Raw genomic sequence first — 57671 nt, 5'->3', positions numbered from 1 at the left:
TGATTTTACCCTGCTGAGAAACAAGGCTGCCTTTGCTTCCCATTTTAACAATGGCATTCGGGACTCCGAGTTCATGAATCTTTTGAGCCGCAAGCAGCGCACTTTCTTTATCCGTCACTTTAATACCCGTGATCGCTTCCGTTTCCTGGCTGTTTGGCAGTACAAGATCAGCATATCGGAAAGCCTCCGGTGTAATGCCGCCAGCCGGTGCCGGATCGAGAATAACATACATGCCGCGTTGTTTTGCCAGCTTCATGGCTGCTAAAATCGACTCTTTGCTTGTTTCCATTTGTATCAATAAAATTTTCGCTTTCAAATTCGCGAAAGCTTTTTCAATATCTTGCCCGGTTAATGCTTCATTGGCGCCGATTGTGCCAACCATCGTGTTTTCCCCTGACTGGTCCACAAGTGCAATAAACGTCCCGGTTCCGGCTTTATCTGTCTTCATAACGCCGGTGACATCCACACCCCGGCTGCGCAAATTTTCAAGCATCTGGTTGCCTGCGCTGTCATTGCCGACCGAACCAACCATTGCAACCTTTTTGCCAAGTGTTGCTGCGCTGGCTGCCTGGTTGGCACCTTTGCCCCCCGGCAGCATTTTAATCGATTGGCAAAATTCCGTATTCCCGTATTTCGGATAAGTTTCACAGTTTACCACAACGTCCATGTTAATGCTTCCTACCACCACAACATCGAATTCCATTGTCGGTTCCTCCTCTGTATGTCCGTTATTAATGATGCAATTGCCACAATGCCTCATCCATATATGCCGGCTGATTTTCGTTTTTCTGATGGTGCCGTGTTCACTGCAGCATGGGCGTCTAATAAGTTTCTCGTACGCTCCACATTTTCCCGCAGCGTGCCTTCCTTTTTAAACACGGCGCTTGTTCCGCACACATACATTGTGGCGCCGTTTTCTTTGCAGGCCGGAATCGTAGATGCACCGATATTCCCGTCTACCTCTATCTCAATATTAAATTTGTTGCGTGTGATAGTTTCATGGAGACGGGCAATTTTATCATACACAGCCGGAATAAATTTCTGGCCGGCAAATCCCGGATTCACCGTCATTACAACAACGTAATCGGTTACGTCATAGACATAATCCAGCACATCAAGCGGCGTTGCTGGATTAATGGCAACACCGGCTTTTAAACCCTTGTTCTTGATCCTGGCAAGTGCTCCCTGCAAATTATCGGTTGCTTCTGCATGAATGGAGATCATATCTGATCCGCAGTCAGCGAATAAATCAATGAATCTTTCAGGCTGTTTAATCATTAAATGTGTATCCAATGGTTTATCAGTCAGCTTTCGGACGGTCCGGATAAAATCGGGTCCAAGTGTGAAATTCGGCACAAATAAGCCGTCCATTACATCAAGATGGTAAAAATCAACACCGGCTTCATCCATCTCTTTTATGTTTTCTGCTAAACGTCCCAAATCTGCACACATCAAAGACGGTCCTATTTTATTCATCTTTTTCACTCCTCGTATAACCCCGCACCATGGGGGGTTTTTCTTTTTAAAACGGAAACCGAAACAGGGGCAACGCCCACTTACATGAAGCTAAAATTGAAAACCTTGCCCCGGACTCATCATTTCCTTTTTTGCTTAACAAATGGGGACGGAAATACCTTCTTCCAAAGAATCAAGGTGCGTTTTTCAGCCCTCCATCCCCCGGAACCTGCCGGCTATCAATCAACCGATGACTCCCGTACAACAAGTTCAGGTTTTACTTCATATTTCCTCGGTTTTTCGTTTTCGTTCCGGATTAACCGGATCAATTCCTCAATCGCCAGCCGGCCTGCCTTATGTTTTTGCTGGTCAACCGTCGATAACTGCGGCGTAGAGAATCGCGAAAACTGGATATTATCATAGCCAACGATTTTAATATCGGAAGGCACTTTTAACCCGGCTTCCGTACAAGCGCGGATGGCCCCTAACGCCATGGCATCGTTCGAACTGAAAATGCCGTCAAAGGACGCTCCGCTTTTTATCAGGCCTTTCACCGCTTCATATCCGCTTTCCATGCTGAAATTCCCGTAAACGACCTGTGGCACTTGCCCATGCCCATCCTCTTTTAAAACTTCCAGGTAGCCGGTTAAACGGTCATTTGCACTTTTTTCATCTTTCGGGCCCGACAGATGGACAATTTTACGGCATCCGCCTTCTTTTATAAGATGCCGTACCGCAAGCCTTGCTCCTTTTTTATGATCCACCGTAATGGAAGAATAAGGGTGGTCCGACTGCGACCTGTCGATGGTAATGGTACGGACTCCCCGGCTTTCAAGGAAATCGAGATCTTTTGTTTTCACGTACAGTGAATTAATAATCGCACCTGTTACATAGCTGCTTAGAACGGAATCCAAGTAGTATTTTACTTTTGAACGTTCATCATCGCTGTTGCATAAATACACATGGTAACCATAAGCATTGGCAGCTTCCTCAATCGCCTTCACCAATTCCGGAAAAAAAGGATTTTCCAACGAAGGAATCAGCAAAGCAATTAAGTTTGTATTTCCTTTTGATAAACTTTTTGCCAATGTATTAGGCTTATAGTTCATTTCTTCTGCTATTTTACGTACGCGTTCAATCGTTTCCGGGCTGGCTTCGCCTTTATTGTTCAAAATTCTGGATACCGTTGCAGTTGAAACACCGGCTGCTTTTGCCACATCGCGTATTGTTACCATGAGCATAAACTCCTTTTCGTCTTACGTAACCGATTACGTTACTAATGTAAGCCTTTTTCTTTATTTTGTCAACGGTTTCTTTTTGTAAAATCATTTTTTTCGTATATTCCCCGGTTTCTTCTATATATAGAACTTATCCAATTTGCCAGCAATAATCAGGATAGCTGCAAAAACGTTTGATTTCCCATCTCTATATGTTAAATCTGTTTTTGCGTACAACGCCCTATACATCTAAATTTTGGCCAAAGCTGCCGGAATTGTTGGCAAGACCAGGGCTTTTGCCTGTTCAACGCTGGCTGGACCGGTGAAATCCGTTTTATTTTTCCGCAAAGCAGGCTGCCTTTTAGAAAAGGGATCAAAATGCTTCAGGAAATTTGGATATATTTTCTTTTATGAAAACGGTTGAATTTATTTTGGGAGTTTGCTATATTATAGATAATCCTTTTTGTTTCGTTTACGTAACCGGTTACGAGGCAAAAGGAGGGACACAACCATGATGTTTGTCGATAAATTGAACGAAGGTTTCCGCTTTTTTATTGACTTAGGCGCACCAGCCATGATGTTTTTTATCATTACCATTTTATCTTTGTGTGTAGGCGTATCTATCTCGCGTTCTATTGAAGGCGGGATTCGGATGGCATTGGCGCTCACAGGTATGAGTGCCGTTATCTCATTATTGACAAGTGCGTTCGGCCCGGCCCTTCAAAACTTTGTGAAGGCAACCGGCGTATCACTTGGCATTACCGACCTGGGATGGGCGCCGCTAGCGGTGATCACCTGGGGATCGATTTACACACTTTATTTTGCTTTTATTTGCCTCATCACAAACTTTATTCTTTTGATTGCGAAGGCAACCAGCACATTAAATGTTGACTTGTTTAATATTTGGAACATTTCCGTTCTTGGATTGCTGATTTTGCATTACTCCGGAAACAATATGATCGTTACAACATTATTTGTCGCATTTGTTTACGCGCTGATGCTGATCAATTCGGATGTCATGAAACCGACCATCAATGAGCTCCTTGATTATGACCAAACCAATATTACAACAACGGCACACCCGTCATTGTTAGTCGCTCCGGTCGCGATGGTGTTTAACAAGGTGATTGATAAATTTCTCCCGTTTATTGATAAATTTGACTTTAATGCCGATACGCTCAATAAAAAAATCGGTTTCTGGGGAAGCAAATTTGCGATTGGCGCATATCTCGGGATTTTCATCGGTTTATTGGGGCAGCAATCTCTTAAAGATACTTTTGCGCTTGCATTTACCGCTGGGGTTTCGCTTGAATTGTTTGCTTTTGTCGGCGGATGGTTTGCCCCGGCGATTGACCCGCTATCAGACGGGATTACCCAAATCATGAGCAAGCGATTGCGCGGAAGAAAACTTTTAATCGCCATTGACTGGCCAATCCTTGCCCCAAGAGCAGAAGTTTGGGCGGTGGCCAACATTCTTGCGCCAATTCTGTTAGTGGAAGCCATGATTTTACCAGGAAACCACGTCTTGCCGCTTGGAGGGATTTTGCTGACGGTGCTGACGCCGGCACTCTTGATTGTTACCCGCGGAAAAGTGATCCGGATGACCATTATTGGAACCGTGATGATCCCATTGTTCCTTTGGGGGGCAACACTCATTGCCAAATTCTTAACGTCCGCATCGATTGCCATGCATAGTTTTCCGGCAGGGCTTTCAAAAGGCGCACTCTTCTCATCTGTTGACTCGGACCCGATTGAGAAAATGCTCGCCATCTTGTTTGGGAAAGCGGCTGATACGCTGGATTTGAAGCTTATTGCTTTTTCCATTCTGGCACTGGCCGGATACATCCTGCTGTTTGCCTGGTACCATAAACAAATGCGGAAAAGAAACGCAGCCATTGACGAGACGATCCAAGCACAATCCGCCCAAAACCAAAGTTCCAGTGTAAAAAAAGTGCTTAAAGCGGAATAATTGAGAAATACCGCCCTGAAAACGGAAAGAGGTTTTCAGGGCTTTTTTAGCTATGGGCGGCTCTTCATCAATTTCCCAAACGGCAGACAAATATTTGCACGCTGACAATTTACCGTCTTTGTTTCACGGCTTGGGCATCGTTCACTGGGGATTTCATCCATCTCCCGTCCGTGCGTTCTCTCCCATCAGCAAAGCGCTTCACCGCCCCTGCCGCCGGCTTGCGTTTCGAAGCGGCAGGGCTTATTTTCCTATATCCATAGCAGCACCCCCTTTTTTACAAGATTCACCAATATTCCCTTGTTTTTAAACTTCGGGTATGCGATCAGCCGGTTCAGATCTTTTACGGTTAATGCAGAAGGCGGGATGGCGAGTTCGTATTCGCCCCGCAACTGATATACGAGTGACAGCGCATATTCCGTTTGTTTCGGTGTCAGTGAATAATCTTCCGCACTGGCAGTCTGCCCGGCTTTTGTTTTGCCCATTTCAGCCAAAAGCGCTTTTAATTTGGCATCGACAAGTGCTTCTATTTTTTCCTGGCTGATTTGCTCCTTATCCCGCCTTTTAAGCCATTTTTCCAAAAACCCTCTAAGCAATGACTTTCTTCAAAAATTGTCCCTGATACTATTTTACCAAGCCGGCCAGGGATTTTTCTATATTTTTAGTGTAATATGTATTTTCATAGGAAAATTGTCGCAGCCGGTATAGTATAATGAGTAAAAAAGATGGTTTGGAAGGAATTGGAATGGCCGTTACGATTCCTGAGTCAATCAGGTCTTCCGCAACAGCGGGAGAGCGCTGTTGTTCCGTGCGCTGAAACCATCCGGAAAGCACGGTTAGAAAGGAACGGTTTTGTTGAATAGCAGATCAGCCAATAAGCATTGCTGGGCGCAAAAGCAGGAAAAAAATCGATGTGCAAAAACGGCGGGACACTTTATGTTGCCCGCCGTTTTGGATGGCAATACGATGGAAATCCCCCGCCAGATTTGGCGGTTGCCGCGCATTTCAGGCTCCGGCCCGTTTTCCAAAAGCGAAGTGCTAGTCCATGTTTAATATCCCGTTTTGTGGAATCTCAATTTGGAAATGGGTTCCTTCCGCTGAACTTTCAACGATCCGGATATTGCCGAGATGCTCAATGATAATCTTTTTCACATAAGGCAAGCCTAATCCCATTCCTTCAGGTTTCAATGACAAAAAAGGGTTAAAAACACTTTCCCAGTGTTCCCGCCCAATCCCTGTGCCAGTATCTTTAAAATGGATCATAATCATTTCCTGGTCCACTTCAATCCGGATCGCAATCCTTTTGTCCTTTCTATCTTCGGGAATCGCCTCTATGCTATTCTTAATAAGATTGATAAAAACTTGTTTCAAATTTGCTTTATTTACGTACGCATCAAGGGAATGATAACAATTCAGCAGTTCAACTTCGATATGATGTTCTGTTAAAATGGCTTGGGAAAACGCAAGAGACTCCCTGATGATCGATTCCAGATTTTCTTTCTTAAAAGTGGTGGAAGATGATTTCAAATAGGTCTTGTAGTTATCTACTAAGTCATCTAAATGCTCAGAAGTTTTTTCTATCATATTTAAATAAGCTTTATCTTTTTTATCCATACCAGCGCTTGCATTTAACATTTGGGAAAAGCCCTTAATGATTTGATTCGCATTTTTCACTTCATGAATCAGACTTCCGGCTAAGTTGCCGGTGTAGTCCAATTTCATCTGCCTTTCCATTATTTCATAATAGTTTGCCTTTATATTTGCGCCTAATTTTATGAACTCCATGACGATCAAGGTTGAGAAAATGATAACCCCGATACTGCTGGAAATACCACCGGTTCCAGGAGAAAAGTTTAAAAAACCGAATATGTATAAAAGCAGGGAATACAGGCTAAACCTGGCCAGGAATCTTTTGATATTTTGGTTTACCATTCCTTTGGTCATCATGAATATAAGGATTAAAAACAGTAAGAAGCTGCCCATATGTAAAATATATAGCCAGATCAGCGGCCCGTATTCAGGAAATAAAAAGAGGGTATTTGCCCCATTTTTATTCGCCATATACAAGCCTTTTGTACCTAAACTTGTCCAGTTTATAAAATAAATAACCGTACTCCAGAAAATCAAAAAATATAAAACCTTTTTATTGAGTAAAACATTCGATAGTTTGTCCAGCCATTTCCGTCCTGCCAGAAGTGCCGGCTGGCCTTTTATGATAGAAAAAGCAATGTAATAGACAACCGGTATGGAAAAAGTCGTCCCGCCCCGAAGAAATTTGAAAAGAACAAGGATCGTTTCCTTGCTTAATACTTTTCCGAGAAAAAGGACGCCTATATCGAATTGCCAGGCCGTGATCAAAAGCATATAGAATCCCAATATCAGAGACAGCTTTGACTCTTTATAAAGTGATTGCATACTCACGGCCAGGACAATCGGAATGAATCCTATCGTAAAAATCAATACCCCCATAACGATAGTACCTCATCCCCTTTCTAACTCTTGGTGTATTTCTTCATATAGGCACATGCGTTATTGCCGCCAAATCCATGGTTGGTGATGGCCACTTCATGAATCTCCCGATAGAGGGTCTCTGTTACAATATTCATTTCTTCATACCCGCGCCTCGTTGTCCGAATCGTTGGCGGGATAAAGCCATATTGCATGCTTAAAAGCGATGAAATGACTTGCAAAATACCAATGGCGCCAAAAGGGTTCCCATACATGCTTTTGATTGAAGTATAGGGAACTTCATGGTTAAACAACTGTTTGGAACAGTGCTGCTCGATTTGGTCGTTCAGTTCAATGCCAAGTGCCTGGCTGTTGATGTAATCCGGTTTTCTTCCCATTGTGACTTCTTTTAACGCGTTTAACATTTGGTCCCCGGATCCGTCCAATGAAAAAATGTTGATCCCATCATTATTGGAAACGACATCAACGATTTCGCCTTTTATATCCGCTTTTCGTTGAACGGCATCTTCTTCCCTCTCCAGCACGATTGCCCCTGCCGCTTCCGACATTGCAAACCCTTTACTTCCTTTTTGAAACGGCACAGCGCCTTCTTCAAGCGTTTGGTTAAGCGGTATCGTTTTTGTTTTGGCAAACGCATAAGTTGTCGCATTGCATATCGGGCTGTCCGTTCCGCCGACAATGGCCGCATCCACTTTTCCGCTTTTCAAGTAAAGGATTGCATCTTCTACTGCTTCCAAACTGGAAGTGCAACCTGTTGTAATCGTTTTTTCGACGCCCCTGGCCCCAATATAATGGCCAATGGCAGCCGTAATACTATGGTAATTCGCATAGTGGGAGAATATGAGCGATACTTTTCGATACAGTTCATGATTAGCGTAGTGAATGGAATCCTGGTACAGTTTCTCTCCCGTAGCACCAAGGGATAATCCGAAAAACAAGCCTACTTTTTTATGCCGGACATCCAGCCTGGAAGACGCGATTGCTTCTTTCACTGCAGCGGTCCCCATTTTTGTTACTTTTGGGAGGCGCTTTAGTTTATCATCTGCTTCTATTTGTTTCAATTCTTCATCCTGGATAAGCCCGGCAATGGTTGATTCTCCTTTTGGCCCCATGCCCTCCGCCACTTGTAATGTGCAAACGCCGTTTTTCAAATTAAACAAATACTGATCAATGTTCCTCGTATTTGGCGCAAATATCCCGTATCCGGTACATACTATTTTCATAACGGCCCCACCTATCGAGTATTTTACTTGTCTATTATAGCAAAAACACGCCCATTTTGATTTATTGTTTTGAAAAAATACAATGGTTTTGCAAATCGTGCTGCGTTTCCTTCTCATAACCCATGCCCCCACTATTTTCCCAGCTTTCTCAAAAAGATTTGGTTGCTTTTCTTGCATTCACCTGGAGTTCAAACCATTCCTTATTATCTGAATTGCATTAGCATGTTTTGGCTAAAACCATTTTAACTCCCTGATTGTGTATCTTCACTTATTTTTGTTTCATTTGGATGGATTTTTTATCCATCAATTCTTTTTGAAGATATCCTTTCATTTCCTTAAGCCTTTGCGCTACCAGAAGTATGTAAAATCGTACTTACCTCAGCATGGATTTTCAATCATTACCGGACTCTACAGCCTGAAGCATTGAGACTATTTGTCCCGTCCCTATAGAGCTTGCTGAACGAATCAAACTTTTTATATGAATTTTATTTAGCAAGTCCTATTTATTCATGTTCTCAAGAGTTAAATTGGATAAAACTGTAAAAAAGCCAGGGCATATATTCTTTACCCTGGCTTCAAACTATTCACTAATACAATTATTGCAGCCACATCTTAAACAATCCTTCTCCTATCCCTAAGTTGTACATATAATAGATACCAAATACCGTACTGATGGCTCCAGTGATTTGCGTAAGCGTCTTATTTGCCTCTACTCTTTTAGCGCTTATGATAAACGGGATACCTAGAATAGTTGTAAAGAAAAGCATGCCGAATATAGTTCCAATTCCAAATATCAAAATATAAATAGCTGATTCGAAAACGCTTTTAACGGTACTCATTGTAAGCAGTACCATTGCCCCGCTCCCGGCAAGTCCATGTACAAGCCCGATACACACTGATTTGATGTAAGAATAGTTTTCGGATGGGTGTTTATGACCCGGTTCGTGATAATGATGATGTATACGTACCCTTTTAAATGCAGTCAACGTTGTAATGCCAAGATAAACCAGCATAATTCCAACAAGAAATTCAAGTGACATAGCCCATTTTTCCGGAATTTCCCCCTTTATAATTAAAAGGCAAATTCCAACAATAAATAAGGTTGCCGTATGTCCGATCCCCCAAAAAACGCCTGCAAGGGATGACTGAGACAATTTCTTGCTCCGACTGGCAATTGTAGATACAGCAATAATATGATCCGGTTCAATCGCATGTTTAATTCCCAATACAAATCCTAATGCAAGGACAGATATAAAACTTACATCCATTTAATGCCACTCCTTTCATCCTGCTAACCGGGAACCTTGTATATAGATTGCCAGTCCCATGTTGAAATTTTACATAGGCCGGAAATAACCCTCTTCGTCAAAATCTATCTCCTTTAAAGGCTCCAAGACTTCAATATTTTCCTTATTTTTCAGCTCATTAAAAATAGTCTCAGATACATATAGTTCTCCAATATGTAGCGTATTGGGAATTCTTACAATTCTTGCCCCTTCCCAAGCTATGCCCCAGTTTGCACGTAGAGCTGCTTTTAATGCTTCCCGGTCATTATCAAGGATAATTGGGATTTTTGCCCGGTCTAAAAAAGTACTCGTAATTACATTTTCATTCATTGCTTGATAATCAATTTTTTCTACTAAACGCTTTGTCGTTAAATCTGCAAGTCCGATTCCCAAGGCATTTCCATGGCTCTCCTCACTCAAATCAGAAGCGATAATGTATTTGATATTCGGTTTTTCGGGCTCTTTTACTCCTAGTACTCGTATCCTGCCGATAATATTGGTATCCATGCCTGTGCCGCTATAATTTTTTCCTATTTCATCAACTACCAAAATATCAATATCATTGACTGGGAGGCTTGGCATTAAAGAAAATGCTTTTTGCAATAATTCCTTTTCTCTTTCTTCAATCCGTGTGGGCTCCAAAGCTTCAATAATAGCTGTTTCATCATAAGCATTTTCCACAATGGCTATTCCGAACAGTACATTGGATTTACGGATGGCAATTTTACCGACTTCGGGCATCATTTCACTGATTCCCTTTATTCCATACGTGTGTAAAGCTAAGGCCTGTTTATGCTTGCCCATACCTATTGAAGCCATTTTTAAAATACCGCTTTCAATTTTATTTTTAAAATCAGTATGTGGCTTCACACGGCCCATTACGATAATTCCATCAGCATTATAAGCATTTTTATCAACATAGACAGGAATTCCGGCTGATGTTACTCCAACCTCCACAGCATCCATAGAAGAGCGGATTTCACAGCCGGTGAATTCCTCGGTTATCCCTAAACCCTTCAATACCTCAACTTGTCCATCAGCCGTAGCTCCCCCGTGGCTTCCCATAGCTGGGATGACGAAAGGCTTTGCCCCCCTTTTTTTAATTTCATCCGCGACACTTTTAACGATTAAAGGAATATTAGCAATTCCTCGGCTTCCTGCAGTAATGGCAATTTCCATACCAGGTTTTATTTTTTTATCTGCATTTACGCGTATGAACTCATCTTTAATTGTGCCGGGAATATCCTTTAAGCTCTCTGCTTGAAACGTCTGCTTTATCTTTGCTAATTTAGGAAATGACATTATGCTATTCCCTCCCAATACCTTTTATGGTTAGTTTCTCTCGACCAGCAATAGAAATCACAAAAAGACTGCTTTATTATGGCCCTTTTCTTTTTATATTGATTTATTTATTCCAAAGTTTTAGGCGCCAATTCAATCGCCATACGAATTGCTTCCTTTAAGGACAACTCGTCGGCTATATTTTTTCCGGCGATATCAAAAGCTGTTCCATGATCCACACTTGTACGAATGATTGGAAGCCCTACCGTAATATTAACTCCAGCTTCCAGGCCCAGTACTTTAATTGGCCCATGCCCCTGATCGTGATATTGGGCTACAACAATATCAAAGTCTCCTCGTCTTGCCCTAAAGAATAGTGTATCAGCTGGAAGCGGTCCTTCAACATTGATCCCCTCCGATCTTGCTTTTTCAACAGCAGGTATAATTTTCTCTTCTTCCTCTCCATGGCCAAACAACCCATTTTCTCCGGCATGAGGGTTAATACCGCAAACTGCTATTTTAGGAGATTCAATTCCCGCTTTTTTCAAGGTTTCATGGGCAAGCCTAATAACTGTGTATTCCCGATCTACAGTAATACTTTGAATCGCATCAATCAAACCAATATGGGTTGTGACATGAATAACCCTTAAACCTGGAGCCGTCAGCATCATGGCAAAATCTTTTGTATTAGTTAATTCTGCAAGAATTTCCGTATGTCCTGGATATATATGACCTGCTTTATGGATTGCTTCTTTATTTAATGGTGCTGTACAAATTCCTTGGATTCTTCCTTCATTGGCATATGTTATTGCTTTTTCCAAATAATGGAATGCAGCATTGCCAGCCTCAGGGGAAACCTGCCCCCACGGCAAGTTTTCAGATACTAAGTCCAAGTCAATAATATCGATAGTACCTGATTGATACTTACCCTCTTCCGGACTGGAAATACTATTTAAATGGAGATTACACCCCGTTACCGCTAGCGCTCTTTTTAAAATTTTTAAATCGCCAACTACAAATGGTTGGCATCTTTCGTAAATTTCCTCATCGCTTAATGATTTTGCAATAATTTCAGGCCCTACACCTGAAGGATCTCCCATTGTAATTGCGATAACTGGTTTATTTGCTGCCATTTTTAATTCCTCCCACTTTATCATTTATTGATTTCAGCCATACTTGTTACATACTTTAAAAAATGAAAATTATTGAGTCAATTTGTTTTTGTCATCAAGTGCGTAAACTTGAGTAATAGTCTGCAAGGATTTGGAAAGCGCCTGTGCAGTTCCAAACGCACCGGCTTTTGTGACAATTGGCATTCCGTCATAAGGGCCTCCAAACAATTTCCCATAAGGAATACCGGCTTCTACTTCGCCAATTACTCGTATACCGTCACCTTTTAAAACTTTACATGTCGCCCCGGCAATATCCCCCCCTGTAAGGATTACTCCACAAACTGGCACGCTTCCTATTAATCGGGCTGCAATCATGCCTATAGATTTGGCAATAGTCTGGCCAACATCAAAATTTGATAATCCGAACCGCCGCTGCAATTCCTTCACTCTACAGATCGCTTCCCGTTCGCGATTGGTCGTTACGACTAAATCACCCTTTTTCAAAAGATCCTGCCCAATTGTTACAACGTTTTCTATTTCCCTTTTTTTTCTATCTTCGTAAAAAAACTCTTCAGGAGAAAGTACTATTTCTTCAACATGATGTTTTTCTTTTAAATTTCGGATTTGATGATCAATAATAGAATTAACACTGCCAGCCACTGCCAGTACCGGCGGACGGTCCTTAATCTCCGCCTTCCCTAATTCCTCTTCCGCCTGGCCGGTATCAAAAAGATGATATGCAATTCCTGCAGACCCAGCCCAAAGAAAATCATTTTCTAAATTTCTGGTAGCTTCTACAATCATCTTTAATTCTGAATCTGTTGTAGCATCCACAACAATCAATTTCGGTATTTTTTCCGACGCTAACTTATTCATTAATTCTGATAAATGTTTTTTTCCTTTTCTTACATCAGAAATTGAAAGCAATTCAACCTTCCGTTTGCTCTGAGATTGAAGCAAAGTTGGAAGATAGCTTTCATTCACAGGGCAAACAGGATCCTGGGCAAGTTCCGTATTTTCAATTAGAACACCATTAACAAAATGATACCCACCTATTGTTATCCTGTCGCTTTTCGGAAAAGCCGGTACGATAAAAGCCGTCTCAAATTGGAAAGCGTCCATTACAGCATCAATTTCCAATCCAATATTTCCCCGCATTGTTGAATCAATTTTCTTAAAGATCTTAGAAACGCCGAGTTTTCTTGAGTGCATGGCAATTTTAAAAACGGCTTCATATGCTTCTTCCTGCTCTAAACCACGGCTATCTGAATTCATCACAACAACATCTTCATTTAAATGGAGAGGCTGTAATTGCGTTCCGGCAAATAATACGACCGTACGAAATCCTTGTTTCGCAAATTGCACGCCCGTATCATTGGCACCTGTTAAATCATCTGCTATAACCGCCAGTTTCACTTGCAACCCTCCCCTATCTTTTATCAACTGATTAGCGGGTGTGCAATCCATCCAATTATTCAAACCGTTTCTATCCTGCTCCCTATATAATTTTATTAATATAAAACGCTTCCAACAACATCAATATTAAAACAAAAAGTTGCATTTTGCAATACATTTTTTAAAAATAATATAAATGTATTAATTGTTGTTATTTGCATCATGAATACAGTTTAAAAAAAGCGCAAGCATTATTTTAACTTGCGCCACAGTGTAGAACGGTTTATCCCTAATCGTTTGGCCGCCTTCGATTGGTTTAATTCTTCTTCCTCAAGAACTTTTTTGATAATCCGCTTTTCAATATCCTCTAAAGTTCCGCTGAGGTCAATTGGAATAAGCGTCTTATCCGTTTGTTCGGACTCCCTTAATCGTTTTAATACTGTTACTACTTCATCTTTTTCAATATAGAAAGATTTGGCCTGGATAAACAATTGCTCTATTACTTGCTTAAGCTGTTTTACATTTCCAGGCCAATCGTAAGCGATAAGCTCCTTTAATCCATCCGGCCTAACCCCAACAACCTGATTTCCATGTTTGGGGTGCAGCTCAGAAATAAATATTTGCACCAAATCTTCAATATCTTCTTTGCGCTCCCTAAGCGGTGGGATGCAAATTTTTAATTGCCCAAGTAATTGATATAGATCCCGGTCAAATAAACCTTTCTTAATTTTATCTTCTATCTTGCCTTCATAAGATGCCAGCCACTTCAGCTTATTATTTTTATTTTTAAAGATTTGACAGAACTCCCTTTGCAGGCTTTTATCCAATCTTTCAATGTTTTTTAAATAGATGGTTCCATTGGTATATTTATCGAAAAATTCTTCAACCTTAAGCCCCTTAAGCTGTTCAGCCTTTATTGTATCGCAGTTAATAACAATAAAGGGTTCAGTCCCGGCTCTTCTTTTCGTATAAAGTAAACGTGCTGCTGTATCCTTTCCAACCCCTTTTTCTCCGCAAATCCATACAGGCTGCTCGCTCTTGGAATATTCAGCGACTTGCTGCTGGACCTCTTGAATTCCGGCACTCTTTCCCGCAATAGGAATATACGATATGGATGTATGGAATTCTATTGCATTTCGGCCGATGTTGCCTTCTTCCTTAGATGTTTGAATTGCTTTACCTAATTCAAAAAGTAGTACGATAGTATCTTCTTGTGGGCATGCTGTAATATTCCATAACGACTTGTTAAGGTGAACTGTCCTCATTTGACTTTCCCCTGCAACAACAGTTTCCTGAATCAGCTTCTTAATTTCTTCAGAACTCTCCACTGTCATCCAATGAAACTCTTTATTAAAACGTTGATTCGCATAAACAATTTTCTTTTCTTTATTAAAGATCCCGATCGCCTCGCGGTTGCAGTCAAGAACAAATTGGAATAAAGAAACTTGCTGCTGGAGCTTTGAGAAGATGCGATAAGATCTTCTTGCCTCTTCCAATGCTTCCATAATCGCTTCTTTTCCAGATGTAATCAGGACTCCTGTCATCCCTAATTTCTTTGCTGCCTGAAATGTAACTACGTCCCCGATTACAACTTCATAACCACGACTTTTTAAGTAGAGTAATTTTTCATTAACCTCAGTACCCTTTGTAATCGTCATAGTTTCAATATCCAAATCAAGAAGCTGGGAAACTGTGGAGGCTCCTTGTGTAATATTTGAGAATCCTACAATTGCAGCTTTACGGGAAAATCCTTTTACAAGTGTTATAATTCGCAAAATATCATAACCGGACACCCGGATATCGATCACCGGGATGGATACTGCTTCCTGAATCATAGAGGCTGTACCGCCCCGGCTAATAATGACATGATAACCCTTATTTTCTGCTTCTTTCGCTAAAGCTACCCCTTCAAATAAGTTTCCTAATTCAATATCGAAATGAAAATCTCCTACCTCTCTCTGAACTTCTTTCATCATTTCATATAGTCCCTCGTAAGGAACAATAACCAATGCCTTAATCTTTTTTTCCTTCATATTCCAATCCTTTCATCCCTTTATGAATTATTTCTGCTTCGTTTCTATCATCTTATTCATACTTCCGCTTTTATAGCCTTGCAGATCCAGTGTAACAAATTTATACCCATATTTCTGGAGATTTTCCAAAATTTCTTGGTGGTGATCCAAGACAATTGGCATGTCCTTTGGTTCCACCTCAATTCTAGCAATATTTTCATGCGTGCGAACCCGTACCTGTCGGACTCCTAATAGTTTAAGATATGCTTCTGATTTTTCAACTTTTGTGAGTTTTTCTTTTGTAATTCTCTCACCATAAGCAATACGTGAAGATAAACAGGCGAAAGATGGTTTTTCCCAGGTAGGCAGGCCTAGTTCTTTGGACAATTTACGAATTTCTTCTTTATAAAGATTGGCTTCCTGGAGTGGGCCACGTACTCCATGTTCTTTAGCCGCACGTATTCCCGGACGGTGTTCCCCCATGTCATCAGCAATTAGACCATACACTACATTTCGAAATCCTTTTTGGTTCATGATTGGCAAAATTTCTTCAAATAATCCATTTTTGCAAAAGTAACAGCGATTCCAGTCATTTTTGGCATAACCTGGTATACTCAATTCCGATGTCTTAATAACCTGATGCCTTGCTCCAATAAGTGCAGCCAGCTTTTTTGCCTCCTCCAATTCAGTTGAAGGATAGGTTTCTGAATCAGCAGTAACAGCCAAAACCTTATCAGCCCCTAAAACATCTACTGCTACCTTCAATAAAAAGGTGCTGTCTACCCCTCCGGAAAATGCTACCACTACACTATCCATTTCCTTAAGGATTTGTTTCAGCCGATCATACTTTTCATACATGGTAATTCCCCCCATTATGATTTATTATCTAGTTCCAACTATCGCTATGGCATTGATCTTCAATTTCCATTTAAAAAATCTTTGCATTTTGCAACACATATTTATTATAGGTGAATATCCATAAAAATTAAAGCGTTTACTCCCTTGACCTCATAAAATTTTAAATAATACAATGTAAATAGATTTCATAGTCCTTTGCACCTAAGGTTCTAGAACTTCCCCAGTCTTGAATAATAGTATTAATAAGACACCCAAAGAAAGACTGGAGGGACACTCCCTGTGATTTCGACAAATGAGTTTTTGTATTCAGAAATATATTGATCCTCTCCATTGTTATAAGTGCTATTATTTTAGCCTCAATCTGGATAATATAAGCTTACAAAACTGGCTGAACGTTAAACAAAGAGCAACAAATTACATAGGCAATTATGTTTTTTAAACTGTGAATTTTTAATACTGTAAGTCTCTGCCTTTTTAAAAAGAGTATTTATAGATTTATATAAAAAAAGGGACCATTTTAAAATGACCCCTTCTGCTAACATTATAGAATGATATCTAGTAGTAAAGTACATACCAACCCGGAAATTCCGACTATTGTTGAAAGAACAGTATACGTGCCAAATGCTTCTTTCATATTCATCCCCAAAGATTCTTTAACCATCCAGAATCCGGCATCATTAACATGCGATGCAATGGCGCTGCCTGCTCCCGTAGCAAGTGCGACCAATTCAATGTTTACATTTGGAATAGTCGCCAAAAGAGGAAGCACTAAGGCTGGAGTTGTTAAAGTCGCAACAGTTCCAGATCCAAGGCAAACACGCAATAATGCTGCAACTATCCACGCAAAAAGAATTGGAGACATATGAGTACCTTCAAATAGCTTAGCAACATAATCCCCTACTCCCCCATCCACAATTACTTGTTTAAGTGCACCGCCACCTCCGATAATTAATATCAACATTCCTAAATTATTTACAGCTGAAGAACAAGAATCCATTACTTGTTTCATTGGGATATTCCTTCTGAGTCCCATTGTATAGACTGCAAACAACACGGAAATGATCATAGCAGTATCAGAGTTTGTAATTAACCGGATTGTCTGGACAAGCCAGTTATCTTTAAATCCTACAGCAGGCTGGATCATGTCCATAACAGCCCCGGCAGCCATTAATATGACAGGAAATAAGGCTGTAAATACGCTAATCCCAAATCCAGGCGTTTCTTCTAATTTAAAAGTTTTTTGCACTCCGAATGCCTCACTTCCTTCACGTGTGAACGCAGTCGGAACAATTTTTTGGGCAATCTTTGGGTACCAAATGCCTGCTATCAAGCAGGTGGGGATTGCAATAATAATTCCATATAAAAGCATCATCCCAACATTGGCGTGGTACTCAGAAGCCACAGCGATCGGGCCAGGATGAGGAGGCAAAAAAGCATGAGCTGATAAAGCAGCAGTAACCATTGGTAGACCCAATTTAACAATGGAGACTCTTAATTCTTTTGCTATTGAAAAAATAATTGGTATCAATAATACAATGGTCACTTCAAGGAAAAGTGCGATTCCACATATAAACGATGCAATTAAGATAGCCCATTGGATTCTTTTTTGGCCAAATTTACTGATTAACGTATCGGCAATACGCTGAGCTCCGCCAGCATCTGCGATAATGCGCCCAAGCATAGCGCCCAGGCCAAAAATAATCCCAATATGGCCAAGCGTCCCTCCTAAACCATTTTCAATTGAGGTGATAACATTTTTGATTGGAATTCCTAACAATAAGGCAATGATAAATGATACAATAATCAATGATGCAAAAGTGTTTAATTTGAAGCGCATAATTAAAATGATTAATAACAGTACTCCAACTGCGATAATTACTAAAGGCATAATGCCCCTCCTTTTTTTATATTAGTTTTATTAAAAATGCTGCTTTATAAAGGGATTTGAGGATTTTTATGATGGATACGATTACAGTTTATTACTTATATAAATGTAAATGCTTACAAAACATAGCAAAAGTAACAACCTGCATTACATTTACTTTGCTTTTTACAATTTAACTTTACTTTTTACAATTTCAAATTTAATTCATCAGTAGTCAAAACTGCCTTGGTTATTACGACTTAATAATTGGGTCGTAATAATTAGTTAATTTTATATATAATCCCTCAAAACCATCATAATCCCCAAATCTATATTGCAACATATTTTATTCAGGCATCGTATAGTTTAGGATATTAAAGCTTATTAATGTTGTTATTTGCATCAGAGTGTTAACGCTATCATTTTAAACTGTTTGCTGTATTGTTGTCAACCCCGCATCTATAAATTTGTGTTTATTTTTTCAACAACGCGTTTAATTGGTCATACCCTACCTTGACCTTTTCGGCCACCCAAAACAAAGTTTAATCTGGACGGCAAAGCATCCTGCTTGAGATGTCCTCGTTTATACATTCAACTACGAAAGAATAAGCACAATATGCTGGAACGGGTACTTTATTATTGGGAAAAACTCTTCTCTTGCCTGTTGGAGTCTGGACAAAATTATACAGAGCTTGTCCCTGCGATCATGATTTCCATCTTGATTTACCCGCTCTTTCCGCACAAAACCGACTTGTTTTTTCAACTCGAGGAATCCAATAAACATTTCAGCTGAATCCCAAATATAGAAGTTTCACACATTTGATTTGACAAAGTTCATGTCAAAGATGAAAGCGAAACTTCCAGCAGCAACATTCATAGCTGATGATACTTTTTGCTGCAGATTACCGAAAAAGAGTGGACACGGATATTTTTTGGGAACTTGAGGAGTGGGTGGCGAACGAGCAGGAAGTACTGGAGCAATCAAAGGTAACAAGAGTATAAAAGGAAAAAAACTGAGTTTAAATGAAATTCATATTTAATTTTAGCCCTTCATAGTAATTATAGATGAACGCTATATCCCCTGATATGGGCTTTCAGCCACTAGTATTTGGCATACAAACACACAAAAAGCGGATAAAGTTCGAACTCTTTATCCGCTTTTCCTAATCTTTGTTCTAAACATCATTTATTTTCTCCCATACTTTCTCATACACTTGCTTTAAAGAAACTTTGTGTTGCTGCGCTATTAATTTGCACTCTTCATACTCAGGAGCTTTTTGAACAGGTTTTCCTTGATAATATCCCACTTTTACTGTAATAGATCCCCAAATCGTCTCCACTTTTTCAAACTTCCTCTGGAGTCTGTGAACAGTAATTGGATAATATCTTATCCCCAGTGTTGTTGTTTCTTTAAATAAAATTCTTTTCATCCTATCTATTTTACTTCGGGAAGTCAACAGCTGGACAAGTATGCCAGGCCGATTCTTTTTCATATAAATAGGCGTATAGAACACATCATTTGCCCCGGCTTCAAAAAGTAAATCCATAACATAACCAAGCCATTCACCCGGAATATCATCAAGATTTGCCTCCATCTTAACCATGTCATCATCTATATGTTCGTTATTGGGAGGGTGCAGAACCATTTCTTTACTCCCCTACAACTACGCGAAGGACATTTGGGCGGTCCTTAAAAGTTTGAGTCCCCGCTCCATAGCCTATCGCCTGTATTTTTATAGATGGTAACGTACCAAATTCTTCTGCTAAGACTGCAACAATTGCAGCTCCTGTCGGGGTGGTGAGCTCAGATCTAACATCGCTTTGTTCAATTGGAATACCTTTAAGAATCTCTAAAGTTGCCGGAGCAGGAACAGGATAAATGCCATGGTCGATATGAATTCTCCCACAGCCTACAGGAACAGCGGAAGATTTTATCTTTTCTATACCTAACTGATGAATCAAAATTGCTGCTCCTGTAATATCGATAATCGAATCAACAGCTCCCACTTCATGGAAATGAACTTTCTCTAACGGCACACCATGAATATGCCCCTCGGCTTCGCCAATTTTCCGGAAAATATTTAAAACTATTTTTTTTACTTCTTCCGCAAGTTCAGATGACTGAATCATTTTTACAATATCGCTATATGCTCTGTGAGGTCGATGATGGTGGTCGCAACTATGCTCAAGATTTTCATTATGGTCATGATTATGTCCATGGATGTGCTCATGTCTTTTTTTATCACTTTTTTCATACAATTGGCTGTCTCTTTCTGATGTTAATAAGACATCAAACTTAGTACTCTTAATCCCATTTTTGACAACCTTACTCAATGCCAGCTTATATTCATCATCAAAATTAAGTTTTTTTAATTCTGCCTCTAATATTTCCGGATCTGCTCCTGCATCCAGAAGGGCTCCGATGAACATATCACCGCTAATTCCAGAGTAGCAATCAATATAAAGTGTTTTCATTTTTCTCTGCTCCTTTTTGCGATATTATCAATTAGCACAGCATTGTATGCGGCTCCAAATCCGTTGTCGATATTTACAACACTAATGCCGGATGCACATGAATTTAACATAGTTAATAATGCTGACAGGCCGTTAAAATTGGCTCCATATCCGACACTTGTCGGCACAGCAATCACCGGATGAAAAACGAGCCCACCGACTACACTCGGAAGCGCTCCCTCCATACCTGCCACTACAATGGAGACGGTGGCTTTTCTAATTTCATCAATATTGTCAAGTAATCGATGAATCCCTGCAACGCCAACATCATAAAAACGGCGTACTTTACTTCCTAAAGCCTCAGCTGTTATCGCTGCTTCTTCAGCTATTTTTAAATCTGATGTACCTGCACATACAACGGCAATATACCCCTCGTAATCTCCTTTATTGTTTATATTCTTTTTCTCATATAGAATTTGTGCCATTTCATGATATACAAGCTCAGGAAATTCACGAAGAATATACTCCGCTTTTTCATTTGTAATTCTAGTGACCAATATATCATCATTCTTTGAGCGGATCACTTTGATAATAGAAAGAATTTGCTCCTTTGTTTTTCCTTCCCCATAAATTACTTCCGGGAACCCCTGGCGCTTCTTCCGGTGATGGTCTACCTTTGCAAACCCTAAATCTTCATATGTTGCTAATCCTTTTACTGCTTCGGAAACCGTCAATTCTCCGTTTCGCACCTGTTGCAATATTTCTTCTAACATTGTTTTCTCACATCCTTAAATAGACTTTTAGGAAGTCGATGTACTACCATCATATTTTAGAAATATTAGAAAAATATATACTACTTGTAATCCAAATGTATATCCGGTGATGATCAATCCGCAGTAAAACTTGGAATATACCCCTGAAAAAGTTGTTGGTATACCTGTATGCCTTTTCAAATTATATTTTATTTGTATCTTTAAAATTAAAATTTTACATCAGATACCACCATATAAACATAAGCGAAATGATAAAACCGATTTATGCATATATATATTCTTTCAAAAATACTATCGATAACAACCTTGAGTGAAGTCATTAGTATGAAATATACTAAGTATTCTTCTTTATAATTATAAAAAAGAAGCATTCTAAAAGTTATTGTGGAAGCAGAATAGTAAGTAGTTTAAATACAATTGTACCCAAGATTAAAATTAAGTTTGTAGAAAAACATCAACCTGAAAGAGAGATAGTACCTTTAAGGTGAATTATATCACCTCTGTTTCTAAAATCAAATATGCGTTTAATTCCGGGCGCCTTCTTACTTTATTTCTGATTTTGCTGTTCTCCTAGATAAAACTTCCCAACAACAAAACGTATGTGTAAAATTTTACTCGAAGGGGCAGATGAGTGGAAAAAAATGGGAAGACGCTCTATCATCTAATTGTACACTTCAAGATGAACATCTAGAGAGAGAGGTCTTCCCATGGATATTATATCAATAATTGCTGGATTATTAAAGGATACAAAAAGTCTTATGGAATTTGAAGAACAAATTAAAATTCTGATGCAGAAGGTTTTTACACAATGGGTTGGGGATGTATTTGAGGAGTTAGATAAAACAATTAAACAAAAGAAGTTGGAGGAAGGCTGGGAGTACTGCCGTAGTGATAACAGAAGCGTTCAGTTTCTATTTGGAAGTGTGACTTTTAAACGTTCATTAATGCGTGATAAGAGAGGGAACTCACATTATCCCTTGGATGAATGCTTGGGGCTGGTACCCCACCGGAGATATAGCCCGTTAGTGGAATTAAAGGTGGCAGAGTTGGCAAGTGAGAACACCTATCGGGAGGTGGCGAATATTTTAAAAGAATGGACAGCCGTGAGTCTTAGTCATACAACTGTAGGGGAAATGGTGAAACGCGTAGGAAAAACGCAGGTGGAAGCCGACAAGGCCCTTGTAGAAGAGATGGAAATAGCTGCTTCACTGCCTGATGGGAAGAAGGTAGACTACCTGTTTTCCGAAGCAGATGGCGTATTCATCCGGGGACTGGAAAAGAAACAGGGTATGGAAGTCCGCCATGCCATTCTCTATGAAGGTTGGGAAACCAATGGAAAAAGGGTCTCCCTGCGTCAGCCCACAGTCATCATGACGACGGAAGACATTCAGACATTTTGGGATGAAGTCCAAGCCACAGCTGCCAACACCTATTCCCTCGAAAAAGCGCAAGTCATTACAAACAGTGATGGAGGTGCTGGGTACACAGCTGAACGGTTTCAAACAGCATTCTCACAGTCGGAATTTCCGGTGCTCAACCAGCTGGATACCTACCACGTTGCACAAGCCATCATAAGGACATTTGGGGGCGGAAAGAGCGAGATCAAGGAGCAAATTAGAAAAGCGATTAGAACGCATGACCTGGACCAAATCACGTTATATTTGGATACGCACGAAAGCACCTTGACGGATAAAAAGGCCCTCAAGAAAATCAAGGAATTCCGTTCGTATATCTTGAAAAACTGGGACCGCATTTTTGACTGGAGAGACAGGGTGAAAAACGTGCCGGAAGGTGCGAGAGGCCTAGGAGCGATGGAATCGAATCAAAGGCATATCTCCTTCAGGATGAAAAAAAGGGGCATGCATTGGAGTGAACTTGGCGCAGAAGCCATGGTGAAAATCAAACAAGGCATACTCAATGGGACATTGAGAGAAGCCTATCTGAAACACCGTTCAAGAAGCGAGAGAAAGCAACGGAACTTGAAACAATCCATCAGGATGTCTCAACTACTCAAGCAGCCTGTACGCCCGTCAGTGGGCGTAAAGCACGGATCAGTTGCCCTGCATTCAAGCAGTTCATCGGCAATGGGACATTTAAGCAAAATATTAGAGCTTTCGTTTTAAGCCTGGCTCAGTGGGGACTGATCGTTGAGGCGCGCGAAATTTACGAGACTCCTGCGGGAAAAGCGAGCCAGGAGAGACCCCGCAGCGAGGTACGAGCGAGGAGGCTCGCCGGCCGCCCGCGGAAAGCGAGTGAATTTCGCGCGCCTCAACATCCCCGTTATCCATCTTTATACGGAAATATTACATCTTTTCCGAAAATTACACCGAGCAAGTAAAGCACGGTAGCCGAAAGTGTACAAAAAGAGTGTCTTGGAATACCCGATATTTAAACCTTGTCGAGAAAAACTTGACACATACCAACAAAACAAAATGGTTGTAAACTTCTTTCTTCTGCGCTATACTTAAGAAGAATTATTTTTGTTCGGTGTAAAGAATGGCATAGTATAAGACTTTTCATCTTGATGACCACCTTGGACAAGGATAGTAACACATTGTGTGCAGTTGCACACCAGGAGGCAATATAAATGGAACAAGGTACAGTGAAATGGTTTAACGGAGAAAAAGGCTTCGGCTTTATCGAACGAAATGGTGGAGACGATGTATTCGTTCACTTCTCTGCTATCCAAGGTGAGGGCTTCAAAACTTTAGACGAAGGTCAAAAAGTAACTTTTGATGTTGAACAAGGATCCCGCGGGCCACAAGCAGCAAACGTTGAAAAAGCTTAATGTAGAGAAAATGATAAAAACAGGCTCTTTATAAAGAGGGCCTGTTTTTTTATTTCTTCAAAAACCAAAACACGCTCACTTATGTAGCAGGAAATTGAAACAAACAGGCGCCATGCCAGTCGACAAATAGTGAAAATCCGTTGCTGCAACCAGGATTATATATTTGGTCAACCATTATCAGCTAGTAATGCCTTCATTGTCAGGATTCCCTCTTCCATTTCCTCAAAACTCGGATACGCGAAGGACAACCGAACCGTATGGTGATGATCATGATAAATAAATCCAGGATTTATCAATACGCCGGAGTTTAAACATTCCTTGAATAATTTTCTTGTATCTATATTGCTGTTAAAGGAGAAGAATAGACTTGCCTGGAACATGATAAACTTTTCGGAACCTTCATTTGAAATTTTTGTTTCCATGTTACATGATGCACTTGAAACAACGGGTTCTCAAGCCCAGCCTGTACAGCCGGTTATAAAGGCGCGGAATTTGCAGATCAACTGTCTCAAAAGCGCGCCTTTACAGCACCGCCCAAAGGAATCGGCATGGCAAAATACATGTTCCAGGCTGTTGCGATCGCTTTTGAACGCGACTTTACACACCCCATCTGAATCATCAGCCTGTTTCTCTTAGGCGCCAAAGGAATCAGCACACCGCAAAAGCAGGAAAACTGGCGAAAAAAGCCGGAAAACTGCGCGAACATACAGGCAGATTACCTGCACTTCAGGCAGACGGAGCAAGGACTGGGAAAATGCCGTATTGGTTAGAAGAAATTATGCACATTTTGAACCGTTTTTCCTGCCGGGGATTGCGGAATTGGAAAAACAAGAAGAACCAATATGAACTAAAACATCTTGATTAAAATTACACCGGAAAGCATGATGGCGAGGCCCAATATTTGGACTGGCACAATTCTTCTTTTTAAAGATTTAAACAGGCCGAATCGTTCCACTACAAGGCTTCCGGCAATCTGGCCGAACAGTGCCAGAATCACGGTTTGCCCTGTGCCAATATGATCGACAAGGAACACGTTAATCAAAATGTACAGCCCGCCGATGATGCCGCCAAGCCATACCCACCATGGAGCAGATTGCTTAACCGGCTCCTTGATATTCGTGAAACTGCGGTCTTTTATGCCAACGATAAGGACGAGCACCACAGAGCCGACAAAAAATGAAATGAAGGCAGCGTGAACCGGAGAATGGAGCACTGTGCCCAGCTTTCCGTTTATTGCTGCCTGGACAGCCATAATCATACCGGCCGCGATTCCCAACAGCCGCCAAATCCATATATTTTCTCCCTTTTGCTCTTCTATGGCAGAATGGCGTTTTGCAATGGCTTCCGGGACAACGACTGCAAAAACTACCCCTGCAAGGACAAGAAATACGCCAATCGCCCTGTTTATTCCGAAAGATTGTCTAATGGAGTGAAACCAGCCGAATTGGTCGATGAGCATGCCCATGAGAATCATGCCTAAAATCGGCATGACCGTCGTTTGTACACTTCCCAGTTTGGGGAAAAGGAGGATATTGGAAGTCAGCCCGATCACACCGCAAATACCGCCAAACCAGATCCAAACAGGCTGGTTCAAGAAAAGACCGGCGGGAACCCCTAAAGGTGTCCGGCTTACAGCTGTTGCAGCGGCCAAAAAGACAGTTCCAACCAGGAATGAAATCATAGAAGCCAGAAAGGGAGATACAACAAACTTTCTTAACTGGGAATTGATAGCTGTTTGTACAGCCAAACCGAATCCAGTTGCAATGCCTGCAAAAACGGCGAACATGGCGCCCTCCTTTTTCAAACGAATCGTTTTGCCCGGGCCCTTCCTGAGCACCGATAAATTCAGGTTCAATCGCATTGCTCCCAGGCCCCTATTTAAAAAAGTGTATTGTGGCCCGGAAAAACATCTAAAGCCCCCCGAAACAGAACAATCAGGAGCAATTTACCAACTCTGTCTCAGATACATAAATATTTTGCTTAAAGGATGCAATTGTTCAAGCAAACCCCATTCCTCGGCAACAGAAAAACAGGAGACACTTGGTAACATTTACTCGTATTTTGGAAAAGAAAAAATCCCCCCACCTTTTTGGTTGGTTTTTCTGAACAAACCTAATTATATCAGAGGTCCGGGCATTTTTTCACTTTAGCTGCTACTCTACTTTCTCCATTTCCATCATCCCTGTGCCCGCTCCCCCATTTGCTGCACTCGCCGTTCCCGATATGACAGGCATGCACATCCAGAAAATTTCCGGCTGGTTTTCAATTTTTCCGGCGGTGCGGTTTATCCGGATACATGAACATCTATATTAAAACCGTCCCGGCCTGGAAAACATAAGCAAAAAGACGGATGGACAGGCTTCTTTGGCCTGTTAGACTAAAAATGAAAGGGATTACAAAAGGGAGGGGTGGCGTTTTTGAAAAGATCCGGATTGTTTGTCGTATGTTTTGCGTTGTTGTTTTCGCTTATGCCCGGCTTCCGTGTACAAGCGAAACAGGATGGGCATTGGAGAACAAGGGCAGAAGAACGCTGGGTGTCCCATGAATTGAGAAAGATGACGGTCGAGGAAAAAGTCGGGCAGCTGTTCATTGTTCATGCTTACGGAAAAACACCGGAGGACCCCGCCTACGCCGAAACGAATATCGAAAAAGGGCGTGGCGGCACAAACTTCAAAGAAATCATCGAAAAATACCATATTGGCGGCGTCATCTATTTCAACTGGTCGGATAATATCAGCACCCCTGTTGATGCCAGACAAGTGCAGCAGTTATCCAACGGGCTACAGAAAATTGCGTTAAAACAAAAGCCCCGCATTCCGCTCTTTATTTCTACGGACCAGGAAGGCGGCGCGGTTGCCCGTGTACTCGAACCGGGAGCCGTTTTCCCGGGGAATATGGCACTCGCAGCAACCAGGTCTGCAGCCAACGCGAAAAAGGCTGCAGAGATCATGGCGGTAGAACTGAAAAGTCTCGGCATCAATATGGACTTTGCCCCGGATCTCGATGTCAATGTAAATCCGGCCAACCCGGTGATCGGCGTCCGTTCCTATTCAGAAAATCCGGACCTTGTCGCATCACTTGGCACTGCCCAAATCGCAGGATTTCAAAGCCAAAATGTGGCCGCTACCGGCAAACACTTTCCGGGCCACGGGGATACGAATGTCGATTCCCATTACGGCCTGCCTATCATCCATCACGACTTGAAAACATTAAATGACGTAGATTTAAAACCGTTTAAGGCCGCGATCGCATCCGGCGTGGATGCAATCATGACCGCACACATTGTTGTACCGGCACTCGATGATTCCGGCCTGCCGGCGACGCTTTCGAAAAAGATCATGACCGGCCTCCTCCGTGAAAAACTGGGTTACGACGGGCTGATTGTGACCGATAGCCTCGATATGTCAGGTGCAAACGTCCTTGCCCCCGACAAAGTGCCGGTAGCAGCATTCAATGCAGGCGCAGACATTTTACTCAACCCGCCCGATGTGGAAGTTGCCTGGAATGCTGTGCGAAATGCAGTGAAAACCGGTGAAATCAGCCGAAAACGCTTGGATGAATCTGTCGCGAGAATTTTACGGGTGAAATATGAACGCGGCATTGTCCGGAACCCATTTACATCTGAAAAAGCGTTAAGAAATTTTGGTACCCCCGAACATTTGAAAGCCGCCCAAAAAATGGCGGACGAAAGCATTACACTGGTTAAAAACGAAAATAAAATATTGCCGCTCAATAAAACGAAAAAAATATTCGTAACCGGCCCATCTGTTGCAAACAGCAGCCGCCTTGCCGACCTTCTGAAAGAAAAAGGGTTTATAACCGGCAATACGAGCACAACGGCCTCGCCAACACAGGAGGAAACCGCTGTGGCAGTAGAAAAAGCACAAAATGCCGACGTGATTGTCGCCGCCGCTTACAATGCAAATACCAACACCGCGCAACAGGCATTTTTAAAAGCGCTGAAAAAAACAGGCAAACCGGTCGTAATGGTTTCAACGGGCAATCCTTATGACATTATGAGTGCACCTGATGTGGACGCAAATCTTCTGACTTACGGAAACCGCAGCGTTTCTGTGCAATCTGCTGCAAAAGCGCTCACAGGCGAAATCAACCCTGGCGGCAAATTGCCCGTCACCATTCCGGGGTACGAACCGTTCGGCCACGGTCTTCATTACTAAAGGGGGGAACTTGGTTGAAGAACAAAGGGATAAAATTCGTTTTATGGGTTGGATGCATTCTTTTGCTGGCAGTCGGGTCCATCCCGTCTCTTGCCTTTGCATCCGGATATCATGGCCACCCATTTTCTTGGGATGCGCCCGGCAAAAGTTCAGCAGTACTGCATAAAGGAACACCCGCATCTGCCGGAATGGCCCAAGACCCGCTCACAGACATTGACAAAGCGGTAAATGACGCGATTGCGCAAAAAGTCATGCCGGGCGCCGTTGTGCTTGTCGCAAGGAAAGGCACGATTGTAAAAGAACAGGCATACGGCTATGCATACCGTTATACAGACGACCAGTTTACAGAAGCATCCGTCCCGGTCCTTGCAAAAACAAACACCATTTACGACATTGCTTCGATCAGCAAATTGTTTACATCCATTGCAGCCATGCAGCTGTTTGAAAAGCGGAAATTTGCGCTTGATGACCCTGTCGCAAAGTATATTCCTGCATTCGCGGAAAACGGAAAGGAGAACGTGACCATCCGCCAGCTGATGACACACACTTCCGGGTTTGAGGCGGGAATCCCGGTTTATAAAATGGGAACTTCCCGCAAAGACCGACTCGAAATTGTTCTGAAACACGGACTGCAAAATCCCCCGGGAACGACGTATACGTACAGCGATTTAAACATGATTACACTTGGCGTTTTGGTTGAAGTTTTGAGCGGGCAGCGGCTGGATGCTTATGTAAAAACGCATATTACCATCCCCCTCGGCATGCGCGATACGATGTATAATCCGCCCGCTTCGTTAAAAACGCGCATTGCCGCAACGGAATTTCAGCCGTGGACTGAAAGAGGAATGATCCGGGGGCAGGTGCATGACGAAAACGCGTGGGCGCTGGATGGCGTTGCCGGGCATGCGGGCGTGTTTTCCACCGCACATGACCTTGCTATACTTGCACAAACGATTTTACAAAACGGCAAATATGCGGGCGCCCGGATTTTAAAACCGGAAACGGTCCGGCTGATGGAACAGAATATGAACAGCGCTTTTCCCGGCGATGATCACGGGCTCGGCTTTGAATTAAATCAGGGATGGTACATGGATGCACTCTCCGATACAAATACAATGGGGCATACCGGCTACACTGGCACATCAATGGTGATCAGCCCGAAAAACCAAACAACGGTCATTTTATTGACCAACCGCGTCCATCCGACCCGGAACACTGTCTCGACAAACGGAATCAGGCGATCTGTTGCCCGGCTTGCGGCGGACGCCATCCCGGTTGCCGTTCCGGATAAACACGGCGCATGGTTTGCCGGTTACGGCGATAATAGAAAAGCTGTGCTGGAGGCAGATGTTGACTTGAAAAGGCCGGCGTTTCTCCATTTCCGGACCTGGTACCGAATGGAACAAAACGCAGACTTTGGGAAAGTGGAGGTTTCAACGGACGGGAAAAACTGGACGAAAGCCGGCAATGCTTTAACAGGATCAAGCGGCAACTGGCGGCAGATGTCCATCCCACTCCCTGCCGGCACGAAACATATCCGCTTTGTGTATGAAACCGACGGATCAGTGAACGGCCGCGGCTGGTATGTGCTCCATCCGTCCGTCGTATCACACGGTAAAACTGCGAAAGTATCTTTTACAAGCCATGACTGGGCTTTGCGGAACCGTTAAAAGGAGGAACCGGAATGAAAAGGCTCGCTAGCGTATTGGCACTTATGATCGCTTTCAGCTGCCTGGCCGTGGTGCATGCGGCCCGGAGCAACCAGCCACGCGAAAAACAAAAACACCCTTCTTTTCAGCTCGGTGTCGATGTTTTTTTAAAAGAGAAGGTCCATTTGCTGAAAGGGAAACGGGTCGGGCTGATCACAAATCCGACCGGTGTCGACCAGTCGTTAAACAGTATCGTGGACAGATTTGCCAGAAATCCGGATATTCATCTAACCGCTCTTTTCGGCCCGGAACACGGGGTGCGCGGCAGTGCGGGCGCCGGTGCCTATGTACCGTTTTATACCGATTCGAAAACAGGGCTTCCGGTTTACAGTTTGTACGGTGAAACGAAAAAGCCGACACCTGAAATGCTGAAGGATGTCGATGTGCTTGTCTTTGATATTCAGGATGTTGGCGCAAGATTTTACACTTATATTTACACAATGGCTTATGCGATGGAAGCAGCGAAGGAAAAAGGCATTCCGTTCATCGTGCTCGACCGCCCGAACCCGATTGGCGGCACGAAAGTCGAGGGGCCGGTGCTTAATCCAGCCTACTCCTCTTTTGTCGGAATGTATTCGATCGCGCTCCGCCACGGGATGACAGCGGGAGAGCTTACTAAATATTTTAACAAAGAATGCGGAATCGGAGCGGATCTTACAGTTGTGCCGATGAAAGGCTGGCACAGGGATATGTACGCGGATGACACCCCGCTCCAGTGGGTGATGCCATCCCCGAACATGCCGACGTTGGACACGGCGATCGTCTATCCTGGTGCGGCACTCATTGAAGGGACAAATATTTCGGAAGGCAGGGGGACGACCCGCCCGTTTGAGTTAATCGGGGCACCGTTCATTGACGGGGACTTGCTGGCGGAGAAATTGAATGCCCTCGGTTTGCCGGGCGTCCGCTTCCGAAGCGCATCTTTCACACCAACAACCTCAAAATGGGCCGGCAAGCTCGCAAACGGGATCCAAATTCATGTCACGGACCGTAATGTTTACCAGTCTGTTGAAACCGGCATTGCAATCGTCAAAACAATCCATGACCTGTATCCCGGCCAATTTACTTTCCGGGCAGAAGACAAAAACGGCATTTCCTATTTTGATCAGCTGATTGGAAACGGCTGGGTCAGGCAGGATATCAACCGTGGCGCCTCCCTTAAAACCATTGCCCGAAAATGGCAAAGGGACTTGGGGACCTGGAAGAAAAAACGGGAAAAATATTTGATGTATAAATGAAACAACGCCCCCAAGCCTGCTCGAAGGTTTGGAGGCGTTTTTAACCCACGTTTGATGCCCCCAGTAAATGAGGAAAACTCCATTTTCGCTATAAAATGGCGTCTGCTTCCTATCTCCTCCCGTAATTTTTCAAATTGAAAAATTGGAGAGGACAGGTGCTATTTCATTCCAAGTCTGGATTAGGATATAATATGAATGGAGGGAATGTATCATGGGAGGTGTTCAGCATGTCTGAATCTGCACAGAAAGTGGATCAGCTTTTTGACAAGATCGAGCAAGAGAATAAAGCGGAACTGCTTCAATTTGTTGAGGGCCTAAATCCGGAAGAACTAGAATCCTTGTCTAAATCAATTAGATGGTATCGAAATGTATTAAAAGAAATAGAACGTCTACGCATTGAGGAATCCAGCCATTTAAACGAGCAGAATAACATATCCCCTGATGAAATGCACGAAATTAACAAAAAGTATGGAAAACGTTCGAAAACCGACCCATCAAAATTTATTGAATATAAAGGAATTGAGCAACTAAAGGATCTTGTGGTTAAAAGATAAGGCAGAGAAAGGTTGGAAATTCAAAGATGAAAAATGAAGACTTTCCAATCCGGCGTATATTGTTTCATCCGGAAATCATTTCAATTGATTTAGTGAAAATTGCACAGGAAATGACAGAAGACCAGTTTGATGAATTCTTAACACAATATGATAAAGCTATCCAAATCGCAATGAAGAATCCATATCTGCCCAACACTAGATTAATGTATCAGCTTCAGGATTGGAGCCGGATAGATTTTTTCTCCATGAAAAAACCCCCAAGAAAATTCACCCGTGATGATCGATTTATATATCGATACGATGCTGATTTCTATGATGTTTTTAAACTTGCAGTTGGCTTAAGAAATGCTAAAGGGAAGCAAGGAGACAGCATATATTATACCGCAAGAATAAGGTTAGAAGAGTCGCCAGATCATTGGGAGGAAGAAAACGATGGATAAATCAAAGCGCCAAATACTTCAGTAGACGATTTGGCGCTAACAGCCATTCCCCCTACCCCTCTCCCACATTTTTAAATTGGTTATAAAACATATGATAATACCGGCCGCGGTGTGCCATTAGTTCGTCATGGCTGCCTTGCTCGATGATTTGCCCGTGGTCGATGACCATGATATGATCGGCATCGCGGATTGTATTCAGGCGGTGGGCGATGATGAAACTCGTGCGTCCCTCCATCATCGAAAGGAGCGCATCCTGGATAAAACGTTCTGTCCGTGTATCGATGCTGCTTGTTGCCTCATCCAATATCAGCAATGCTGGCTTTGCCAGAAAAACCCTTGCGATGGCCAAAAGCTGGCGCTGCCCCTGGCTCAAGTTGCCCCCGTTTTCCGACAAAATGGTTTCATATTTATCGGGCATCCGGTTGATAAAAATATCGGCATGGGCAAGCCGGGCCGCTTCTTCAACTTCTTCATCCGTCGCTTTAGGATTTCCGTATTTGATATTTTCCTTAATGGTACCTGCAAATAAATACGTATCCTGAAGGACAAAGCCAAAACTTCTTCTCAGGCTGTCTCGTGTATACTTCCGGATATCCGTGCCATCAATTGAAATCCGGCCTTCCGTGACATCGTAAAACCGGGTCAAAAGGTTTACAATCGTCGTTTTTCCGGCTCCGGTAGGCCCGACCAGCGCTGTACGTGTGCCCGGCTTTGCCTCAAAGCTGATATTTTTTATAATCGGAACGTCCTCGCGATACCCGAAGCTGACATTTTCAAACACAACATGGCCTTTTGGATCCTGGAGCACGATCGCCTCTCTTGCATCTTCCGCCTCTTCTTTTTCATCCAGTATGTCAAAAACCCGCTCAGCTCCGGCAACCCCTGACTGCAGGACGTTAAAAATATTCGCCAAATTATTGAGCGGCCGCACAAACTGCCGGGAATATGTCAGAAAACTTGCGATTACGCCCACGGTAATCATGCCTTTTAAAGCCAGCACCCCGCCGACAACCGCAACCATTGCAAACCCAAAGTTGTTAATCACGTTCATAAGTGGCATGAGAAACCCAGACCAAATTTGCGCCCTCAGCCCGACCTTAAGCAAGGACTGGTTCACCTCTTCAAACTTCTTGATTGCCTTTTCTTCATGGTTAAAAGCTTTGACCACCTCAATCCCCGAAATCGTTTCTTCAATATGCCCGTTTAACCGGCCGAGTTCCGCCTGGTTATTTTTAAACAGCACTGAAGTTCGCTTAGCAATTGTCCGCGTCAGCAAAAACACGAGTGGAACCGTACACAGGCTTGCAACCGTTAAAACCGGACTTAAAATGATCATCATCATGAGTGTACCGAGAAGGGCAATGACCCCCGACATGAGCTGCGTTGTCGATTGGGAAATGGTATTGCTCACGTTGTCTATGTCATTCGACAGCCGGCTCATCAGTTCACCGTGGGTTCTCGCGTCAAAAAAAGAAACCGGGAGTTTTTGCAGCTTTTGAAACAGATGGCTGCGCAAACGCTGCACAATCCGTTGCGAAACACCGGCCACAAGCCAACCTTGTAAAAAGGTTAAGACAGCATCTGCAATATAAGCCGCTGTAAGCACAAAAATCATGATTTCAAGCAGGTTAAAATGGACCTTTCTGCCCGGTGGCATGGCATCAACGGCCCTGCCGATAAAATAGGGGATGCACAATGTAAGGACAGAGTCGGCCACAATCAATGCAAGAATGACGGACAGCCCGTTTCTTTCCCTGCCAAAATAAGCCCAAAGCCTTTTTAACGTCCCTTTAAACTGCTTTGGTTTCTCGACCGGGCCTCTGAACCGTGCCGCGCCTCCCCCGCCCGGACGGACCATCCGCAAAAAAGGCCCCGGTGCCTGATTTCCCTTATATCTGTTCGTTTGTCCGGCCATCCTGCAACACTTCCTTACCCATTTGCGATTGATAAATTTCCTGATAAACGTGAGAGGCTCTGAGAAGCTCCTCATGCGTGCCCAGGCCGGCAACTTCTCCTTTCTCCAACACGATTATTTTATCCGTGTCCATCACAGAAGTAATGCGCTGGGCAATCAAAAGGCAAGTCATCCCCTTTGCATATCTTTTTAACGCTGCCTTGATCCGCATTTCAGTTGCAACATCCACCGCACTTGTACTATCGTCAAGAATGAGGATTTCCGGATGTCTCACCAATGCACGGGCAATCGAAATGCGCTGCTTCTGCCCACCGGAAAAATTGACGCCGCTCTGGCCAATCATCGTATCATAGCCTTCAGGCGCGGCCGCAATGAAGTCATGTGCCTCTGCCAGTCTCGCAGCCCGTTCGATCTCATCCATTCCTGCCCGGTCATTTCCCCATTGAATATTTTCACGGACGCTGCCGGTAAAAAGAATGTTTTTCTGCGGAACGAGCGCAATTTTTTCACGCAGATCGTGCGGGTGAAAATCCCGGACATCCATCCCATCCACTTTAAGGGACCCGCCTGTTACATCGTAAAAGCGCGGAATGAGATTCACCAGGGTGCTTTTTCCCGATCCGGTTGAGCCAATAATGCCGACAGTTTCACCCGGATAAATGGTAAACGTGATATTTTTCAAAACTGCATCTTCTCCCCGTCCGGTATAGGAAAAAGTGACATTTTCAAAATCAATTCTCCCTCTTTCAGCCATTACTTCATGCTTCAATCTGTTCGGGAAGGTTTTTTCTTCAACGGCAAATACTTCACCGATCCGAAAAGTGGAGGCCCTTGCCCGGACAAACATGTTAAACACCATGGAAATCATCATCAACGAGGTTGAAATTTGCGTCATATAATTGATAAAAGCAATAATATGGCCGACTTTCATGGTACCATTGTTCACCCCGAAGCCGCCCATCCATAAAATCGCGACAATGCCGAAATTGACTGTAAGCAAGATCGCCGGGCTGAAAATGGACATGATCCGGATTGAAGAAGTCGAGCGTTCTCGCAGACGGCGGTTTGCCACGCTGAATTTCTCCACTTCAAATTGAAACTGGTTAAAAGCCTTCACGACACGGACACCGGATAAATATTCCCTCATGATGCCGTTCACGCGGTCGAGCGCTTTTTGCACTTTCATAAACAGCGGAAAGCCCAATCGCATGTTCGCTATAATAAAAATGATGACAATTGGCACAACAACTGCCAGCACCACAGAAAGCTGCGGGTCAAGCCGGACTGCCATGATCAAAGCGCCGATTGCAAGTAGTGGCGCTTTGACAAACATGCGCATTAAACCATTGATAAAGCTCTGTACCTGGGTGACATCATTGGTCAGCCTTGTAATGAGTGAGGCCCGGTCAAATCGATTGATGTTTTGGAAAGAAAGTGCCTGGATTTTTCGGAACAAATCCGACCGCAATTCCGCCCCAAAGTTTTGCGACACGATGCTTGCGAGCGTGCTCCTTAATGAGGCGGCAACCGCCCCGCACGCTGTGATGAATAACATCACGCCGCCCATCTTTAACACATATGGCATATTCCTGGATGTCACGCCGACATCAATAATTTTTGACAGGATCGCAGGCTGCATCAAATCGCAGAGCGCTTCACACATTAAAAAGAAAACAGCCGTACTAAAAAGTTTCCAGTACTTTTTGGTATACTTGTTTAAAAAATGCATCGGACCATTCCACCTTTTAACATTGCGGAAATCATTTCTGCTTACGCTTTTTTATCCGTCTGGGGATCGCCTTTTGACACTTTTAAATTCTCAGCCAGCCGCTGCAGAAATCCAATAAACAGTTCCTGCTCCTCTTCTGAAAATTTGCTTAATCCATTGCTCAGCTGCTGGAGATAAGCGGTTTTTGCTTCGTTGATGATTGCTTCTCCTTTTTCTGTCAAGGACACCATTTTCACGCGGCCATCACGGGCTGACGTCACGCGCCGGGCATATCCCCATTTTTCAAGCCGGTCGATCATTTGCGAGACCGTGCTCATGCTGACATTGAAATGTTCGGCAAGGCTTCCCATCGTACACTGCCCGGACCTGCCAACATGCCGCAACAATATCCACTGTAAACGTGTAATCTTCTTATCTTCATTTGCCAGCCGCCCTTCCCGCAGATGCCGGTTAATATACCGCCAATGCGTAAGGAACTGGTCCATTTTGCTATCTTCCATAATGGAACGCCTCCTGAAAGCTATTACTTTATTTAGTTTACTAAAGTAATTGGGAGATTGTAAAGCCTGCATCAAGAAAAAGATAAGCATTCCAGTTGTTTCCCAATTCCAGGAATTACCGGGTAGACAGCCCTTTTTCGTGTGAACATAATTAAAATTACTTTGATACAACCGTCAAAGTTGTCTCTTTTGCTGCTTTGATCACTTTCTCGGCATCTATTTTAAGATATTCCGGCCTGATCCCCTGCTTAAAAAAAAGAACCAAGATTCGGTTCCTCTATAATATCTAATATAAAATGAGCTTGGGTTTTCGCTGCCGAATGGATCGTTATGAAGAACGCAACTTGTTTACCTCATCCGAACACCACTTCAACTTACCATTATCAGTCACATGTTCAATTTTTCAGGAATATTTGTATTGAAAAATTCAGTGTAGTCCTGTAATTGGTAATCTGCAATATCCGTTTGATTTTGAAAGATACACGTTGAAATTCCCAGTTCTTTGGCGGGTAATAAATCCAATTCTCTATCCCCAATCGCTAGGTCGATTCTATATTTTTCGTGCAGATGTTTGTAAGCTGATGGGTTAGGTTTACGAGGGAACCCATCGTCAATCGTAACCATATCTACAAAGTATTTATCCCATCCATAATATTTTAGGATGCCGACAACACCTTCCCTAGACTTGTGTGTGACAATAACATTTTTATTTGCGAAATTTAAAATTCCTTCTACACCATTAAATGGTTTCATATCTTCTGGAGATATATTTTTCTTTAACTTTTTTATCTCCTCTTCTTGTTCACTTGAAATGTCATAAAAATGAATTGCGTGTGAGTAGGAAATTTTCAGTTTCCCATAGATTTCCCGTTTATCTACTGTTTCTCCCAATACTTGAGAGAAAATGTTGGTATATACAGGATAAGTATCAAATAATGTTCCATCGAAGTCCCATAAAATGTTCAATTAAATCACCCTTTTATGTATATTTTAACATAAATGCTTCAACTCATTTTATCAAGGTTTCAAAACCAAATAAAATGACTGAAGGATATCCATTACAGCATAGATGCCGACACTATATTGAATTTCTTTTTTGAACCTGAATTATTCACAGAAATTCAGAAACTTATTATAACTTATGGATTACCAAGCCTTTTCGGCTTTATTGTAATTCATTAAAAAAATGAAAAAAGAATCCATTTCTGTTAAAGTTAAAGTAACCAAAACAAAAACCAAACAGAAAGGACTCTTTATATGGTTACTTTAACGCAAAAAACACTTGATTTCAATCATAAAATTAAATTGTCAAATGATGGAGGTTCTCTTTCCTCCGATACAGGTGAGTTTCTTTTTAGAGAATTCGATGAAAAAATTGGTTTTTCAAAGATTTTAGTTAAGTACTTGAGACTTAACGATTCAAGGAAATATTATCTTCATTCAAATGAAAACTTGTTACGTCAAAAAGTCTATCAAATCATTGCCGGGTATGCGGAAGATGATGCGGCTGATCAGTTGACTCATGATCCTGTGTTTAAGGAAATCATTGAAACTCCAACACTTGCTTCCCAGCCCAGTTTGTCTCGCTTTTATACACGATTTGATAAAGATTCAATTGAACAATTAAATCTGGCTAACCAAGAAATGCTTGATAAGATTCATTGTTTTCGACAATCGAAAGAGTTATTTATCGACTTGGATTCGACTCATTCGGATACATATGGGGACCAAGAATCTTCGTCATATAATACTCATTATGGCACGATGGGTTTTCATCCATTAGTCGCCTTTGATGGTGCGACTGGTGACTTTTTGAAAGCACAACTCCGTCCCGGAAATGTTTATACATCAAATGGTGTGGTGGAATTTATTCGGCCTCTCATTAAACATTATAACGAAATGTTTCCGGAAACTCCCCTGTTTCTTCGTGGAGATAGCGGGTTTGCTGTTCCGGGATTATACGATCTGTGTGAAGAAGAATCTGTTTTGTATATTATTCGGTTGAAATCGAATTCACAACTACAAAGTTTAGCGAAAGAATACCATCCTTCTTCCGCACCTTTAGATGTTTCCAAGACGGAAACCTATTATGAAGAAACGATTTACCAAGCAAAATCATGGTCAAAACCAAGAAGGGTGATTATTCAATCGGTACGTCCTGCAGGTGAGCTGTTCTTTACCCATTCTTTTTTTGTTACTAACTTTGAATTAGCTTTCCCTCAAGATATCGTCCGAGCTTATCAAAAAAGAGGGACGATGGAAAACTATATCAAAGAAGCAAAAAATGGCTTTTACTTTGATCATATGAATAGCCACGCTTTTCTAGTGAACGAAGTAAAAATGATGTTAACACTTCTTGCATATAATTTGACCAATTGGTTACGAACTCTTTGTTTTCCGGAAGGTCAAAAAACTATGCAAATTGATACGATACGTACTCGGTTAATTAAAGCGGCAAGTAAAGTCGTGAAATCAGGCAGATCCCTTTACTTCAAACACATCCGAGTTTTGTGTATCAAAATTTCTTTTGGGATGTACTGAATCGAATTCAAAAGCTACAATTGGAATGACCAATAGAATACTTCTCATAACTGAAAAAAATAAATTTTTCAGTCAAGGGGCAAGTATGCCCAAAATACCAGAGTTGTTCTATTGAAAATTCAGTTATTTTATGAATTGGCTACTGCTCTTAATTAAATACCGTTATTTTCAACTAATTTAACAAAATTTATCAAATGGGATTTGTAGCTATGAATATTTCAGGTTGAATGTTCTCTTTTGGTTATGTAGTCGTTCAGTAATGCAATACTAATCTTCAATCTGAATTTGTACCTGAAACCAATGTTAAAAGCGTGGCTAGTACTAGCCACGCTTTTAGACTTTTTTATTGACGAATTGTATTGCTATTTCTGTTTTTTGCCGTGTTAATTGATGTTTTACATCTCAACACGGAGCGGCTTAGCATACCGCCGACTTTTTTCACCTTAATAGAATCTCCTGATGCTGTTGAAATGAGATTTCCAATAAGGGTTGCTTAAACTTTTTATTGAGACGCTCTTGTCTGAATCAGAGATAAACTGGTTGTTTCCGAGATAGATGCCGACATCCGAGATGCCGCTTTTATAGGTATCTTGGAAGAAGATAAGATCTCCCGGCTGCGGGCTGCTTACTTGGTAAGAGCTGCCATAGTACCCTGCTGCAGTCTGGCGGCCAATGGATTTGCCGGCCTGGTTGTATACATAGAATACGAAGCCGCTGCAGTCAAATCCGGATGGCGTAGTTCCGCCAAAACGGTACGGTGCGCCGATGTATTTTTGTGCAATTTGCGCCACTGCGGACCCGCTGTAAGAGCCCGAATTTGAACTTGATGATACCGTGTTTTTAGAAACTGCTCTTGAGCTGCTTGCTTGTGAGCTGCTTGTGCTTGCAGAGCTGGATGAGCTGCTTCCAGCGTTAGACGAATTGCTTTGAGCACTGGACGACTGACTGGATTGTGAGCTGCTGGTTGAGCCGCTTGCTTGTGAACTGCTTTGAGCATTGGACGATTGACTGGATTGCGTACTGTTGGTTGTGCTGCCCGAATTGTTGGACGAACTGCTTTGCGTGCTGGACGAGCCGCTTGTCTGTGAACTTGCGCTTCCTGCGTTAGAAGAGCTGCTTGCGGCGCCAGACGATTGATTGGATTGCGTGCTGCTTCCATTCGAGCTGCTGACCGCACTGGATGGGCCGTCCACTTTTAAAGCACTGCCGGCAACAATCCAATCAGAGCTTAAATGGTTCCATTCTTTCAATTGAGAAACGGTCACGCCGAATTTTTGCGCAACGCCGGAAAGCGTGTCGCCTTTCACAATTTGATAGGTGCCGTTTGGCGCAGTGCTTTTTTGCGTTGCAGCACTTTTGGCGGTGTTGTTTGCAGTACTGCTGTTGGCAGTGCTGTTGTTGGCAGCGCTATTGGAATTACTATTTGCAATACTGTTTGAAGTACTATTTGAAGTACTATTTCCAGTGCTATTGGCAGTGCTGCTGACCGTAGCGGAAGAACTGTTAATTTTCAGGGTATCTCCGGCATAAATTAAATCAGAGCTTAAGTTGTTCCACTCTTTCAGTTGAGATACTTTGACACCGTATTTTTTGGCAATGCCGGAAAGCGTGTCTCCTGATACAATTTTATATTTTTTTGGTGTTTGAGACGGCACCTTAAATTTCTGATTCGGATAAATAATATCGCCTGTCAGATGGTTATCATTTTTAATTTGGGAAACCGTTGTGTGATATTGTTGGGATATTTTCCACAACGAATCTCCTTTTTTGACCGTGTATGTAGCTGCTTCCGTTGATGCAGAACCTACAATTAAAGACGCTAATGTCATGCCGGCTGTAACAGACAATACTTTTTTTCGAGTCAAGATTGAAACCTCCTGGATGTTTAAAAAAATTTTCATTGGCTATATATTAAGGGTCATGGTTTGTTTCACTCACAAACCCTATTTTAAAAAAATATATTGCCACTTTCAATCATTCTATGAAAACGTAATTCAACTGTAATCTCATAGAAAATTTACCATTTTAGGAATATAGTTGTGATAAAACCAATTTATATAGGAAAAAGGTCACAATTGTATTCAATCCACAAAAAATCCTCCCGCTTTGGCAGCGCGGAGGCATTCCGTTGTGTAGGTGAATGTTCCCTGCATTCTTGAAAAAATGCGGCTGGTGGAAGGGACCAGCAGATTGCTGCCACACTGTCTGGCGAAGGAACAGGCGGTCATCACCCCCATTACAATTGATAATCTTCCAGGTTGAAGTGCGTATGGCCGGATTGATAAATATGATAAGCGAGAATCGCCGTTTCAAGCGCAAGCCTGCGGGCCGGCTCCATAAATTGATAGCCGAGCAGTTCTTCTATTTTTTCAAGGCGGTGGTAAAGCGTCTGCCTGACGATAAACAGTTCATTTGCCATTTCTTTTTTCCTCCCCCTGTTTTTCAGGTAAACTTCAAGTGTTGTTAATAAAGAGGCATTCATTTTTGCGTCATATTCCAGTACGGGTCCAAGCTGGTCATAGATAAACGTTTCCACATATTCATTTTTCTCGCCTAATAGCAAGATCTGGTAAATGCCGATTTTGTCATAAAAAATTTCTTGAAGCAGATTGATCTGTTGCAGAAAGATGACTTTTTTCGCATCATCATACGCCCGGCAAACGTCCGCCGTATTTTTGTAAGCTTTGCTGATCCCCGTCATCGTGTGCTTGCCGTTGTAGCGGTCCTTTATGCTGAGTTGCACCAATGATTGGTGGATATCAGAAAAAGTTACAAGATCATGATTGGCCTGCTCGTCCTTTTTAAAAAAGCAAATCGCTGCAATTTCGTCCTTGGCAGCTGAAATAAGGGACAGCATGCCTTTCTTTTTTATCCTGTTTTTCATCATGGCGGAAAGCTGCAGCAACGTTTCTTCCCAATCTTTGGTGCCGGATTGTGGCTTCGTAACTTTGAATAAAATGACCCGGAAATGCAAACTGGCAGAATAACCGGGCAAAACGGCTTTCATCTCGGCCTGTTCACAGTCTTTGCCCGCAAGCAGTTTCCTAGCTACCTCTTCTTCCGCAACGCGCTTGTTTTCTTCCATTGTTTTCGTTCTTAACATGATTTGTGAAATGGCAAGAACGGCGTGCTCCATGATAAAAGAAGTGTACGTGTCCATTACATCTGTTTTTAATTTCAGGCATAAGTATCCCCAGATTTGTCCCAATCCTTTTACCGGCATGATCACAAAGTGGATCGCAAACGAAAATGTTGCGGTTTAACCAGTCATACTTTTCATTCAAGACTTCGAAGACGGGGGTCGTTCTGAAATATTCCGGCATCGGCTCCACTCCTTCTCTTGAAGCCGGCCTTTCCTGCAAGCCTCCGGGTTTTTCAATATACAACCCTTTATTGATGACATAGATCAGCACATCATCATCCGTTTTTAATGTGTACCGGGCACAAATATCAATGACACCGTTTTCTCTTGTCAATGACCAGTCCGCCCCGCCCGGTATGACCGTTCCTTTTATGCCGGGGCCTTCGAACACGCCTCCTGTGATCGGCGTAATATTGCGGATTCCGCCGGGGACAGGTCCGATCGTCAAATCTTCATCAATCGACACATACGCTTGAAATGCAAATTCTAATCCAATGGTCATTCCCATTATTCCTCCTTCAATAAAGTTCAATTATCTCTCGATTTCTAGCTCATTCTCAAAATTTCGTAGGTACTTAATTTACACCAAATAGTTATCACACCTCCAAATGGATATAGGCAGAATCTTCTTGCAGGTTAGAGCCCATCCTAACAACCAAACTAGATATGTTTGGTAAATAAAGGGGGATAACCGTGCGTAAAATCTCCACACGACTTTCTGTTTAGGATTCATTTACTCGGGACACGCTCTTTTAGTGGGGGTCGTTTCCCAGAAAACCTCGTTCTATGAAATTGGCATACAAAATGACACGTCCTATCAACCTTATTCTTTTGATAAACAGGCCTTTTTCATGACTTATGCTGTTCAATGTATCCCTTAGAATCATTCGACTTTCTGTGTACTTTTCTTTGTTCGCAGGATCTCCGGCACGTGGCCGCGGATGCAGCGCCAGTTCTCATCGATTTGCATCACGGAACGGTGATCCGGATCATAGGCCGGCCAGGCAGGAATCGCGGGATGAGCGGGGTTCCCGTTACGGGCAAAAGAAACCCACGCATCCTGCATCCGGTCAGCAAGTGTTACCGGCGGCTCTTTTCCTGTCAGCCACTCCCCACTTTTTAAGTTATGAAAGACAAACGGCAAATCAATGGCGTGGCACGCACCAAGCCCTTTTATCCGGGAAGACCAGGTAAAAAAATACATCCATGTACTGGCAAAACGGGACTGGGATTCCGCAAATTTTATAGCCGGGATATGAAACAATATGTCGTTGGCAATCTGATATAGGTCAGCAGAACTAGCTTGTTTGCGGTGCTGTGCGGCCGCTGCAACAATGCCGGACATACTCTCGATGATGGAAAGCTGCTGGTTCAGATAATCTTCCAAAATATCATCCAAATCCGGGTAATACAGGCGCCAATAGGCCATCTCATCTTTTGTTGTGCCAATCATACAGTCGATCCCTGCAGCACATCCGTTTTCAATCTCCTGATAAGGATTGAGCGGGATCCATTTCCCGTCAGCGGCCGGTGCAAACATAATCTCGCTTTTATACTGATAAAGATCTATCAGCCGGTCGCAATACGCTCTGAGTTGGTCCGCGTCTAATGCCAGCAAATCCTCAACCGAACGCGCACCCGTGAGTTTTACAAAATCTCTTCCAATTTGTTTTGCCGTCTCCTCATTTTTCACAAGATTAACCGTCCCGCTTTGTGCAATCACTTTGTGGAACAGCCCTTTTGCTTTTGGAATCGTCATGAGTAGCGAAACACTTGCGCCGCCGCATGATTCGCCAAAAATCGTAATATTGCCTGGATCCCCGCCAAACAGATGAATATGTGCGTTAATCCATTCCAATGCTTTGATTTGGTCCAATATGCCTAAATTTTTGCTGTCTGCATATGCCTTCCCGCCAAGCTCTTCCAAATCAAGAAATCCAAAAATATTTACCCGGTAGTTGATCGAAACCAATACGATATCGTTTCGTTTTACAAAACTTTTTCCGTCATATAGCGGATCATTCGAACCTCCGCCAATAAATCCGCCCCCGTGAATAAACACCATGACCGGCTTTTTCGCACCTTCCAGTTCTCTCGTCCATATATTTAATGTCAGACAGTCTTCAGACTGATTCCCAAATGAAGAGGGTTCATTTTCATCGACCGGTTGAATGCAAGGCGAGCCATATGAAAAAGCTTCGATTCTTTTTGGTTCGGGGTCCAGGTCCTCCGGTGCTTTCCATCGCCGTTTTCCTACAGGCGGTTTGGCGTAGGGGATCCCTTTAAACGAAATGACGCCGGATTCTTCTTGTCCGATATAGGTCATATTTGAACTGCTTATCGTTTTCGCTATCAACTTTATCCCTTCTTTCAGCTGCCTATAGAAAATCACGATAAAAAAACAAGAATCAATGAAAGAGCGGGTCGATTGGCACTTGGATGTTTGCCCGGGATTCAATGATTTCTGCGGCATCTAAAATCGTGTCTTCCCGGAACCGTCTTCCAACAATTTGAACCCCGGTCGGCAGCCCGCCGCTTACAGATGTCGGGACTGAGATGGCCGGAAAGCCGAGTAAAGCAATGGACATCATCGGCCATTGCGCCGCCATGAGCCGCGCGTTGCTGTCTATACTTTTAATATCTTCATTTTGTTTGAACGCCTGCTCTGCCGAAACAGGAAGGAGCAGGATCGGATATTGTTCCATAAATTTCTGTAATGCAATAATCAGCGTCCCTCTCCGCGCATATCCTGTTCGGTATTTTTCAAGTGTGACTTCTCCCCACCATTGTCTCGAAACCTCGTAATTATATTGCAGATTTAACCTTGCCCCTTCATCCCCAAATTGTTTAATAGCCGGCCAGAGATCGGTCAAGTCTTCTAGCACGAGCAGGTACCAGAGTTTATAAGCTTCGGCAAACAAAGGCAAATCTACTTCTTCTACCACATAGCCGGCGTCATTTAAATACGCAGCCGCCTCGTTCAAAGCCTGATTGACAGCCGGATCCGGTTTTACCACGCCTGGATCGCGGAGCAGCCCGACACGGATCGGCTTTTTGAGCGGTTCGCCGATTAACGGAACATTCGCGTGGACCGGATCGCGCGGATCGTATGCCGACATCACAGAAAGCGCCAATCTTAAATCGGCAACATTCCGTGCCAACGGTCCTTCTGTTACTTTCATTTGCAGAGACAAGGGCGGATCTCCATTTGGAAGGTCGGCACCGGTTGCAACCCGCCCGATCGTAGGCCGGATACCTGTAATGCCACATGCATATGCCGGATACCGAATCGAGCCGCCGATATCGTTCCCCTGTGCGATCGGCGCCATCCCGCATGCCACCGCCGATGCTGCCCCGCCGCTTGAACCGCCGGGTGTCCGGGTGGGATCCCACGGATTTAATGTGCTGCCATGCAAGTCATTATTGGAAACCCACCTTAGGCTGAATGAAGGGACATTGCTCCTTCCAACGAAAACCGCACCTGCTTTGCGTAAGTGGGCGACCGGGGGGCTGTCGTCTGTCGCCACGTTATGTTGAAAGGCAACAACGCCGTCCGTCGTGACATGGCCTGCCTGATCGGTATTGATTTTGGTCGCAACCGGCACCCCATGAAGCGGGCCGAGATCTTCCCCTTTTAATACGGACCGGTCCGAAGCATCCGCCGCCCGAAGCGCACCTTCAGCCAGCACTTCTACTAACGCATTGACTTTTGGATTGACTTCTTCAATTCTTTTGAGACAGCTCATGACCGCTTCACGCGAGGAAATCTGTTTTGTCCGGATGGCATATGCCAGTTCAGCAGCCGACCAGCGCCATAGTTCATCTGTATTCTTTTGGCTTAATTCAAAACCGGATGATAATGCTTTCGGATTAATCAATTTTTTCCACTCCAATCTGGGTATTTGTCAATGAATTGTAATCAAGGCTGTCTTTTTCAGTCTGCAAAGCTCTTTGCATCCCGCTGTTTGTGAAGAGTGTGAGTAAAAAGCACAACAGGCTTGGCACGCCGAGCGCAATCAAACCGGCTTTCATAAAACCGAGCGGCAGGAGGAAAGAAAACAGGGGCCCGCCGAAAATCTGGCCGATGCCAAAAATGAAGAAAATATATCCGGTTACCGTGCCGGTGACATGTTCTTTGACAGAATCTTGCCCTATTGCGGAGGCAATGCCCGGGAAATAACTGCCTGCGCCAAACACAAACATTAATATACTGAGCGCCAGCACATGGCTCCCTACACTGTATATGCCTGCACCCCCGATGAAAAGAAGCAAGGCGGTAAGCCTGAATACATGTTTTCTTCCAATCCTGTCAGCCAGCATCCCAAGCGGTATTGAACAAATTAAACCGGAAATGCCATAGATGGAGGAAATCACAGCTGCTTGTCCCGGTGGAAGATGTAACACCTTGAGTAAACATTGTGAAATGAAGCCGATAAACGCAAACTGGGCCACACCGTAAAACAGGGTTGACAGCGAAATGAGGTTGGCATTCCGGTTTAATACGCCTTTAAATTTAACCTTTTGCTTTTCCAGTCTTTTATACGTTTTTGGAATAAACAAATAGCAACCGAGTACTGATAAAGCAGATAATATCCCGACAATGGCAAAAGGTGTAGTGACGTTTGGCAGGAACGGGGAAACGACAAACGGTGCAACAAATATACCCGCCCCGTAGGAAATGGCAAAAGCAGCCGTTGCTTTTCCACGCTTTTCCGGGAAAATGTCCCTTAAAAAGGCGGCGATTGCCGGTTGAAACATGCCAACCCCAATCCCATCCAAAATTCTTGCGATCATCAACATCGTCAAATTATGCGAAAAACCACTTAAAAATGTAAACACAGAGAAGATGGACACGGAAATTAAAATGGCATTTTTTACAGAAAATTTATCGAACAGAAATCCGCCGGCAAGGCTGAACAATGTCAGACCAATGGAACTTCCGGTAATCAAAAGTCCAAGTGAAGCGACAGACGCGTGGGCATTTTTCGACAATATAGGGAGACACAAATCGACGCAGGCGGCAAAAATGTTGGGGGCGTGCATCAGATTTTTCGACAATATAGGGCGACACAAATCCAAACAAATTCCCGTTAAATCCTTCCAAGAATGCCGGCAGGACTGCAATGAACACAATTAAGAAAAAATAGGCATTACCTTTTTCTGCAATGGAACGAACCGTCACATCATCTCTGAGTCCAAATGGTTTTTTCATTGTAACCCTCCAATGTTTTATGGTAAATTGTGGGACAATCCCATTCATTTGCTACGGCCATCATCTTCCAGCAGCGTATTGTAAGCGTTTTATTTTTGTGGTAATTTGATCCCTCCCTTTACATCATCCGGATGGAAACATACTTTTCTTCCAAGTATTCGAGGATGCCGGACTTCCCTCCTTCCCGGCCAATGCCGCTTTCCTTATATCCCCCAAAAGGACCCTGAACGGTTACGGGAGCGACATCATTGATTCCAACAATACCGTATTCCAGTTCGTTCATCATGCGAAGCCCTCTGCCCAGGTCGTTTGTATAGCAGTAAGCAGCAAGGCCGTATCGCGTACGATTCGCTTTTTCAATCACTTCCTGCTCATCCTGAAAAGTGTGGAAGGAAAGTTATCAACCATTCCGATTGTCCATTTTAATGAATTTTCTAATTTGTATAAATTCATATTAGCTTGTTTTGATCCGTAATGCATTAGCCAAAATATCAAATCATTCAGCAGAATCCTTTACGTTTTGTAAAATTGTTACTATTTCGAACGAACTTCCCAAGGAAAACACCACAAGGAAGCTTATTTGCAAAAAATCCCCGCAACGAAACAAGCCCCCGGTTCGTGAGCGGAATCTTTCCCACGAACCAGGGGACTTTTCATTGTTATATGAGACTCTAAGATTTGCCCGGCTTACGGGACTCCAATCCAGTATATAGCTGCAAACGCACCGGGCTGTTTGCTGCCGGTCCGGACGTTCGTGCATCCCGGCAGCTGGCCCGCTTTCGGAAAACTAATCAGGCCCTATTTCTTGCCTTAATCATGAACCCGATTAATATCAGAAAGATGGCGGTATCCAGCGCAATGAAATTGATCCATTCGTGCAATTGAAATCCCCAAACTTTTTCCAGTAAGCTCACAGGGTATTTCATCATCGGATCTTTAAAGATGCCGGTGATTGCAACATGTGTAATCAAACCGCCGGCAACAATCTGCACCCATGAAATTTTGTCCAGTATTTCAGAAAAAAACTCGAAGAAAGCGAGTACGGTCGTTAAGCTTAAGGCCATGCCAGCCATCGTGGACAGCAAATTGGTGGAGATGCCGGACGTGATCAAAACGCTGTCCATACAGACAAGCATATCAGCCGCAAGCACAATCAATAGCATTTTGGCGGCCGGGATGCTTGGAACGGGCCTTGCCTCGGAATCAGGCTGGATGGAGCTCACAAAACGGAAAGCGATGTAGAGGAGAATCATGCCCGCGAGCACTCGAAATCCCGGGATCCCTGTTAAATACTGAATCATCGCAACATAAATCGTACGGCTGACCGTTAGACATACAACGATATTAAAAAACAGCTGTTTTGGCTCGTAGCCATACTTTCGAACCACCGTTGTAATAATAAGAAGATTATCCAGATCACTAATCAGGTTGAGCAAAAAAATTTTTAAAATCACAAAAACACGTCACCCCTGCCTTTGCCAATCCATTTCAGGAACGGAAAAAACAGCATAGCACACCGGTCCCTCTATTAATATATTTGGACAAAAGCAAAAAAAGACGTAGCGATCATGCAGAATCACTGAGCAGATATGATCCAGTACCTTTAAATAAGTTATAATTTGAGCAGAGGCGTGGTGCTATTTGGATAGACCTTACACAGTATTTCCTTACTCATTTATCTTCTCTTAATCTTTTTATAAATTCTTCTAGAGCATCGCTTTCGTTATTATACATTTTCTCGCCGGCTTTTGAAGTTCTCTCATTATAAGTAAAAACCGTCCATTTCCCCGCCTCATTTTTAATCACAACTTGACCTTCATTCGGGGATACATCACAAAAAAGGCATTAATTTCCAGTTCTTCATTTTCATTTTCGTCATCAGCTTTATCTTAACCGCTGATTTTTGTTTCGGGTTTGAAGCTGATTTTTTCTTTCACTTAATAAAACTTTATTTTTTAATGCTTTAATTCACTAAAATACCGGTTAGTCTCTCGATATAAAGTTTTTATAATTTTTCCGGGTTTACTGGACGCCTTTCTTCTATTATCTTTACCCTACTTTTAGAAATCCAGCCGATCCAGGAATCCCTTTCTACTCTTTTCAGTTGCAGTTTTTCACCAATGAACAAAGAGCCCGTACCTACCTGAAACTGGTCGTCTTTTTCTTGAAGGATTTGAACTTTTTCTCCTTCTATGACTCCATATGTGGTAATACTTTCGCAGTTAACAAGTTCTTTAGGGTTAACTTTTTTCTTGTATATGCCATGTCCCGTCAGATCGTAAAACGTAGAATCAACCTTACTTTTATCTTCTGTGTAAATCATAACGCGGCCATCCATATCGCTTGTTACCTTATATTCGATCCCATTATATTTTGTGTATAATCCAGACTTTATCATTTTAATCACCTTTTAGTTTTAATACATTTATTTCCTGCATAGATTCCAGCTAATTCATCATTTCCGTTAATGACTTTTTAGACAGGATGTAAAACCATTTCCTGTCCTTGCCTCCATGCTTTTACCATATGTGATCTCATTTGTGAAGAAATAAATGATCAGGATCTCTCATCCTAAATTTAATATACCCTCTTCAATACCGGCGTACGATTCATATGAGCAGCCTGAAGCCAATTTTTCCAGGCATTTGTTTTCCATAGACCCATGGCAAAAAATATCGTATAATTTGTCGTATGAGGGAGGTGAAAAAGTGGATAAAGGAATTGACCAGAATGTGATTTTGCAGGCCATCCGTGAACTGTCGGACCAAATCAAATCCATGGAAAAAAATCTGTCCGAACGGATGAGTGCGCTGGAAAGCAGAATGGAGGCGCTGGAAACGAGAACGGCGGCTTTAGAAGAAGGCCAAAAAGAAATTAAAGAACTGGTCAGAAAAATTGACAAAAAACTGGATGTCCTCAATCGTGATTTGCTTGACACAAGGGCAGATGTTGAATTCTTGAAAAAGTAAATTTCCCGTTTTTCTGCTCACATGAATAGCCGCAAGTCCCTCTTCTTACAAAAAGATTCTCAAAAAATGGTCCTCTTGGTTTGGTCCAGATCCCCGATTCGAGATCCTTCACATCGCCAAAGAGGACTTTTTATATGCGTTGCCGGGATTACAATGGCCATGCGAGATCAATACTTTGTATGGTTTTTCACAAATTGAATTTACAAATCCTTTTCAATCACCCGCTCCCATGCCTTATATCCAAGAGTCTTTTTCCATCCTTATTTTAAAGGGAAGAAAAAAGAACCGGCACACTACCTGAAAAAAGTTGTTGCCAAAAATTTTCCTTGCCGTTTCTTTCTCATTGTTTTTTAATGAAATTAGATCAAAAAGAAAGCTGGGAAAAATGTGGGTGTTGTGTTGACAAAAGCCGCTTCGTTTATTTTGATCATTGTGCTCGGCTACATTTTGAAGCGGGTCGGATTTTTTAAGCCGAATGATTTTCAGCTGGTTTCCCGCATGGTTTTGAATATTACATTGCCATGCGCCGTGATTACAAATTTTGAAAAGCTCTCTTTAGAAACTTCGCTGCTGATGCTTGTCGCAATCGGCGTCATTTGCAATCTGGTAATGATTGCAACCGGCTATATCGTTTCCTGGCGCCGTACCCATACGGAAAAAGCCTTTAACATGATCAATTATTCCGGTTATAATATTGGCTGTTTTACACTCCCCTATGTACAAAATTTCCTGGGGCCCGTTGGCGTAGTGGCAACCTGCCTGTTCGATGCCGGCAATTCGGTTTTATGCACGGGCGGCACCTATTCGATCGCTTCCGCCGTTGCCAACAATGAAAGAACAAATGCGGCATCTTACCTGAAAAAAATGTTTTCATCTATACCGATGGATACCTATCTGATCATGCTCGTGCTGTCGCTTTTGCATATTACATTGCCGGCAGGCGTGACTGCATTTACCGGAATCGTCGGGCAGGCAAACGGCTTTCTGGCCATGCTGATGATCGGGATCGGTTTCGAACTCCGGCTCGAAAAAAGCCAAGTTGCAAGCATCTTAAAAGCCGTCATCATCCGTTACGGAATGGCCATCCTGTTTGCAGTATTCTTTTATTTCTTGCTACCGCTGCCGCTTGAGGTCCGGCTCGTGCTCGTGATTATCGCGTTTGCGCCGATTTCCGCCGTCTGCACGGCATTTACCCAGAAATGCGGCGGCAATGTCGCCATGTCCAGCACGTTGAACTCTTTGTCCATTTTGATCAGCATTGTACTGATGACCAGTCTGATGGCCGTACTGAAGATCGCCTGAATCAATCGAGTAGGAGGCTAATCATTATTTGATTAGCCGACCTCTCACACCACCGTGCGTACGGTTCCGTACACGGCGGTTCTAAAGTTTAAAACCGTACAGACAAATAATAATCCAGAAAACTTATATACCTTGCTCTTCGAATCACCATCACAGCGCACTAAACAACCAGCCCGGAAAAAGATTTTCCGGGCTGGCCATACTCTAATGATGATTAGCTGCTGTTTCCTGAAAAACAGCTTAGTCTAACAACACAATTCCTTCATCCTCTGCCGCCAGAATCATGTCCTCAATTAATGATCTTATGGTTTCTACAAATACTTTCTGGTCTGTCGCTGGCGTCAACGGTATCAGGCTAATGCTTTTCTCGCTTAACGGCTCAGCTTCACCCGCTCCTCCTTTTTCTGGGTAAAACACCAGCACTTGATGCACCGGGCGTATTCTTTGCCAGCGTTTTTTTCGATAAATATACGGTGACCTCACATTATCCGCATAACTGATCAATTGTTTCATTGTATCACTAAGTGCTGTTTTCTTTCGATACTTTAAGTCCATTAAAATCGCACCGATAAAAATGCCCCCAATAAATACATCTACTCTGATATCGGGGTTATTATTGGTACTCGTCGTATAGACCGGAAAATCAGCAGGATCTGTTTTTTCCATATCACTTGGAATTTTCCCGTCGTATACAATTTGCAGCCGGAGATCCCCTCTTAATAATGAAACAGTGGTACCTTTAGGGATTGTCGGAATTACAAACAAATTGCCAGAATTCCATCCGTCAGGTTCGAAAATCCAACCGGATCTTTTTTCAAAGTCATATGTGCTTCCGCAGAAATGGGAGAGAACTTGCAGGTAGCCCCATATCTCATATAATTGGTCTGTTCTTTTCCATTGATACCGCCAAGCCGGATGCAGGGAAACATTCACTTCTTCAGAGTCCAAGATCCGGCTAACCTGCCATATTTTCCTGTATCGAATATCTTCAAGCATTTTATTAGGTGTCGAAAGAGGATGCTGATTTGCAATTTCATGATACCAATGGCACGTCTTCAATACATTTAGGGCGCCCTTCATTTGTGCAGCTCTATCACGGTACTGTCCCAGCTCTTTTAAAAACAATTTTCTTTTTTCATAAGGCGTATAGGATGAAAATGCACTGTTCGTGTTGTTTTCCAGCTGCCCGATGCAGGTGTCGAGTGCAGCGATAAAATGGTCCAACAGTTTGACCCATTTTTCGATGATCATTTTGAGCATCCTGTTTTCAGGCAGGTCATAATTGATTCTTTTTTTCAATGACAATAGTTCATCCGCTGATTCCGGATGCTTTAAACGATAACGGATGGAAACTTCGTCGATTTGGGACGGCCGCTCAATTGGCTGAAGCCGATATTCCTTTTTTAAAGTATACCGCACCCTCTTTGCAAGATCAGATACAATGGCGGATACATCTGAAAAGTAACTGTTCAGCGTATTAAATTGCCGGAACAAATTCGGATCAATCGGCATGTTTTCAAACTTCATGTTTACATGCTGTTTCCGGACGACATCGAGCGCCAAGCCTCTTAACTGGTCTTCTACTTCTTTCCTCATTGTACTCAACTGGTCTTCTGTCAGCCTATTTGAAATGACTTTTACGAGCGAATAGTATTTTTTTCCTCTGGTATGTATGGTTACACAGTATATACCCGGAATGTAAGGATAATATTCTTCATTTGAGTGATACTTAAATAGTGTCACTTGCTGGCCGGCTGCGAGGTAAGGCTTTCCTTCCCCGTCTACCGGCAATCCTGCATTTAGCAGGATATCAAAGCCATCCATATAACACTTCGCACCATCGTCCGTGCTAGTAAAAGATAACTCCAGAGGGATATATTCCCGTAAAATTAAATAGCCGTGTTTGCCTTCATCCCACTCATAGAGGTTCTCTACAAAGGGAGTGAGCACTTTCTCTTCCCGTGTTCCATCCTGGTATATATGTGTAAATACAACCGAGAAGCCTGTATTAGATTGTGTATCCATTTAATTTCAACTCTTTCGCTTTTTGTTTCACAATTTCACGGCTCTTTTCGAAGTCAGAGACTTGTTGATGTTGATCAAACAGATTTAATAGTATACTGCCGTTTACTTCCCCTGTTTCCTTATCATAAACTCCCGCAAGCTCACGAAGCTGATCCTCGGAACCCCTGAGTTTCGTGAGAATCCGCTGCACCATTTGAAGATCAAATGCCTGCTCTCTCGTAAGCACATCCTGGACAGGCAAATTGGCCAAATACGCATCTATTTGCTTTACAATCCGCGGGCCGACTCCGATTTGTTTATTTGCGTCGTGTAACGCCTGGTGAACCTTCCAAAGGAATTTCAGTTCTTCATCCATAAGGGCTACATTTCGTCTATCCGCTTTAAATGATGTATACGTCTCAAAATCTACTTCTTCTGTACCAAGCGCAAAGATTTTTTTCCTTTCCGGCAGCTTTTTCATATGTTCGAAAGGCATAATTTCGAGCGACAGCACATTCGCCCGGTCCAGTACTTTATCTGAAAAGTGATACGTCGATTCATCCACATTCACTGTGCCGACAAATAATACATTTTCACGTATCGCAATCGTTGGCGGATACTGAGCGGAATTATAGAGTCGGCTTTCCAAATCGTCATTATACAACCGCAGCTCTCTTTTTCCATGATCCATTTCCAGAATAGAAAGAAACTGTGAAAAATAATGTTCAACACGAGCCAGGTTCATTTCATCAAAACAAATAATAAACAATTTATCCTTTTCATCTTCTGCTTTTCTTAAGGCATTGATCAATCCTGAATCCCCCGGACGGTACACCATATGGAGGGTATCCGCATAACCAATTAGATCTGAATCTGACGTCCATGAAGGGCTCACCGGTATGAGCGTATATTGAATCCCTTTTAATCCCAGCGCATGGCTGTAAAGTTCCACCAATTTCGTTTTGCCGGTGCCACTCATTCCCGAAAGAATGACAAGGGAGGAGGACTTCATGCACGTATGAAAATTGATCAAGTCTTTTTTCTCATATACAAACCCAAAATCCCTCGTCGTGGTAAACAGGTTGTCCAAAAATTTATTTTCTTTGGCATTATAAGGTGTTAAATCCGGATCCGGTGTTTGAATCCCTTCTACCTGTAGAGTTGCTGCTGCTTCAGCTTGCATTTGCACATTAGGTATTTTTTTGGGATCCTCCTGCACTTTGTTGGTCTGTTCAATTGCCGGATTTGCTTCCTCTTTTTCTAACTTTTCCAGGTTTAACGGGACAGCCTGCTCCACAAGGGTGGTCAGTTTTGTGTAAAGTTCAAGCGGAACAAAGACAATGTTTGGAATCTCATCACTAAAATAGCATTCTTCAATCCATTCAGGTGTCAGCCCAACTTCTTTTAATTCGCCTTGGATTTCAAAGTTAAAACCGCCATGCGCGTGCTGGTGGTGGTCAATTTGACCAAAAACCGAAAAATGGTCATCTTCTTCGTCTTCTTCTCGCCACATCACCAATGAAGGCGTGTCATCTGGCTCATGAGACAAATTTTCCACTTTTCCAACGAATTTTTTGTTGTATAATCTGAATAAAAACTCGTCTTTTTCTATGTGATGCGCTTCCTTGTTGAAAACCGGAACAGGAATTAACCGCAGGTTAGTGTGGAAACTCGGCAATTTCGGAATGATCCGGACATCGATTGCATTAAATACTTCTTCGTGATTATAACGCAATCTTTTTTCTACCTTAAACACAAACAAACGGTCTTCCAGCCATTCTCTTAACCGGTCTTTCCGTTCAAAGTCAGTTAGGCGATAATCATCCTCAAAACCCCATCTTTCCAAATCGGAATAAAATCCGGTTACCGTTTTCACATTTGGAAAACTTGCTGCAGGTTGTGAAATAATTTTAATAAAGAATTGAAGGCAATCCTGTTTATTGATGATGATGGTGTCTCGGTTCGATAAATCGAAAGGATCCGATTCTGCCAATACACCAATCATGTCATTTCCCCATACTTTTACTCCCATTATTTAATCCCTCTTTCAATGTATTTCTTGACGGATGGAAAATCTTTAAACTCTCTTACTTTTTGTGTATAAACATTTTTTATCTTCTTTTTGAGCCATGGCGGAACAAGGTAGGCCATCATCCAAATTTCGTCTGCATCCTCCAGCTCCCCGGTTTGTACTGCCTCTTTGAACTTATTTGCCTCAATCGTATGAAATAATGGATTTTCGGACTCATCAATCAACTTATTTTTCGGATCTCCTATAATATAAATTTGCCGGGCAGCCGCTGTACTTTCAGACGGTTTAGATTCAACCCACTCATCCGTTTGGACTGCGGCAGCCACTTCTTTATTCGTGTTCAACAGCAACGCGTTTAAGTGTGAAATTTCCAATTTGAGTTTCTGAATCTCATCTTTTAACCGCTGCATTTCCGCCTCAGATGTTTTTTTCCACTCATTGAGCCTATTCTTCTGTGTTCTTTCGTTTCCCAATTCTTGCTGAAGTTGTTCTTTTTCCTTTTTCCATGATTGTTTCTCTGCCTTCCAGTCTTTTTTTAAGTGGGACAGGAGCAATTCACACTTCTTAATACTTTTCTGTAATTCCTGATTTTTTTTCTGTGATTTTTGCCACTTTTTCTGCCAATGTGCTGAATCATGTTCATCTTCTTGCTTTGGTGGTTCTGTTTTTTCAGTTAAAACTCTTAGTTCGTCCAAACTGGAGAGACCATTTTTCTTGCAAACCAGCTCCTCGAATTGTTTCGCCCGTTCATGATGACGGTCCTCAGGACTGGAGTAGAGCGCTCCGAGAATCAAATGCAAAGTTTTTCCGTCCTGATACAACTTGAATAATTCATGTACTGTTTTATCTCTTACATCGTCTTCGTCTTTTGCTGCTACTATCTTATAAAAGTCCTGAATCTTTTTTAAGTTACTCTCCTTCAGACACTCCCTGGTCACCAATGCCCTTATTCTCGTAATATCTTTACTAGTGATATGCCGAAAGCCTCTTATACTTATTTTCCAAATCCTGATTAAATTTGCTAGTTCATCATCTGGAATGGTACTAAATATTTTCTTCCATATTTCTTTCTCCATCTTTTCCCCTCCCGATTCCATTTACTTATCATTTTACTTTATAGTGATACCGATAGAAATGCTTTTAACAGTCTTTTTTTCTGTCCTCTGTAATCCAGCGCAATCAAACTGATCTGATTCATCCATTATATTCTCTTTTCTTCGGTCTAGCTTTTTTTAAATGAAAAAGGTGCTTATCCCTTAAGCACCTTTTTCGCTTCCCTTATTATGATTTGCTGTTGATTTTAATCTGATACAAATCTCTTCTCCGGTCGGCCAGTTGCCGGACGGAGCCGCTGTTGCGGTTGCGGCGCAGTTTCTCAAGATCGACATCGCCGACAACGACGGTATCGACATTGGGATCGCATTCCCCGACAATGCCGTCGCGGGCAAAACCAAAATCGGAGGGGGAAAAAATGCCGGACTGGGCATACTGGATATCCATGTTTTCCACGTGGGTCAGGTTTCCGACTGTTCCCGCAATACAGGTGTACACCTGGTTTTCAATGGCCCGCGCCTGCGCACAGTAGCGGACGCGCAAATAGGCTTGGCGGTCGTCCGTGCAAAACGGGACAAAAATAATGTTCGCGCCGTAGTCGACAGCGACACGGGCCAGCTCCGGAAACTCGATATCATAGCAAATCAGAATCGCAATTTTCCCGCAATCCGTATCAAATACATTGAGTTCGTTTCCTTCCGCGATCCCCCACCATTTCCGCTCATTTGGCGTAATATGGAGTTTGGTCTGCCTTTCGATCGTCCCGTCGCGCCGGAACAAAAAGGCGACATTGTAAATGCCCCCGTCTTCTTCCACAAAATGGGACCCGCCGATAATGTTGACATTGTAGCGCACGGCAAGCTCTGTAAACAGTTCAATATATTGGTCTGTGTACTCGGAAAGCCGGCGCACTGCCTGGTCAGGACGCTTTTCCTCCAGGTAGGACATCAGCTGCGTGGTGAAAATTTCCGGAAAAACGGCAAAATCAGAACCGAAATCC

Annotated in this window: 47 protein-coding genes and 1 pseudogene (2 of these 48 only partly in view); 12 read left to right on the top strand and 36 right to left on the bottom strand. The window is 42.7% G+C overall.

All coding sequences use genetic code 11. The annotated features are described in order from the left end of the window. The 3 genes from BCOA_RS26225 to BCOA_RS26215 all read right to left on the bottom strand — a co-directional run. Positions 1-703, bottom strand: partial view of a PfkB family carbohydrate kinase gene (locus BCOA_RS26225; protein WP_014097039.1) — the 5' portion only. 221 nt of this gene lie to the left of the window's left edge; the window shows 703 of its 924 coding nt (coding positions 1-703); its start codon is at positions 701-703; the stop codon falls past the left edge of the window. 53 nt (positions 704-756) lie between these two features. After that, entirely contained in the window at positions 757-1476 is a 720-nt protein-coding gene (rpe, locus tag BCOA_RS26220; protein WP_017552347.1) for a ribulose-phosphate 3-epimerase, read from the bottom strand. Positions 1477-1694: 218 nt separating this feature from the next. Further along, a complete protein-coding gene (locus tag BCOA_RS26215; RefSeq protein ID WP_014097037.1) occupies positions 1695-2690 on the bottom strand; it encodes a LacI family DNA-binding transcriptional regulator in 996 nt (331 codons plus the stop codon). A gap of 493 nt (positions 2691-3183) precedes the next feature. On the opposite strand from BCOA_RS26215, the gene BCOA_RS26210 reads away from it, so the two are divergent. After that, positions 3184-4641: a PTS transporter subunit IIC gene (locus tag BCOA_RS26210; protein WP_014097036.1), complete on the top strand. Its 1458-nt coding sequence runs from the start codon at positions 3184-3186 to the stop codon at positions 4639-4641. 248 nt (positions 4642-4889) lie between these two features. On the opposite strand, the gene BCOA_RS26205 is transcribed toward BCOA_RS26210, so the two are convergent. The 10 genes from BCOA_RS26205 to BCOA_RS26160 all read right to left on the bottom strand — a co-directional run bounded on the left by BCOA_RS26205 (position 4890) and on the right by BCOA_RS26160 (position 18162). Then, complete coding sequence (locus BCOA_RS26205) at positions 4890-5219, bottom strand: hypothetical protein (RefSeq protein WP_014097035.1); 330 nt, start codon at positions 5217-5219, stop codon at positions 4890-4892. Positions 5220-5676: 457 nt separating this feature from the next. After that, positions 5677-7107 carry a sensor histidine kinase gene (locus BCOA_RS26200; protein WP_014097033.1) on the bottom strand — a complete coding sequence of 477 codons (1431 nt, stop codon included), beginning with the start codon at positions 7105-7107 and terminating at the stop codon, positions 5677-5679. Positions 7108-7130: 23 nt separating this feature from the next. Next, entirely contained in the window at positions 7131-8330 is a 1200-nt protein-coding gene (locus tag BCOA_RS26195; protein ID WP_014097032.1) for a beta-ketoacyl synthase N-terminal-like domain-containing protein, read from the bottom strand. A 596-nt stretch (positions 8331-8926) separates the two neighbouring features. Continuing rightward, the gene (locus BCOA_RS26190; RefSeq protein ID WP_014097031.1) at positions 8927-9598 is read right to left on the bottom strand and encodes an urease accessory protein UreH domain-containing protein; all 672 of its coding nucleotides are present in this window, start codon (positions 9596-9598) and stop codon (positions 8927-8929) included. Positions 9599-9667: 69 nt separating this feature from the next. Further along, on the bottom strand, positions 9668-10918 hold the full coding sequence (locus BCOA_RS26185; protein WP_014097030.1) for a lactate racemase domain-containing protein: 1251 nt from the start codon (positions 10916-10918) through the stop codon (positions 9668-9670). A gap of 107 nt (positions 10919-11025) precedes the next feature. After that, positions 11026-12030, bottom strand: coding sequence for a 4-hydroxythreonine-4-phosphate dehydrogenase PdxA (gene pdxA / locus BCOA_RS26180; RefSeq protein ID WP_014097029.1), 1005 nt, complete (start codon positions 12028-12030; stop codon positions 11026-11028). 69 nt (positions 12031-12099) lie between these two features. Further along, entirely contained in the window at positions 12100-13425 is a 1326-nt protein-coding gene (locus BCOA_RS26175) for a four-carbon acid sugar kinase family protein (protein ID WP_014097028.1), read from the bottom strand. Between the two features lie 230 nt (positions 13426-13655). Continuing rightward, positions 13656-15437, bottom strand: a complete 1782-nt coding sequence (locus BCOA_RS26170; RefSeq protein WP_014097027.1) for a sigma-54-dependent Fis family transcriptional regulator — start codon at positions 15435-15437, stop codon at positions 13656-13658. Between the two features lie 27 nt (positions 15438-15464). Continuing rightward, positions 15465-16274: an ATP-dependent sacrificial sulfur transferase LarE gene (gene larE, locus BCOA_RS26165; RefSeq protein ID WP_014097026.1), complete on the bottom strand. Its 810-nt coding sequence runs from the start codon at positions 16272-16274 to the stop codon at positions 15465-15467. A gap of 541 nt (positions 16275-16815) precedes the next feature. Next, positions 16816-18162 (bottom strand): gluconate:H+ symporter, encoded by a 1347-nt coding sequence (locus BCOA_RS26160; RefSeq protein WP_014097025.1) that lies wholly within the window; start codon positions 18160-18162, stop codon positions 16816-16818. Between the two features lie 592 nt (positions 18163-18754). On the opposite strand from BCOA_RS26160, the gene BCOA_RS35565 reads away from it, so the two are divergent. Further along, the gene (locus BCOA_RS35565) at positions 18755-18931 is read left to right on the top strand and encodes an Rpn family recombination-promoting nuclease/putative transposase (protein ID WP_230090483.1); all 177 of its coding nucleotides are present in this window, start codon (positions 18755-18757) and stop codon (positions 18929-18931) included. 382 nt (positions 18932-19313) lie between these two features. Here the strand turns inward: BCOA_RS35565 and larC are convergent, their stop codons facing one another. From larC to larB, 3 genes are read right to left on the bottom strand one after another with little or no spacing between them, the layout of a single operon-like run. Continuing rightward, positions 19314-19784 (bottom strand): nickel insertion protein, encoded by a 471-nt coding sequence (gene larC / locus BCOA_RS26150; RefSeq protein ID WP_014097022.1) that lies wholly within the window; start codon positions 19782-19784, stop codon positions 19314-19316. A 4-nt stretch (positions 19785-19788) separates the two neighbouring features. Then, positions 19789-20613: a LarC family nickel insertion protein gene (locus BCOA_RS26145; protein WP_014097021.1), complete on the bottom strand. Its 825-nt coding sequence runs from the start codon at positions 20611-20613 to the stop codon at positions 19789-19791. Then, on the bottom strand, positions 20610-21365 hold the full coding sequence (gene larB / locus BCOA_RS26140; RefSeq protein ID WP_014097020.1) for a nickel pincer cofactor biosynthesis protein LarB: 756 nt from the start codon (positions 21363-21365) through the stop codon (positions 20610-20612). Before larB ends, BCOA_RS26145 begins: the two co-directional genes overlap by 4 nt. Before the next feature lie 707 nt (positions 21366-22072). On the opposite strand from larB, the gene BCOA_RS26135 reads away from it, so the two are divergent. Both BCOA_RS26135 and BCOA_RS26130 read left to right on the top strand, forming a co-directional pair. Continuing rightward, positions 22073-23488: an ISLre2-like element ISBco5 family transposase gene (locus BCOA_RS26135; RefSeq protein WP_014097019.1), complete on the top strand. Its 1416-nt coding sequence runs from the start codon at positions 22073-22075 to the stop codon at positions 23486-23488. A gap of 464 nt (positions 23489-23952) precedes the next feature. After that, on the top strand, positions 23953-24153 hold the full coding sequence (locus tag BCOA_RS26130; protein ID WP_014097018.1) for a cold-shock protein: 201 nt from the start codon (positions 23953-23955) through the stop codon (positions 24151-24153). A gap of 847 nt (positions 24154-25000) precedes the next feature. Here BCOA_RS26130 and BCOA_RS26115 read toward each other — a convergent pair. Further along, on the bottom strand, positions 25001-25939 hold the full coding sequence (locus BCOA_RS26115) for a DMT family transporter (protein WP_041818295.1): 939 nt from the start codon (positions 25937-25939) through the stop codon (positions 25001-25003). A 622-nt stretch (positions 25940-26561) separates the two neighbouring features. Here BCOA_RS26115 and BCOA_RS26110 point away from each other — a divergent pair. From BCOA_RS26110 to BCOA_RS26090, 5 genes are all read left to right on the top strand, one after another. Then, positions 26562-28331: a glycoside hydrolase family 3 protein gene (locus BCOA_RS26110; RefSeq protein ID WP_258434461.1), complete on the top strand. Its 1770-nt coding sequence runs from the start codon at positions 26562-26564 to the stop codon at positions 28329-28331. 14 nt (positions 28332-28345) lie between these two features. Beyond that, positions 28346-30001, top strand: a complete 1656-nt coding sequence (locus tag BCOA_RS26105) for a serine hydrolase (protein ID WP_014097015.1) — start codon at positions 28346-28348, stop codon at positions 29999-30001. Positions 30002-30015: 14 nt separating this feature from the next. Beyond that, positions 30016-31278, top strand: a complete 1263-nt coding sequence (locus BCOA_RS26100) for an exo-beta-N-acetylmuramidase NamZ family protein (protein ID WP_014097014.1) — start codon at positions 30016-30018, stop codon at positions 31276-31278. 227 nt (positions 31279-31505) lie between these two features. Continuing rightward, positions 31506-31832 carry a transcriptional repressor TraM gene (locus BCOA_RS26095; RefSeq protein WP_014097013.1) on the top strand — a complete coding sequence of 109 codons (327 nt, stop codon included), beginning with the start codon at positions 31506-31508 and terminating at the stop codon, positions 31830-31832. A gap of 26 nt (positions 31833-31858) precedes the next feature. Then, positions 31859-32272 carry a hypothetical protein gene (locus BCOA_RS26090; protein ID WP_014097012.1) on the top strand — a complete coding sequence of 138 codons (414 nt, stop codon included), beginning with the start codon at positions 31859-31861 and terminating at the stop codon, positions 32270-32272. Positions 32273-32324: 52 nt separating this feature from the next. Here the strand turns inward: BCOA_RS26090 and BCOA_RS26085 are convergent, their stop codons facing one another. From BCOA_RS26085 to BCOA_RS26070, 4 genes are all read right to left on the bottom strand, one after another. Continuing rightward, a complete protein-coding gene (locus BCOA_RS26085; RefSeq protein WP_014097011.1) occupies positions 32325-34187 on the bottom strand; it encodes an ABC transporter ATP-binding protein in 1863 nt (620 codons plus the stop codon). Continuing rightward, positions 34162-35916, bottom strand: a complete 1755-nt coding sequence (locus BCOA_RS26080) for an ABC transporter ATP-binding protein (RefSeq protein WP_014097010.1) — start codon at positions 35914-35916, stop codon at positions 34162-34164. The genes BCOA_RS26085 and BCOA_RS26080 overlap by 26 nt, the downstream gene beginning before the upstream one ends. A 41-nt stretch (positions 35917-35957) precedes the next feature. After that, entirely contained in the window at positions 35958-36416 is a 459-nt protein-coding gene (locus BCOA_RS26075) for a MarR family winged helix-turn-helix transcriptional regulator (protein WP_014097009.1), read from the bottom strand. Positions 36417-36803: 387 nt separating this feature from the next. Then, on the bottom strand, positions 36804-37382 hold the full coding sequence (locus tag BCOA_RS26070; protein ID WP_014097008.1) for an HAD-IA family hydrolase: 579 nt from the start codon (positions 37380-37382) through the stop codon (positions 36804-36806). A gap of 291 nt (positions 37383-37673) precedes the next feature. Between BCOA_RS26070 and BCOA_RS26065 the strand changes: the two are divergent. Further along, a pseudogene (locus BCOA_RS26065) lies at positions 37674-38986 on the top strand (IS1380-like element ISBco1 family transposase). Between the two features lie 414 nt (positions 38987-39400). On the opposite strand, the gene BCOA_RS26060 reads toward BCOA_RS26065, so the two are convergent. The 11 genes from BCOA_RS26060 to BCOA_RS26020 form a co-directional block, all read right to left on the bottom strand. Then, complete coding sequence (locus BCOA_RS26060; protein WP_014097006.1) at positions 39401-40822, bottom strand: C40 family peptidase; 1422 nt, start codon at positions 40820-40822, stop codon at positions 39401-39403. Positions 40823-41193: 371 nt separating this feature from the next. Continuing rightward, entirely contained in the window at positions 41194-42042 is an 849-nt protein-coding gene (locus BCOA_RS26055; RefSeq protein ID WP_041818023.1) for a PucR family transcriptional regulator, read from the bottom strand. Then, positions 42002-42601, bottom strand: coding sequence for a DUF3237 family protein (locus BCOA_RS26050; RefSeq protein WP_014097004.1), 600 nt, complete (start codon positions 42599-42601; stop codon positions 42002-42004). The genes BCOA_RS26055 and BCOA_RS26050 overlap by 41 nt, the downstream gene beginning before the upstream one ends. A gap of 381 nt (positions 42602-42982) precedes the next feature. After that, positions 42983-44455: a carboxylesterase/lipase family protein gene (locus BCOA_RS26045; protein ID WP_014097003.1), complete on the bottom strand. Its 1473-nt coding sequence runs from the start codon at positions 44453-44455 to the stop codon at positions 42983-42985. A 52-nt stretch (positions 44456-44507) separates the two neighbouring features. Next, complete coding sequence (locus BCOA_RS26040) at positions 44508-45977, bottom strand: amidase family protein (protein WP_014097002.1); 1470 nt, start codon at positions 45975-45977, stop codon at positions 44508-44510. Continuing rightward, a complete protein-coding gene (locus BCOA_RS26035) occupies positions 45970-47049 on the bottom strand; it encodes an MFS transporter (protein WP_328228210.1) in 1080 nt (359 codons plus the stop codon). Before BCOA_RS26035 ends, BCOA_RS26040 begins: the two co-directional genes overlap by 8 nt. Then, the gene (locus BCOA_RS35560) at positions 46985-47311 is read right to left on the bottom strand and encodes a hypothetical protein (RefSeq protein WP_014097000.1); all 327 of its coding nucleotides are present in this window, start codon (positions 47309-47311) and stop codon (positions 46985-46987) included. Before BCOA_RS35560 ends, BCOA_RS26035 begins: the two co-directional genes overlap by 65 nt. Positions 47312-47429: 118 nt before the next feature. After that, positions 47430-47675 (bottom strand): aldehyde dehydrogenase family protein, encoded by a 246-nt coding sequence (locus BCOA_RS26030; protein ID WP_014096999.1) that lies wholly within the window; start codon positions 47673-47675, stop codon positions 47430-47432. Positions 47676-48102: 427 nt separating this feature from the next. Next, on the bottom strand, positions 48103-48765 hold the full coding sequence (locus tag BCOA_RS26025) for a TerC family protein (protein WP_014096998.1): 663 nt from the start codon (positions 48763-48765) through the stop codon (positions 48103-48105). A 217-nt stretch (positions 48766-48982) separates the two neighbouring features. After that, complete coding sequence (locus BCOA_RS35335; RefSeq protein ID WP_017552300.1) at positions 48983-49117, bottom strand: hypothetical protein; 135 nt, start codon at positions 49115-49117, stop codon at positions 48983-48985. Positions 49118-49316: 199 nt separating this feature from the next. After that, the gene (locus BCOA_RS26020; protein WP_258434448.1) at positions 49317-49634 is read right to left on the bottom strand and encodes a hypothetical protein; all 318 of its coding nucleotides are present in this window, start codon (positions 49632-49634) and stop codon (positions 49317-49319) included. 385 nt (positions 49635-50019) lie between these two features. Between BCOA_RS26020 and BCOA_RS26015 the strand changes: the two genes are divergently transcribed. Both BCOA_RS26015 and BCOA_RS26010 read left to right on the top strand, forming a co-directional pair. Further along, positions 50020-50280, top strand: a complete 261-nt coding sequence (locus BCOA_RS26015) for a hypothetical protein (protein WP_014096996.1) — start codon at positions 50020-50022, stop codon at positions 50278-50280. A 387-nt stretch (positions 50281-50667) separates the two neighbouring features. Then, entirely contained in the window at positions 50668-51582 is a 915-nt protein-coding gene (locus tag BCOA_RS26010) for an AEC family transporter (protein ID WP_014096995.1), read from the top strand. A 240-nt stretch (positions 51583-51822) separates the two neighbouring features. On the opposite strand, the gene BCOA_RS26005 is transcribed toward BCOA_RS26010, so the two are convergent. From BCOA_RS26005 to BCOA_RS25990, 4 genes are all read right to left on the bottom strand, one after another. Beyond that, the gene (locus tag BCOA_RS26005) at positions 51823-53607 is read right to left on the bottom strand and encodes a DUF2357 domain-containing protein (RefSeq protein WP_014096994.1); all 1785 of its coding nucleotides are present in this window, start codon (positions 53605-53607) and stop codon (positions 51823-51825) included. Further along, complete coding sequence (locus BCOA_RS26000; RefSeq protein ID WP_014096993.1) at positions 53591-55618, bottom strand: McrB family protein; 2028 nt, start codon at positions 55616-55618, stop codon at positions 53591-53593. Before BCOA_RS26000 ends, BCOA_RS26005 begins: the two co-directional genes overlap by 17 nt. After that, entirely contained in the window at positions 55618-56694 is a 1077-nt protein-coding gene (locus tag BCOA_RS25995) for a hypothetical protein (protein WP_014096992.1), read from the bottom strand. Before BCOA_RS25995 ends, BCOA_RS26000 begins: the two co-directional genes overlap by 1 nt. 205 nt (positions 56695-56899) lie before the next feature. Further along, positions 56900-57671 carry the 3' portion of a bifunctional GNAT family N-acetyltransferase/carbon-nitrogen hydrolase family protein gene (locus BCOA_RS25990; protein ID WP_014096991.1) on the bottom strand. 770 nt of this gene lie beyond the right edge of the window, so only the last 772 of its 1542 coding nucleotides appear in the window; its start codon lies off the right edge, out of view — the gene reads right to left on this strand; the stop codon is at positions 56900-56902.

The sequence above is a fragment of the Heyndrickxia coagulans 36D1 genome, assembly GCF_000169195.2.
GTDB lineage: Bacteria > Bacillota > Bacilli > Bacillales > Bacillaceae_C > Weizmannia > Weizmannia faecalis.
This window is presented reverse-complemented; position numbering and strand designations above follow the sequence as displayed.

Excerpts from the sequence above, each read along its gene's own strand:
- BCOA_RS26135 (WP_014097019.1), top strand. The coding sequence starts at position 22,073 with ATGGATATTATATCAATAATTGCTGGATTATTAAAGGATACAAAAAGT.
- BCOA_RS26145 (WP_014097021.1), bottom strand. The coding sequence starts at position 20,613 with ATGAAAACACTTTATATTGATTGCTACTCTGGAATTAGCGGTGATATG.
- BCOA_RS26000 (WP_014096993.1), bottom strand. The coding sequence starts at position 55,618 with ATGGGAGTAAAAGTATGGGGAAATGACATGATTGGTGTATTGGCAGAA.
- BCOA_RS26095 (WP_014097013.1), top strand. The coding sequence starts at position 31,506 with ATGTCTGAATCTGCACAGAAAGTGGATCAGCTTTTTGACAAGATCGAG.
- BCOA_RS26055 (WP_041818023.1), bottom strand. The coding sequence starts at position 42,042 with ATGGAAGAAAACAAGCGCGTTGCGGAAGAAGAGGTAGCTAGGAAACTG.
- BCOA_RS26200 (WP_014097033.1), bottom strand. The coding sequence starts at position 7,107 with ATGGGGGTATTGATTTTTACGATAGGATTCATTCCGATTGTCCTGGCC.
- BCOA_RS26075 (WP_014097009.1), bottom strand. The coding sequence starts at position 36,416 with ATGGAAGATAGCAAAATGGACCAGTTCCTTACGCATTGGCGGTATATT.
- BCOA_RS26090 (WP_014097012.1), top strand. The coding sequence starts at position 31,859 with ATGAAAAATGAAGACTTTCCAATCCGGCGTATATTGTTTCATCCGGAA.
- BCOA_RS26160 (WP_014097025.1), bottom strand. The coding sequence starts at position 18,162 with ATGCCTTTAGTAATTATCGCAGTTGGAGTACTGTTATTAATCATTTTA.
- BCOA_RS35560 (WP_014097000.1), bottom strand. The coding sequence starts at position 47,311 with ATGAAAAAACCATTTGGACTCAGAGATGATGTGACGGTTCGTTCCATT.
- BCOA_RS26170 (WP_014097027.1), bottom strand. The coding sequence starts at position 15,437 with ATGAAGGAAAAAAAGATTAAGGCATTGGTTATTGTTCCTTACGAGGGA.
- larE (WP_014097026.1), bottom strand. The coding sequence starts at position 16,274 with ATGTATGAAAAGTATGATCGGCTGAAACAAATCCTTAAGGAAATGGAT.
- BCOA_RS26185 (WP_014097030.1), bottom strand. The coding sequence starts at position 10,918 with ATGTCATTTCCTAAATTAGCAAAGATAAAGCAGACGTTTCAAGCAGAG.
- rpe (WP_017552347.1), bottom strand. The coding sequence starts at position 1,476 with ATGAATAAAATAGGACCGTCTTTGATGTGTGCAGATTTGGGACGTTTA.
- BCOA_RS26190 (WP_014097031.1), bottom strand. The coding sequence starts at position 9,598 with ATGGATGTAAGTTTTATATCTGTCCTTGCATTAGGATTTGTATTGGGA.
- BCOA_RS26100 (WP_014097014.1), top strand. The coding sequence starts at position 30,016 with ATGAAAAGGCTCGCTAGCGTATTGGCACTTATGATCGCTTTCAGCTGC.
- BCOA_RS26005 (WP_014096994.1), bottom strand. The coding sequence starts at position 53,607 with ATGGATACACAATCTAATACAGGCTTCTCGGTTGTATTTACACATATA.
- BCOA_RS26085 (WP_014097011.1), bottom strand. The coding sequence starts at position 34,187 with ATGGCCGGACAAACGAACAGATATAAGGGAAATCAGGCACCGGGGCCT.
- BCOA_RS26020 (WP_258434448.1), bottom strand. The coding sequence starts at position 49,634 with ATGATTTACACAGAAGATAAAAGTAAGGTTGATTCTACGTTTTACGAT.
- BCOA_RS35565 (WP_230090483.1), top strand. The coding sequence starts at position 18,755 with ATGCTGGAACGGGTACTTTATTATTGGGAAAAACTCTTCTCTTGCCTG.
- BCOA_RS26210 (WP_014097036.1), top strand. The coding sequence starts at position 3,184 with ATGATGTTTGTCGATAAATTGAACGAAGGTTTCCGCTTTTTTATTGAC.
- BCOA_RS26115 (WP_041818295.1), bottom strand. The coding sequence starts at position 25,939 with ATGTTCGCCGTTTTTGCAGGCATTGCAACTGGATTCGGTTTGGCTGTA.
- BCOA_RS26080 (WP_014097010.1), bottom strand. The coding sequence starts at position 35,916 with ATGCATTTTTTAAACAAGTATACCAAAAAGTACTGGAAACTTTTTAGT.
- pdxA (WP_014097029.1), bottom strand. The coding sequence starts at position 12,030 with ATGGCAGCAAATAAACCAGTTATCGCAATTACAATGGGAGATCCTTCA.
- BCOA_RS25995 (WP_014096992.1), bottom strand. The coding sequence starts at position 56,694 with ATGGAGAAAGAAATATGGAAGAAAATATTTAGTACCATTCCAGATGAT.
- BCOA_RS26130 (WP_014097018.1), top strand. The coding sequence starts at position 23,953 with ATGGAACAAGGTACAGTGAAATGGTTTAACGGAGAAAAAGGCTTCGGC.
- BCOA_RS26050 (WP_014097004.1), bottom strand. The coding sequence starts at position 42,601 with ATGACCATTGGATTAGAATTTGCATTTCAAGCGTATGTGTCGATTGAT.
- BCOA_RS26215 (WP_014097037.1), bottom strand. The coding sequence starts at position 2,690 with ATGGTAACAATACGCGATGTGGCAAAAGCAGCCGGTGTTTCAACTGCA.
- larB (WP_014097020.1), bottom strand. The coding sequence starts at position 21,365 with ATGTTAGAAGAAATATTGCAACAGGTGCGAAACGGAGAATTGACGGTT.
- larC (WP_014097022.1), bottom strand. The coding sequence starts at position 19,784 with ATGGTTCTGCACCCTCCCAATAACGAACATATAGATGATGACATGGTT.
- BCOA_RS26195 (WP_014097032.1), bottom strand. The coding sequence starts at position 8,330 with ATGAAAATAGTATGTACCGGATACGGGATATTTGCGCCAAATACGAGG.